This is a genomic window from Arthrobacter sp. B6 (assembly GCF_001663775.1).
Lineage (GTDB): Bacteria > Actinomycetota > Actinomycetes > Actinomycetales > Micrococcaceae > Arthrobacter.
In genome coordinates this window covers 977,705-1,035,375 of record NZ_KV467168.1, presented here as the reverse complement: position 1 = coordinate 1,035,375, position 57,671 = coordinate 977,705, and the positions used below count along the sequence as shown (strand labels likewise).

The 57,671-nt window shown below is 66.8% G+C and carries 49 protein-coding genes, 2 tRNA genes and 1 riboswitch (2 of these 52 running past the window's edge); of the genes, 37 read left to right on the top strand and 14 right to left on the bottom strand.

The features are described from left to right. From AU175_RS04470 to AU175_RS04405, 14 genes are all read left to right on the top strand, one after another. Positions 1-1,643 carry the 3' portion of a transglutaminase-like domain-containing protein gene (locus AU175_RS04470; protein ID WP_066286180.1) on the top strand. Its footprint begins 949 nt before the window's first position, so the window shows 1,643 of its 2,592 coding nt (coding positions 950-2,592); its start codon lies beyond the left edge, outside the window; the stop codon is at positions 1,641-1,643. A 260-nt stretch (positions 1,644-1,903) separates the two neighbouring features. Further along, positions 1,904-3,181, top strand: a complete 1,278-nt coding sequence (locus tag AU175_RS04465) for an RDD family protein (protein WP_082979194.1) — start codon at positions 1,904-1,906, stop codon at positions 3,179-3,181. After that, the gene (locus AU175_RS04460; protein ID WP_066286177.1) at positions 3,178-4,098 is read left to right on the top strand and encodes a PP2C family protein-serine/threonine phosphatase; all 921 of its coding nucleotides are present in this window, start codon (positions 3,178-3,180) and stop codon (positions 4,096-4,098) included. The genes AU175_RS04465 and AU175_RS04460 overlap by 4 nt, the downstream gene beginning before the upstream one ends. Continuing rightward, positions 4,085-5,806, top strand: a complete 1,722-nt coding sequence (locus AU175_RS04455) for an FHA domain-containing protein (protein WP_066286175.1) — start codon at positions 4,085-4,087, stop codon at positions 5,804-5,806. The genes AU175_RS04460 and AU175_RS04455 overlap by 14 nt, the downstream gene beginning before the upstream one ends. Then, positions 5,803-7,662, top strand: coding sequence for a serine/threonine-protein kinase (locus AU175_RS04450; protein WP_066286173.1), 1,860 nt, complete (start codon positions 5,803-5,805; stop codon positions 7,660-7,662). The genes AU175_RS04455 and AU175_RS04450 overlap by 4 nt, the downstream gene beginning before the upstream one ends. A gap of 50 nt (positions 7,663-7,712) precedes the next feature. Beyond that, on the top strand, positions 7,713-8,417 hold the full coding sequence (locus tag AU175_RS04445; protein ID WP_066286172.1) for a hypothetical protein: 705 nt from the start codon (positions 7,713-7,715) through the stop codon (positions 8,415-8,417). Beyond that, positions 8,414-12,859: an FtsK/SpoIIIE domain-containing protein gene (locus AU175_RS04440; RefSeq protein ID WP_066286170.1), complete on the top strand. Its 4,446-nt coding sequence runs from the start codon at positions 8,414-8,416 to the stop codon at positions 12,857-12,859. Before AU175_RS04445 ends, AU175_RS04440 begins: the two co-directional genes overlap by 4 nt. Positions 12,860-13,010: 151 nt before the next feature. After that, the gene (locus tag AU175_RS21615; RefSeq protein ID WP_156642177.1) at positions 13,011-13,595 is read left to right on the top strand and encodes a hypothetical protein; all 585 of its coding nucleotides are present in this window, start codon (positions 13,011-13,013) and stop codon (positions 13,593-13,595) included. A 220-nt stretch (positions 13,596-13,815) separates the two neighbouring features. After that, on the top strand, positions 13,816-14,412 hold the full coding sequence (locus AU175_RS04430; protein ID WP_066286166.1) for a hypothetical protein: 597 nt from the start codon (positions 13,816-13,818) through the stop codon (positions 14,410-14,412). 168 nt (positions 14,413-14,580) lie between these two features. Continuing rightward, positions 14,581-14,844 carry a WXG100 family type VII secretion target gene (locus tag AU175_RS04425; RefSeq protein WP_066286164.1) on the top strand — a complete coding sequence of 88 codons (264 nt, stop codon included), beginning with the start codon at positions 14,581-14,583 and terminating at the stop codon, positions 14,842-14,844. A 105-nt stretch (positions 14,845-14,949) separates the two neighbouring features. After that, entirely contained in the window at positions 14,950-17,214 is a 2,265-nt protein-coding gene (gene ligA / locus AU175_RS04420; protein ID WP_066286162.1) for an NAD-dependent DNA ligase LigA, read from the top strand. Continuing rightward, positions 17,211-18,029, top strand: coding sequence for an inositol monophosphatase family protein (locus AU175_RS04415; protein ID WP_066286160.1), 819 nt, complete (start codon positions 17,211-17,213; stop codon positions 18,027-18,029). The genes ligA and AU175_RS04415 overlap by 4 nt, the downstream gene beginning before the upstream one ends. A 73-nt stretch (positions 18,030-18,102) precedes the next feature. Beyond that, on the top strand, positions 18,103-18,606 hold the full coding sequence (locus AU175_RS04410) for a GNAT family N-acetyltransferase (protein ID WP_066286159.1): 504 nt from the start codon (positions 18,103-18,105) through the stop codon (positions 18,604-18,606). Positions 18,607-18,652: 46 nt separating this feature from the next. After that, entirely contained in the window at positions 18,653-19,036 is a 384-nt protein-coding gene (locus AU175_RS04405; protein WP_066286157.1) for a RidA family protein, read from the top strand. A 126-nt stretch (positions 19,037-19,162) separates the two neighbouring features. On the opposite strand, the gene AU175_RS04400 is transcribed toward AU175_RS04405, so the two are convergent. Together AU175_RS04400 and AU175_RS04395 are read right to left on the bottom strand one after the other, a co-directional pair. Further along, positions 19,163-19,825, bottom strand: coding sequence for a response regulator (locus tag AU175_RS04400; RefSeq protein WP_066286155.1), 663 nt, complete (start codon positions 19,823-19,825; stop codon positions 19,163-19,165). Then, complete coding sequence (locus tag AU175_RS04395) at positions 19,818-21,590, bottom strand: sensor histidine kinase (protein ID WP_066286154.1); 1,773 nt, start codon at positions 21,588-21,590, stop codon at positions 19,818-19,820. Before AU175_RS04395 ends, AU175_RS04400 begins: the two co-directional genes overlap by 8 nt. 180 nt (positions 21,591-21,770) lie before the next feature. Between AU175_RS04395 and AU175_RS04390 the strand changes: the two genes are divergently transcribed. The 5 genes from AU175_RS04390 (at position 21,771) to AU175_RS04370 (ending at position 27,607) form a co-directional block, all read left to right on the top strand. Further along, positions 21,771-23,240 (top strand): CitMHS family transporter, encoded by a 1,470-nt coding sequence (locus AU175_RS04390; protein WP_066286153.1) that lies wholly within the window; start codon positions 21,771-21,773, stop codon positions 23,238-23,240. A 145-nt stretch (positions 23,241-23,385) separates the two neighbouring features. Continuing rightward, positions 23,386-23,682, top strand: coding sequence for an Asp-tRNA(Asn)/Glu-tRNA(Gln) amidotransferase subunit GatC (gene gatC, locus AU175_RS04385; protein WP_066286151.1), 297 nt, complete (start codon positions 23,386-23,388; stop codon positions 23,680-23,682). A 6-nt stretch (positions 23,683-23,688) separates the two neighbouring features. After that, entirely contained in the window at positions 23,689-25,278 is a 1,590-nt protein-coding gene (gatA, locus tag AU175_RS04380) for an Asp-tRNA(Asn)/Glu-tRNA(Gln) amidotransferase subunit GatA (RefSeq protein WP_066286150.1), read from the top strand. Beyond that, entirely contained in the window at positions 25,278-26,786 is a 1,509-nt protein-coding gene (gene gatB, locus AU175_RS04375; protein ID WP_066286148.1) for an Asp-tRNA(Asn)/Glu-tRNA(Gln) amidotransferase subunit GatB, read from the top strand. Before gatA ends, gatB begins: the two co-directional genes overlap by 1 nt. Positions 26,787-26,995: 209 nt before the next feature. Continuing rightward, complete coding sequence (locus AU175_RS04370; RefSeq protein ID WP_066290531.1) at positions 26,996-27,607, top strand: hypothetical protein; 612 nt, start codon at positions 26,996-26,998, stop codon at positions 27,605-27,607. 38 nt (positions 27,608-27,645) lie between these two features. On the opposite strand, the gene AU175_RS04365 is transcribed toward AU175_RS04370, so the two are convergent. Further along, positions 27,646-28,572 (bottom strand): LysR family transcriptional regulator, encoded by a 927-nt coding sequence (locus AU175_RS04365; protein WP_066286147.1) that lies wholly within the window; start codon positions 28,570-28,572, stop codon positions 27,646-27,648. Between the two features lie 135 nt (positions 28,573-28,707). On the opposite strand from AU175_RS04365, the gene tdh reads away from it, so the two are divergent. The 5 genes from tdh (at position 28,708) to AU175_RS04340 (ending at position 34,269) form a co-directional block, all read left to right on the top strand. Continuing rightward, positions 28,708-29,754: an L-threonine 3-dehydrogenase gene (gene tdh / locus AU175_RS04360; protein ID WP_066286145.1), complete on the top strand. Its 1,047-nt coding sequence runs from the start codon at positions 28,708-28,710 to the stop codon at positions 29,752-29,754. Positions 29,755-29,763: 9 nt separating this feature from the next. After that, on the top strand, positions 29,764-30,960 hold the full coding sequence (locus AU175_RS04355; protein ID WP_066286143.1) for a glycine C-acetyltransferase: 1,197 nt from the start codon (positions 29,764-29,766) through the stop codon (positions 30,958-30,960). Between the two features lie 93 nt (positions 30,961-31,053). Beyond that, a complete protein-coding gene (locus tag AU175_RS04350) occupies positions 31,054-32,163 on the top strand; it encodes an NAD(P)/FAD-dependent oxidoreductase (RefSeq protein WP_066286141.1) in 1,110 nt (369 codons plus the stop codon). A gap of 11 nt (positions 32,164-32,174) precedes the next feature. Then, on the top strand, positions 32,175-33,386 hold the full coding sequence (gene hutI, locus AU175_RS04345; RefSeq protein ID WP_066286138.1) for an imidazolonepropionase: 1,212 nt from the start codon (positions 32,175-32,177) through the stop codon (positions 33,384-33,386). Between the two features lie 94 nt (positions 33,387-33,480). After that, positions 33,481-34,269, top strand: coding sequence for a DeoR/GlpR family DNA-binding transcription regulator (locus AU175_RS04340; protein ID WP_066286136.1), 789 nt, complete (start codon positions 33,481-33,483; stop codon positions 34,267-34,269). Positions 34,270-34,279: 10 nt separating this feature from the next. On the opposite strand, the gene AU175_RS04335 is transcribed toward AU175_RS04340, so the two are convergent. Next, complete coding sequence (locus AU175_RS04335; protein ID WP_066286134.1) at positions 34,280-34,960, bottom strand: histidine phosphatase family protein; 681 nt, start codon at positions 34,958-34,960, stop codon at positions 34,280-34,282. A 73-nt stretch (positions 34,961-35,033) separates the two neighbouring features. On the opposite strand from AU175_RS04335, the gene AU175_RS04330 reads away from it, so the two are divergent. Continuing rightward, on the top strand, positions 35,034-35,810 hold the full coding sequence (locus AU175_RS04330) for a CPBP family intramembrane glutamic endopeptidase (protein WP_066286133.1): 777 nt from the start codon (positions 35,034-35,036) through the stop codon (positions 35,808-35,810). Between the two features lie 115 nt (positions 35,811-35,925). Here AU175_RS04330 and AU175_RS04325 read toward each other — a convergent pair whose 3' ends face one another. Beyond that, positions 35,926-36,564: a VOC family protein gene (locus AU175_RS04325; protein ID WP_066286132.1), complete on the bottom strand. Its 639-nt coding sequence runs from the start codon at positions 36,562-36,564 to the stop codon at positions 35,926-35,928. Between the two features lie 91 nt (positions 36,565-36,655). Then, a complete protein-coding gene (locus AU175_RS21965; RefSeq protein ID WP_066286131.1) occupies positions 36,656-38,569 on the bottom strand; it encodes a S8 family peptidase in 1,914 nt (637 codons plus the stop codon). Between the two features lie 296 nt (positions 38,570-38,865). Further along, positions 38,866-38,981: riboswitch (SAM riboswitch) on the top strand. A 12-nt stretch (positions 38,982-38,993) separates the two neighbouring features. On the opposite strand from AU175_RS21965, the gene metX reads away from it, so the two are divergent. Next, a complete protein-coding gene (gene metX / locus AU175_RS04315; RefSeq protein ID WP_197497032.1) occupies positions 38,994-40,109 on the top strand; it encodes a homoserine O-acetyltransferase MetX in 1,116 nt (371 codons plus the stop codon). A gap of 116 nt (positions 40,110-40,225) precedes the next feature. On the opposite strand, the gene AU175_RS04310 is transcribed toward metX, so the two are convergent. The 3 genes from AU175_RS04310 to AU175_RS04300 are packed head-to-tail and all read right to left on the bottom strand — an operon-like array spanning position 40,226 to position 42,845. Then, the gene (locus AU175_RS04310) at positions 40,226-40,723 is read right to left on the bottom strand and encodes a hypothetical protein (RefSeq protein ID WP_066286129.1); all 498 of its coding nucleotides are present in this window, start codon (positions 40,721-40,723) and stop codon (positions 40,226-40,228) included. Between the two features lie 32 nt (positions 40,724-40,755). Beyond that, entirely contained in the window at positions 40,756-41,952 is a 1,197-nt protein-coding gene (locus tag AU175_RS04305) for a winged helix DNA-binding domain-containing protein (RefSeq protein ID WP_066286127.1), read from the bottom strand. Between the two features lie 41 nt (positions 41,953-41,993). Beyond that, entirely contained in the window at positions 41,994-42,845 is an 852-nt protein-coding gene (locus tag AU175_RS04300; protein ID WP_156642357.1) for an SGNH/GDSL hydrolase family protein, read from the bottom strand. 95 nt (positions 42,846-42,940) lie between these two features. Between AU175_RS04300 and AU175_RS04295 the strand changes: the two genes are divergently transcribed. Further along, a complete protein-coding gene (locus AU175_RS04295; RefSeq protein WP_066286121.1) occupies positions 42,941-43,591 on the top strand; it encodes an alpha/beta hydrolase in 651 nt (216 codons plus the stop codon). 65 nt (positions 43,592-43,656) lie between these two features. On the opposite strand, the gene AU175_RS04290 is transcribed toward AU175_RS04295, so the two are convergent. Continuing rightward, the gene (locus AU175_RS04290) at positions 43,657-43,890 is read right to left on the bottom strand and encodes an RNA-binding S4 domain-containing protein (RefSeq protein ID WP_066286116.1); all 234 of its coding nucleotides are present in this window, start codon (positions 43,888-43,890) and stop codon (positions 43,657-43,659) included. Positions 43,891-43,923: 33 nt separating this feature from the next. Between AU175_RS04290 and AU175_RS04285 the strand changes: the two genes are divergently transcribed. The 3 genes from AU175_RS04285 (at position 43,924) to AU175_RS04275 (ending at position 47,479) form a co-directional block, all read left to right on the top strand. After that, positions 43,924-44,913, top strand: a complete 990-nt coding sequence (locus AU175_RS04285) for a DMT family transporter (RefSeq protein WP_066286114.1) — start codon at positions 43,924-43,926, stop codon at positions 44,911-44,913. A gap of 146 nt (positions 44,914-45,059) precedes the next feature. Beyond that, a complete protein-coding gene (locus AU175_RS04280) occupies positions 45,060-46,445 on the top strand; it encodes a glycine--tRNA ligase (protein ID WP_066286112.1) in 1,386 nt (461 codons plus the stop codon). Positions 46,446-46,447: 2 nt separating this feature from the next. Continuing rightward, a complete protein-coding gene (locus AU175_RS04275) occupies positions 46,448-47,479 on the top strand; it encodes a GNAT family N-acetyltransferase (RefSeq protein ID WP_066286110.1) in 1,032 nt (343 codons plus the stop codon). A 79-nt stretch (positions 47,480-47,558) separates the two neighbouring features. On the opposite strand, the gene AU175_RS04270 is transcribed toward AU175_RS04275, so the two are convergent. Then, the gene (locus AU175_RS04270) at positions 47,559-48,302 is read right to left on the bottom strand and encodes a DUF1295 domain-containing protein (RefSeq protein WP_231938454.1); all 744 of its coding nucleotides are present in this window, start codon (positions 48,300-48,302) and stop codon (positions 47,559-47,561) included. A gap of 53 nt (positions 48,303-48,355) precedes the next feature. Beyond that, positions 48,356-49,114, bottom strand: coding sequence for an alpha/beta hydrolase (locus tag AU175_RS04265; protein ID WP_442855272.1), 759 nt, complete (start codon positions 49,112-49,114; stop codon positions 48,356-48,358). Positions 49,115-49,199: 85 nt separating this feature from the next. On the opposite strand from AU175_RS04265, the gene AU175_RS04260 reads away from it, so the two are divergent. The 7 genes from AU175_RS04260 (at position 49,200) to AU175_RS04230 (ending at position 56,960) form a co-directional block, all read left to right on the top strand. Beyond that, complete coding sequence (locus tag AU175_RS04260; protein WP_066286107.1) at positions 49,200-50,687, top strand: YibE/F family protein; 1,488 nt, start codon at positions 49,200-49,202, stop codon at positions 50,685-50,687. A gap of 119 nt (positions 50,688-50,806) precedes the next feature. Next, on the top strand, positions 50,807-51,985 hold the full coding sequence (gene dusB, locus AU175_RS04255) for a tRNA dihydrouridine synthase DusB (RefSeq protein WP_066286104.1): 1,179 nt from the start codon (positions 50,807-50,809) through the stop codon (positions 51,983-51,985). Then, on the top strand, positions 51,969-53,267 hold the full coding sequence (locus tag AU175_RS04250) for a deoxyguanosinetriphosphate triphosphohydrolase (RefSeq protein ID WP_066286102.1): 1,299 nt from the start codon (positions 51,969-51,971) through the stop codon (positions 53,265-53,267). Before dusB ends, AU175_RS04250 begins: the two co-directional genes overlap by 17 nt. A gap of 52 nt (positions 53,268-53,319) precedes the next feature. Then, on the top strand, positions 53,320-55,263 hold the full coding sequence (dnaG, locus tag AU175_RS04245) for a DNA primase (protein ID WP_066286099.1): 1,944 nt from the start codon (positions 53,320-53,322) through the stop codon (positions 55,261-55,263). Between the two features lie 97 nt (positions 55,264-55,360). Further along, positions 55,361-55,433, top strand: a tRNA-Asn gene (locus tag AU175_RS04240). 126 nt (positions 55,434-55,559) lie between these two features. After that, positions 55,560-55,632: transfer RNA gene (locus tag AU175_RS04235), tRNA-Asn, on the top strand. Between the two features lie 125 nt (positions 55,633-55,757). Next, the gene (locus tag AU175_RS04230; protein WP_066286097.1) at positions 55,758-56,960 is read left to right on the top strand and encodes an FAD-dependent monooxygenase; all 1,203 of its coding nucleotides are present in this window, start codon (positions 55,758-55,760) and stop codon (positions 56,958-56,960) included. Between the two features lie 42 nt (positions 56,961-57,002). On the opposite strand, the gene AU175_RS04225 is transcribed toward AU175_RS04230, so the two are convergent. Next, entirely contained in the window at positions 57,003-57,410 is a 408-nt protein-coding gene (locus tag AU175_RS04225) for a hypothetical protein (RefSeq protein WP_066286095.1), read from the bottom strand. A 93-nt stretch (positions 57,411-57,503) separates the two neighbouring features. Further along, on the bottom strand, positions 57,504-57,671 hold the 3' portion of the coding sequence (locus tag AU175_RS04220) for a glycine zipper 2TM domain-containing protein (RefSeq protein ID WP_066286094.1). 12 nt of this gene lie beyond the right edge of the window; the window shows 168 of its 180 coding nt (coding positions 13-180); its start codon lies beyond the right edge, outside the window; its stop codon occupies positions 57,504-57,506.

The window sequence follows — 57,671 nt, the reverse complement described above, 5'->3', positions numbered from 1 at the left end:
TGCCGCGGGACGGCCGCGTGCGGCTGGGGGCGCTTGACGCGTTCAACGGCACCAACTACAACATGGATCCCAACGGCTCCGGCAGTTTCAGCAAGGTGGGGGACACCAAGTCCATCAACACGCTCGCCGACACTTCAGGCGTTGTGCCCACCAACGACTACTCAATAGACATCACCATCGAGGACTACCAGGGCTACTTCGTTCCCGGCGGCCGCAAAACAACGGGCCTGAGCTTTGACCAGAGCGCGTCAGCGGCTGCCTCGGGCCTGTACTTCAATTCGGGCACCGACACCGCAGTGACCACGAAGGGACTTTCCAAGGGTGACTCCTACAGTGTCCAGGTATCCGACCCGGTCAAGCTGGAGCACGGCCAGCTGACGCAATACGACTTCGCCAAAGTTACCCTGCCGGACGCCTTGGAGGTGCCACCGGTGGTCGGCTCGCAGGCCAACGACCTCTCGGCCGATGCACCCACGGCGATCGACCGCGTCCGCCAGATTGAGGCCCACTTCCAGAAGACCGGGGCCTTCAGTAACGGGCTGGTCACCGAAGGCCAGCTGCCCAGCGTCTCCGGGCACAGCTCGTCCCGGATCAGGAACCTCCTGACCGCCAAGCAGATGCTGGGCGATGACGAACAGTATGCCGTCTCCATGTCGCTGATGCTCCGCCACCTGGGGATCCCCTCGCGGGTGGTCATGGGCTTCTACCCCGATCCAACCAGCCCGGAGAACGGTGCCGGCGAGGTGAAGATCACAGGCAAGGATGTCCACGCCTGGGTGGAAGTCGCCTTCGACCGCGTGGGTTGGGTCAGCTTTGATCCGACACCGCCCAAGGACAACATTCCCATCCCGCCGGACCCGGAAAACAGGTCCAAGCCGAAGCCCCAGGTGCTTCAGCCGCCGCCGCCCCCGCAGGAACCGGCAGACCTGCCGCCGGACTCCTCCCCGGACGCGCTGGATGCGGACCAGAAGAAGAACAACCCGTGGCTGTTCTGGGGGGCCCTCCTCGGCGCCCTGGGGATTGCATTGATTCCGGTGTCTGTCCTGGCCTTGCCGCTGCTGCTCATCGCCCTGCTCAAGTCACGACGGCGGAAGTCCCGCTTCACGGATGGCCACCCGGCGCAGCGCGTCGGCGGGGGCTGGAACGAGGTGCTGAGCCTGGCGACGGACATGGGAGCCGGGATCGACACCCGCGCCACCCGTCGGGAAAGCGCTGCGGTCGTCGCCGTCGCCTTCCCCACGACAGGGACCACCACCACCATGCTGGCCCGCCGGGCGGATGCCTCGATCTTCGGCGCCGGGCAGCCCAGTGAGGAGGAGGTCAAGGAGTACTGGACCATTGTGGACGGCTCCCTCAAGGAAATGACGGCGACCGTGGGCTTCTGGCGACGCCAGCGGGCCAGGTTCTCGCCCAGGTCCCTGCTGGCGGACGGGCGGGCCGCCCTGAAACTGCGCAGCACCGGCCTGGGTCTGGCCTCGCTGCGGCGTCCCGGTTCCGCCGCTCCCCAGCCCGGGTCCGCTGCAGCGCAACCGGCCGAAGGTAGGGTGGAGAGCGGTCCGGTGGCACCTCCCGCACGCCCCTCCGAACCTGATGATTCCACCGTTCTGCGGAACCCTGGCAGGAAGAACCACACCGAACCATGACGCAAGACTCCGAGCGCTGCCAGCGCTGCCAGCAGCTGATCCGCGCCGGGGCCACGTTCTGCACCGCGTGCGGTGCCCCGCTGCCCAACAGGGCTGCCCGGAACGCACGCAACCTCGACCACGCGCAGCAGGCATTAATGGACCGTTCCGCTGAGCATGCGGCCGCGATTCCCGGTACTATCCCGGTAGTACAACGGGGCCCGGCTGACAGCGGTCCCGGAATGGCGCAGGCCGTCCACGGTCAAGGGGGAGGAACGGGCATGGCAGTGAATCTCGGGCTTGTTCCGGCCACGGCGGGCAAACGGCTGGGGGCTGCCGTGCTGGACTGGCTCGCTCCGTCGGCGGTTCTGGTGGTGGCATTCGCCATCGGATTCGCGGGGGTGACGCGCACCCAAAGCGGTGGATTCATTATCTATGACACCGGGTCCCTGGTCCTGTTTGGCGGCACCGGCCTGGGGCTGACCGTCGCTTACACGTTTGTCCTGCTGGGCATGGAGGGCCGTTCGGGAATCACCATCGGAAACCGGCTCATGGGCATCCGCAGTGCCGACAGCGACGGCTACGCACCGGGCGCGGGAGGAGTGTTCCTCCGCGGCCTTATCACCGGAGCCGGGATCCTGCTGACGGTTGTTGCAGCAGCGATGGTAGTCATCTTCAAGTGGTTCGACGCAGCCCTCTTCATCCTGGCGCCCCTGGCATTGGCAGGTGCCGGCTGGGCGGTGCTTGTGGTGGTGTCCAACACCTGGGACAGGAACGGCAGACTCCGGGGCTGGCACGACACCGCCGCGAAAACCCTTGTCTTTGACGTGAAGGCCGGACGGAACCCCATTGCCACGGGCGGTATCCAGGGACCCTACAGTTTCGCGCCGCTGGACCTGCCGCCCGTGCAGCAGGTTGCCTCTCCCGTGGCCGGCCCAGCCAACACGCCGCAGGTCATCAACGCCCAGGCTCCCCTCAACCCCATCCAGTCGCAGCCCCCGGCGGGGCGGCCGGCTGACCGGGCACCGGACGCCGCTTCCCAGGCCTTCGCTCCGCAGCCGTTCACACCACCCGCTCCCACTGCTGTACCGCCCGCCGCGCCGGCCACGGCAGCCCACCCTGCTCCGGCCGCGTACCCGGCACCTGCGCAGCAGCCCGCCGCAGCCCACCCCGACGACGACCATGACCGCACGCAGATGCGCGGCGGATTCCGTGAGCCGGCCCCGGTGGCCGTCCTGCGGATCAGGCTCGACGACGGCCGGGACTTCCAACTTGACCGGAACGTCCTGGTGGGCCGTAACCCCGTGGGCCAGTCGGGCGAGCAGCACGCCCAGCTGCTGGCCGTGGACGACCCCGGCCGGTCGATCTCCAAAACACACCTCCACGTCCTCACGGACGGCGCGGGCGTATGGGTAACGGACCGGAACTCCACCAACGGCAGCGCCGTCACCACTCCGGACGGCCTGCGAACCCCACTCCAGCCGGGCGTGCCCGCCTTTGTCAGCCCGGGATCCACTGTCCACTTTGGTGACCGCTCCTTCCACCTAGGACAGGCATGAATTCCCAAGCCGCCAGCGTTCCCGCCGCCGCAGGCCACGACTCCGGGCTGAGCCTGAGCTACGGCTACGGAACCGACCGAGGGCTGCGGCGCGAACTCAATGAAGACTCCTTTATTGCTTCCGATCCGGTTTTTGCCGTGGCCGACGGGATGGGAGGCCACGAGGCCGGAGAGATTGCCAGCGGCATGTGCGTCCGCGCCTTGGCTGCCATGCCGCAACTGGCCACCGGTGAACGGAGCGTCACGGCCGCCGTTATCCAGCAGTACCTGATGAAGGCCGACAGCTCGATCCGGGAGGCAACCGGCGCCCGGGCCGGCACAACCCTGACCGGCGCCGTGGTGGTGGAACAGATGGGCATGCCTTACTGGCTTGTCATGAACATCGGTGATTCACGGACCTACCGGCTGAGCCAGGGCCAGTTCGCCCAGGTCAGCGTTGACCACTCCGAGGTCCAGGAACTTGTGGATGCCGGCGAAATAACGCCGGAGCAGGCAACAGTGCACCCGCGCCGGCATGTAGTGACCCGTGCCCTCGGCGCCGGGGATGAGACAGAAGCCGATTACTGGCTGCTCCCGGTGGAGGAGGGGGACCGTATGCTGGTCTGCTCGGACGGGCTCAATGCCGAGCTGTCGGACGAGCACATGTTCCGGATCCTCAGCACTGTGGGCCATCCCCAGGACGCGGTGGATGCGTTAATCCAGGCGGCCCTCCGGAACGGCGGCCGGGACAACGTCACGGTCATCGTGGTGGACGCAAAGAACGTGATGAACGACGGCGGCATCGCCACCACCGCGCCGCGGCCAGGTTCCGACGCGGAGGACGAGATCACGCTGCCGCGGTCCCAGGTCGTGGAGGCGCCCCGGCCGGCAACGGCAGGCGAGGATGAAAGCGGGGAGCCTGCAGATGGCCGCGAATAACTACGTGCCAGGCCCCTGGCATGGCATTGTCCGGTCCCGCACGGCCGTTCTTCTGGGACCTGACACGCCCCCGCAGCTGGTCCACTCCCTGTGGGCGCTGCTGGAAAGCGGCCCCGAAGTCCACGAGCTGCTCCATGCGGTCACCAGCAGCTTTGGTGTGTCGCTGGCCCAAGTTCCGCCCTTCGGGATCGTTGATTTCAAGGACACGCTGCGGGTCTTCCTGCGCGGAGACATCGACCTGACAGTGCAGCTGCCCGGCGGGCCGCTGGAGCTTCACGGCCGTGACGTGACAACGTGGGCCGAGCGGCACCTCGCTGCCCCCGAGTGGTACCGCATCAGCGTTCCGGGCGATGAGACCGCAGGCAAGGCGCTGCCCCTCCAGGAGGGCGTGGTCCTGCTGCAGTCACTGACGGCGGACCTGGACGGCACCGCTGACGCTGCTGCCTTAACGCCGGTTGCAGTGCCTGCGGTAATACTGCCGGTTGCTGAGATGCCTGCGGTTGCAGCGCCCGTTGGTGACGGCCCTGCGGCGGTTGAGGTGCCTGCTGTTGCACCTGTAGCCTTAGCCGCAGCACCGGCAGCGGAGCCGGCAACGCCGGCCGGTAATCCCGGGACTGCTGTGGCATCCGAGCCGGAGCCGGACATGTTTGGGGAACCGTCGCCGGCAGCCGAGGCTGGGGGCGCTCCTTCCACGGATACCCCCGAGCACGGTGCATCGGCCGAAACCGTCATCGGCATCTTGGACGAAGAGTTCGACGACCTTCCCGCCGAAGACCCGGGCGCCGGGACGGCTGAGGAGGCAGTCCTGCATGCCGGCGACGCTGTCGCCCCTGCGGAGGAGGAGCCGCCGTCGGACCAGGCAGTGCCGGCCTCTGAGCAGACCAGCACCTACGATCATCTCTGGGAACGCACAGTGGTCCGCAGCATAGAAGATGCTGCTGTCCGCGACGATCCCGAGGCCCTGATTGGCCACGCCGAGCCAGGAAAACCTGCCGCAGCGCAGGCTGCAGACGTGCCGTCCGCCGACGAAACGCCGTCAACTGTGTTGCAGGCACAGGAACCAGTACCCGCACCGTCTGTGGGACTGATCGATTCGGTGCCGTGGAACACCGGTGGGGGAATTGGGGTGCCCGCGCCGTCCAGTGATGACGGTGACCACGATGGCCAGACCATCATGAAAGGCGACCTCGCCGGGATGGCCGGGCATCCGGTGCCCCCCGCTGCTGGTACGGACGCCTCGGGATCCGCCGGCCCCATGGTGCTGGCGCGGGTCTGCGGGCAGGGCCACGCGAATCCGCCCACCCACGCGCAATGTGCGGTGTGCGGGCAGACTCTGCCGTCCGACGCCGTCCAGGTATCCCGGCCCCGGCTTGGCCGCGTCCGGATTTCCAGCGGGGAGCTCGTGGACCTCGACCAGTCACTGGTGATCGGCCGCCAGCCGTCAGTCTCGCGCGTCCAGGGCGGCGTGATGCCGCGGCTGGTACAGGTCGCCAGCCCCAGCGGCGATATCTCCCGCTCGCATGTGGAGGTGCGTCTTGAGGGCTGGCATGTGATGCTGTGCGACCTGAAGGCCACCAACGGCACCGTCCTGGTCCGGGAAGGCCAGCAGCCCAGGCGCCTGGCCCAGAACGAAATGGCCATCCTGCTGGATGGCGACATCGCAGAACTGGGTGACGGCATTTCGCTGCGCTTTGAGGAGATTCTTTGAGTTCCAAACGGCCCGTTGCGCCGCCGCCCCACATCCCGGGGTTCACCTACATCAGCCTGCTGGGTTCGGGCGGCTTCTCAGACGTCTACCTTTACGAACAGGACCGGCCCCGGCGCAGGGTGGCCGTCAAGGTCCTGCTCTCGGACCTGAAGACGGAGGGCGCGCGCCGCCGCTTCGAGTCCGAGGCAAACCTGATGGCCCAACTGTCCTCGCACCCCTACATCGTGACCATCTACGAGGCCGAGGTTACCGACGCCGGACACTCCTATTTGGCCATGGAGTACTGCTCACGCCCCAGCCTGGACGTGCGGTACAGGAGACAGCGCTTCAGCGTCGACGAGGTGTTGGCGGTGGGCATCCAGGTGGCCTCCGCCGTCGAGACTGCACACCGTGCCGGTATAGCCCACCGGGACATCAAACCCGCCAACATCCTGGTGACCGACTACAACCGGCCGGCGCTTACGGACTTCGGTATTTCCGGAACCCTGGGCGGTTCCGATGCTGATGATGACGCCGGAATGTCCATCCCGTGGTCCCCGCCGGAGCAGTTCACGGACGGCGGTACCGACGGCGTCATGGTGGATGTCTGGGCGCTCGGCGCGACGCTGTACACGCTGCTGGCAGGCAGGTCGCCGTTCGTGATGCCCGGGGCTGACAACTCACAGCGGGAGCTCATTTCACGCATCAGCACCATGTCGCTGCCACGACTTGGCCGTGCGGACGTTCCGGAATCGCTGGAGTTGGCGCTTTCCACGGCCATGGCCAAATCCCCGGCATCCCGATATTCCTCCGCCCACGCCTTCGCCCTGGCCCTGCAACGTATCCAGGCCGAACTGAACCTGTCGGTCACGCCGTTCGAAGTGCTGGAGGAGCCGCACCCCGAGGAGAGCCACCCGGACGACGGCTACGAAGAAACCCGTGTCCGGAGCATAGCGGCCATCGACCCGGAACGGACCGGCAGCGCCCCCACTTTCCCGGCGCGAACCCGGCCGCAGGGCACGGACAGAGCCCCGGCGTCGTATCCGCCTGCCGGCGGGCAGCCTGCCCCACAGTCACAGACCCCGCACCCGCCTGCGGCGGAACCGTCGGCTCTGCAGGCGGTCCCGCTGCAACCCCCGGAGGGGCGGGGAGCACCCGTTCAGCCGCAGGTCCCCGGCAACCTCTTCGCCGGCCCCCAAACCGGTAGCCAGCCGGCCGCTGAGTGGGCACATGCCACCATGCTGCGGGGCGCGGCATCCGACTACGGGACAGCCGTGGGCGCGCAGGATGCCACCATCCAGCGTCCCGGGCTGCTGCCGGCCCGGGCGGGAGGCCAAGGAGGGGAAGCCGGTCCGGGTTCGTCCCGCCGTCGTGAGCCAGAACTTGACGCGACCGTCAGCCGTCCGGCCCGTACTGAGGAACCCGTCGCGGAGCCCGCCCCGGATCACGGCAAGAGGAATCTGTGGCTCGCCGTGTCGGGTGCCACGGTGCTGGTCCTCGCCGTGATCGTGGGGATTGTCCTGGCATCAACCGCCCCTTCCCCGAAAGTCGCGGAAACGGAACAGGCCAGCGCGCCCCCTCCGGACCCTTTGGACAACGGCACCGTGCCGGACGTTGAGCTGCTCCACGGTGTCTCGGATTCCGAAGGAAAATTTACGTTCTACTGGTCCAACCCGCAGCCCAAGGATGGCGACACCTACAAGTGGCGGATCTATCCGCTGGGGGGCGACGGTGAGTTTCAGTCCACTGCCGAAAACCAGGTCCAGGTGGAACCCAACCCGTCGGAGCCCACCTGCATCCAGGTGATTATCGTCCGTTCCGATGGTGCGTCTTCGCCCATGGAACAAGAGTCCATCGCCTGCGCCAGGGCATTTTGACCAGGGAACAAGGGATACACAGATTTACTGCCCTAAAGGAGGCACGGAAAATGGGGGATCTGGCAATAGATTTCTGTGGCGAATGGTATGAACCATCCGACGAGGACGTTTTCAACATCGGCCGCGAAGGCGACCTTGAAGTGGACGACAACCCGTACCTGCACCGGCAATTCCTGCAGGTGGCCCGCTATGACGGGATCTGGTGGCTCAGTAACGTGGGCAGCATGCTCTCGGCCACCGTTGCAGACGGCTCGGGCGGCATGCAGGCCTGGCTCTCGCCGGGAGCCCGCATACCCCTGGTGTTCAGCCACACCAACATCATTTTCACGGCCGGTCCCACAACCTACGAATTCGCCGTCCACCTTAAGACGCCTTCGTTCCGGCAGGAAGCACGCGACGATGACAGCAACGGGGACACCACCATCGGGCCGGTGGTCTTCACCGACTCCCAAAAAGCCCTCATCGTGGCCCTCGCCGAGCCAATGCTCCGCCGCGAGGGAACAGGATTCAGCGCGATCCCGTCCTCGGCGGCCGCAGCCAAAACCCTTGGCTGGGCCCTCACCCGCTTCAACCGGAAACTGGACAATGTCTGCGACAAGCTGGACCGGGTGGGCGTTGTGGGCCTGCGCGGCGGGGGCGGAAAGCTCGCCACCAACAGGCGCGCCAGGCTCGTGGAGCACGCCGTGACATCCCACCTGGTCACCGCTGATGACCTGTACCTGCTTGAAAAAATGAGGGGCGTGGACGAAGGATGAGAATCCGGCTGACGCTCCGCCGGGACCCGGCGGAGACCAAGGATCTCGCCGTCACCGTTGACGGCCTGGCAACAGTGGCGGACATCGCCACCCAGCTCTGGGCGGCGGATCCGGACCGGAAGGGGACTCCGGCGCCGGACAAGCTCTCCCTCCGGATCGATGAGGCGTTTGTGGCCGGCGGGATGCGCGGCAACGTCCTGACCCGCACCGACAACCTCCTCGAATCCGGCCTGCGGCCCGGGTCCGTGGTGTCGCTGACCCAGGTCAGCGAGCACTTCGACGTCCCCGGCGCCAGCCGGGGCCCCGCGGCCGCCACCTTGCGGATCCTTTCGGGTCCCGACGTCGGCCAGGAGTTTTCCCTGCCCTCCGGCACCAGCTACATCGGCCGCGACCGTGACGTGGACATCCGGCTCTCCGACCCCCTCACGTCCAAGCGGCACGCCCGCATCACGGTGGGCGAGAGCATTGAGATCGTGGATACGAACTCGGCAAACGGCCTCCTGATGGACGGGTTGCCGGTCACCCGGGCCACGCTGAACTCCTCAGACACGGTGACCCTGGGCGACACCACCGTGACAGTGGTGCCGCTGGGCCGCAACCATGCGGCAGCACCGACGTCGCCCCTTGTCGATTTCAACCGTTCCCCGCGGGTGGTCCCGCGCTTCGACGCGCCCAAACGCGTCCTGCCTGCCGGACCCAAACGGCCAGACCACCAGCCCTTCCCGTACATCATGCTGCTTGCCCCGCTCATCATGGGCGCGGTCCTGTTCGCCGTCACCCGGAACATGCTTTCGGTGGTTTTTATGGCCATGATGCCGCTGTTCATCGTGGGCCATTACGTGGACCAGAAGATGCAGGCCAAACGTCTGCAGAAGGAACAGCTCAAACATTTCCGGGCCTCCATGGCCGCTTTCCGGCAGGACATCACCGAACTGCAGCATGTGGAACGCGCCGTACGCCTGCAGGAAGCACCCTCCGTCAGCGACACCGTGGACTCCATTTACAAGCTCGGCCCGTTGCTCTGGACGCACCGCCCCGAGCATAAGGGGTTCCTGGGCTTACGGTTCGGACTGGGCACGGCGCCGTCACGCATCATGTTCGAAGAGCCGGCCGACAACGGCACCGAAGTCGAATACATGCGGGAGATCCAGGACTGCATAAGGCAGTTCAAGGACATTGAAGGTGTGCCCGTTGTGTCGCAGCTGCGGACGGCGGGCTCATTCGGTGTCGCAGGCGCCCGTGGCCTGGTTGACGACGTGGCCCGCGGCATGGTCCTGCAGCTGGTGGGCCTCCATTCGCCCGCAGAGGCCGTGGTCACGGCCATCACGTCCGCGCAGTCCAGGGAACGATGGAACTGGCTGCAATGGCTGCCCCACGTCGGGTCTGGCCACAGCCCGCTCAGCGGCGACCACCTGGCCGCCGGCTCGGCCAGCGGCTCGTCGCTCCTGGCCCGTCTGGAAGACCTGCTGGACGCCAGGGAAGCAGCAGCGGGGCGGTCCGGGCCGGACCTGCGCCCGGACATCAACCCTGCCAAGGACGAAGTACCGGGGCCAATGCTGCCGGCCGTACTGGTCATTGTGGAGGACGATGCCCCCGTTGACCGGGGGCGCCTGACCCGCCTCGCGGAACGAGGACCTGATTCGGGCGTCCACGTCATGTGGGTGGCCACCGACATCCAGGCGCTTCCTGCCGCCTGCCGCGACTTCATGGTGGTGGACGGCGACCACGGCACCACCACCGGCCAGGTCCGGCTGGGCCGCCACAGCTACCCTGTGAGCTGCGAAAGCCTGGACGCCGAACTCGCCGGCCAGCTGGCCCGGATGCTTTCCCCGGTGGTGGACGTCGGCAAGCCGATCAGCGATGACTCCGACCTTCCGCGGGCCGTCTCCTATGCCACCCTTATCGGCAAGGACTTCCTGGACAACCCGCAGGCCGTGGCGGAACGCTGGACAGAGAACAACTCCGTCCATGCCACGGCTGTTGCGAACCGCAAGGATAACGGAACACTCCGCGCCCTGGTCGGTTCCAAGGGCGTCGAACCGCTGTACCTGGACCTCAAGAACGAGGGCCCGCACGCACTGGTGGGCGGCACCACCGGTGCCGGAAAGTCCGAGTTCCTGCAGTCCTGGGTCATGGGCATGGCCGCGGCCTACAGCCCGGACCGGGTGAGCTTCCTGTTTGTGGACTACAAGGGCGGCGCCGCGTTCGCCGACTGCCTTCACCTGCCGCACACCGTGGGACTGGTCACGGACCTTTCCCAGCACCTGGTGCGCCGCGCCCTGACCTCCCTCCGGGCCGAGCTCCACTACCGTGAACACCTCCTGAACCGGAAGAAGGCCAAGGACCTGCTCGCCCTCCAGCGCGAAGCCGACCCCGACGCCCCGCCGTACCTGATCATCATCGTGGACGAATTCGCCGCCCTGGCCACCGAGGTTCCCGAATTCGTCGACGGCGTGGTGGACGTCGCAGCCCGCGGGCGGTCCCTTGGCCTGCACCTGATCCTGGCCACGCAGCGCCCCGCCGGAGTGATCAAGGACAGTCTTCGGGCCAACACCAACCTCCGTGTCGCCCTGCGCATGGCGGACGAGGACGACGCCAGCGACATCCTCGGCGTGCCCGATGCTGCGTACTTCGATCCGTCGATCCCGGGCCGTGGCGCCGCCAAGACCGGGCCCGGGCGGATCCAGGGATTCCAAACCGGCTACGCCGGCGGGTGGACCACCGAAAAACCCCAGCGGCCCCAGATCGACATCGTGGAGATGGCGTTCGGATCCGGACCCGCCTGGGACGTCCCCGCGCCGGAAAAACCTGTCCGGGAAGAACCCGCCGGCCCCAACGACATCGCCCGGATGACGGCGAACATTGTCAGGGCCGCTGAATCCCTCGCGATCCGTCCGCCGCGCAAGCCCTGGCTGGACGAACTGGCCAAAACGTACGACTTCTCGAAGCTGCCGAATCCCCGCACGGACGAGCGTCTGCTGCTCGGCGTCGCGGATGATCCCGCCCGCCAGGACCAGCCCACCGTGTTCTACGAACCCGACAAAGACGGCAACATGGCCATCTACGGCACAGGTGGTTCCGGCAAGTCTGCGGCCCTGCGCGGAATCGCCATCGCCGCGGCCGTCACGCCCCGCGGCGGACCGGTCCATGTCTACGGCATCGACTGCGGATCCTCGGGGCTCAAGATGCTTGAGGAGCTGCCGCACGTCGGCGAGGTCATCGGCGGGGACGACGTGGAACGAGTCGGGCGTCTGCTGCGCCTGCTCCGGGACATCGCCGACGAACGTTCCGCCCGGTTCGCCGAGGTCCGGGCCTCCACCATTGTGGAATACCGGAAACTGGCCGGCCGGCCGGACGAAAAGCGGATCTTTGTGCTGGTGGACGGGATGACATCATTCCGTGAAACGTACGAATACAGCCGCCTTTCCGCGTTGTGGGACATCTTCCTGCAACTGGCCACCGACGGCCGTCCCCTGGGCATCCACCTGGTAGTGACCGGTGACCGTCCCAACGCCGTGCCGGCGTCGTTGCTTGCTTCCATCCAGCGCCGCCTGGTCCTGCGCCTGTCCTCGGAGGACGACTACCTGTCCATGGACGTTCCCAAGGACGTCCTCACCAGCAGCTCACCTCCCGGGCGGGGCTTGCTGGGCGGCCACGAAGTCCAGCTCGCAGTGCTGGGAGGCGACTCCAACCTTGCCCTGCAGGCCAGAGAGGTGCACAAACTCAGCGAAGCCATGCTGCGGCAGGGGCTGGACAGGGCCCCCCGGATCCAGCGGCTCCCGGACCAGGTTGACCTGGATGTGCTGCCCGCCGGCAGTCCTGACCTTCCGGTCATCGGCGTCGACGACGAAACGCTGCAGCCCGCCGAAATCATGGCCAAGGGCCCGTTGCTCCTTGCCGGTCCTCCCGGATCAGGCCGGACCGTTGCCCTCGTGACGCTGGCGTATGCGCTCCGGCGCTCAAACCCGGATACCGAACTGGTCTACATCGGCTCCCGCCGGTCCGCCGTCGCTTCGCTGCCCCTCTGGAACCGCTCCGTTGTGGGGGCGGACGACCTTGCCGAAATCATTGAGGACCTGACTGAGCACTCCTCCGGCAACCCCGGCAGGCTGGCCATCTTTATCGAGGGGCTGACGGAGTTCACGGACACGGTGGCGGAATCCGGGGTCGCGCAGCTCGTGACGGCGTCCATCAAGGCCGACCAGTGGGTGATCGGCGAGTCCGAAACGTCCACCTGGTCCTCGGCCTGGTCGCTCTCGCAGCCCTTCAAATCCGGACGCAGGGGACTGCTCGTCAACCCCGGCGACATTGAAGGGGACAGCCTGCTCAACACCTCGCTGGGCCGGGTCAGCCCGGAGTTCATTCCGGGCCGCGGCTACATTGTGGGCCGCGGCAAGGCACGCAAACTCCAGATCGCCCTGCCACCGGAAAACAGGGATTAGAAGGGACCGGAGCAGGCGTGGGGGAGCCCCAAACCCGGGGGATTTGGGGCTCTTCGGCGTGGCATAGCAGACTACAGGGAGCAGTCGTAGCAGACTGCCGGGGAAAATAGTTCGGCGCGGAGGGGGCCGCGCGCTGTCGAAAAAGGTATTCATGAAACGATTGCCGTCCGCGCTCCGTGCCCTGCCCGCGACGGCGGCAGCTGCGGTTTTGGCGCTTTCGGCAGGCCTGTGCGCAGTGGCGCCTGCGAACGCTGATACGTCCGAACCAACACCCACCTGCGGACTGATCTGCCTTCCGGGTCAGTACGAACCTGACCCCGACGATCCACGCACTCCTCGCCCGAAACCCACGTCGCAGGAACCCTCCGCCCCGCCGGCCCCGGCACCTCCAGCGCCGCCGTTGCCTGCGGAACCCGCCCCTGCGCCAGCTCCCACCCTTGCCCCGGAGCCTGGTGCAGCCGCCGTCGAGGAGACGCCCGTTGTGGAGATGCCCACTGAAGTGACCACCAGTGCCCCGGGCGCCGTTCCGTCCGCCGCAGCCCCTTCCACGGAATCGAACTGGAACAAACCGATCACCAAGTCAACCAAACAAACCCCAGCCGCCGCCGTCTCCACAGGCGATGGCCCCGGCTTCGGGGACACGGGGTTGCTGACCATTATGTTGGGGGTGCTGCTGGTGGGCCTCGGCGGCCTGGCCTTCGCCTGGTGGGGCCGGAGCCGGACCTCCACCCACTGAGTAAAGGCTACGGGCAGGGCCCGGACAGTGGGTCACATCGTGGGACACGGCAAAGCACGCCAAGGCAGCTCCCGCCGCCTCGTGACCGCTGCCTGGGGCGGGCTTTATACGTGAAGGGCGGTGAATCCTCGGGATTTGCGGCCACTCGGCGTGTTGTAGCAGACTACCGGGAACACTAGTTGCCGCGGAGGGGGTGCCGCGCGCTGTCGAAAAGGTAACCATGCTCCGATTCTCCCCAGTGCTTCGCGCCGTCCCAGCGACTCTTGCGGCTGGCATCGCACTGGCAGTCGGCGTCGGCGGGGTGGGGGCGGCGTACGCGGAATCGCCGACGGCGGGGCCCACCGAAACAGCGTGTGCGTCGTGTCAGCCGGCGACCGGGCCCGAGGTCGACAAGAAGCCGGAGCCCAAGCCCACCCAGACCCAGGAACCGTCGGTCCCGGCTCAGCCGGAAGTTCCCGCGCCGGCGCCGCCGGCCCAACAAGTGCCGGCGGAACCGGAGCCGGAGCCGACCCTCGCGCCCGAACCGGCGCCACCGCCCGCGACCCAACCCAGCGTGACCGTTGAAGAGACAGCCGCGCCGGAGGCCACCACTGCCTCGCCCAGCCCCACGCCGTCAACCGCCGGCCCGTCGGCCGAGTCCAACTGGAACAAGCCCATCAAGAAGTCGGCCAAGCCCACCCACGCGGCGGCCGTCTCTGAGGGCGATGGACCCGGCTTCGACACGGGGCTTCTGCCGATCACGGCCGGCGTGCTGCTCATAGGACTGGGCGGGATCTCCTTCGCCTGGTGGAGCAGGAGCCGCACCTCGGCCCACTAGGGCCTGACGCCCGCCACCTCCGCGAAGGGGAGTGCTGCATGGGCAGCGGTCCCCATCGACAGTGTTTTGGGGCCGGGATAGGTTCTAGGTAATGGATCTTCCGGATCAGCCGGGGGCCGCTGGGGATGCCGACCTTGATCGGATCCAAGACTAAACGAGGAGAAACTGATGGCTATTTGGGGCGCAGATGTAGAGCAGCTCAGGACTCTTGGCACGAAGCTGCAGGCCGGTGCTTCGGAGATCGAGCAGCAGAGGACCAACCTCACCCGCGTGCTGGACAGCACCACCTGGGAAGGCCCGGACGCGCAGAACTTCCGCAGCGAATGGTCAGGCAACCACACATCGGCCCTGAACCAGGTCATCCAGGCGCTCAAGGACGCAGGCCAGAAGGCCACCAAGAACGCCAACGAGCAGGACCAGGCTTCACGCTAGCCACCGCAGCGCTGCCCGCAGCACCGCAGGCCCCGGACACAGCACAGTGTCCGGGGCCTGCGGGAGTTCCGGCCTGATGTCCGTGGCATGAGGCAAGATAGGTCTGTGAGCACAGCATCAGGCCCCGCAGAACAAACCACCACCAGGACTGAGCCCGGGATCACCGATCCGGAGGTGATCCCTTCCGGGTCCGTGCGCGAGGAGTACGAAAACCTTGCAGACCTGGTCAGAAAATACAGGTTTGCGTACTACCAGGAAGACACGCCCCTGGTCTCGGATGCCGAATTTGATGACCTCTTCCGCCGCCTGGAGGAGATCGAAGCCCTGCACCCTGAGCTGGTGTCCAATGACTCGCCCACGCAGGAAGTGGGCGGTGAGGTCTCAGCGGCGTTCGCCGCCGTCGAACACCTGCAGCGTATGTACAGTCTCGAGGACGTTTTTTCCCTTGAAGAGCTGGAGGCCTGGCTCGCCAAGGCCGAAGCGTCCATCGCAAAAATCGGGAACGGCACGGCCGGACCTGCCTGGCTGACCGAACTGAAAATCGATGGCCTGGCCGTCAACCTGCTCTACCGCGACGGGAAACTGGTACGCGCAGCAACCCGCGGTGACGGTTTCACGGGGGAGGACATTACACACAACGTCCTGACCATCAAGGAAATCCCGCAGGAACTCAGCGGAACCGGCTTTCCGGCCGAAATGGAGATCCGCGGTGAAGTTTTCATACCGTCCAAAGCCTTCGCGGAATTCAACGAACAGCTGATCGAGGCGGGCAAGGCTCCGCTGGCCAATCCACGGAATGCCGCAGCCGGCTCTCTCCGACAAAAAGACCCAGCCGAAACCGCCAAGCGTCCCCTGCGGATGTTCGTCCACGGCATCGGCGCCCGCGAGGGCCTGGACGCGCTGAGCCAGTCGGAAACCTACGCCCTCCTGGAGAAATGGGGCCTCCCGGTGAGCCCGTACTTCGAGGTCCTGGGCAACCTGGACGAGGTCCTCGGCTTCATCAGGAAGTACGGTGACCAGCGGCACAAGCTCCTCCACGAAATCGACGGCATTGTGGTCAAGGTGGACAACTTTGCCACCCAGCGGGCGCTGGGATACACCACACGGGTGCCGCGCTGGGCCGTGGCCTACAAATATCCGCCCGAGGAAGTCCACACCAAGCTCCTGGACATCGCCGTCAACGTCGGCCGGACCGGGCGGGTGACACCGTTCGGCATTATGGAGCCGGTCAAGGTGGCCGGCTCCACAGTGGGAATGGCCACCCTTCACAATCAGGACGTTGTGAAATCCAAGGGAGTGAAAATTGGCGACATCGTCGTCCTGCGGAAGGCAGGCGACGTCATTCCCGAAATCGTGGGCCCAGTTGTCGCCCTGCGTGACCAGCAGGATCCGCCGGTCCGCGACTTTGTGATGCCCACCGAATGCCCCTCCTGCGGAACGCCGCTTGCCCCCGGCAAGGAAGGGGACGTTGATATCCGCTGCCCCAACGCACGGTCCTGCCCGGCCCAGCTGCGTGAGCGGGTCTTCCACCTGGCCGGCCGGGGCGGGTTCGACATCGAGGCACTCGGCTGGGAAGCCGCCATCGCACTCACCCAGCCTGCCGAGCCCGAGGTGCCGCCGCTGACCACCGAAGCCGCCCTCTTTGACCTCACTCCGGAGTCCTTGGCGGATGTGCGGATCAGGCGCGAAAAACGTTCCAAGGGCGTGGCTACCGGCGAGTTTGAACTGGTGCCGTATTTCTGGAGCAAAGGCACGGCCAAAACACCCTCAAAGCCCACAGCCACAACCGAGAAGCTGTTCCGGGAGCTAGAAAAAGCCAAGTCCCAGCCGCTGTGGCGGTTGCTCGTTGCGCTCTCCATCCGTCACGTTGGCCCGCGGGCCTCCCGGGCACTCGCGCAGGCGTTCGGCACTATGGACGCTATCCGGCAGGCCTCCGAGGAAGAACTCGCCCATGTAGACGGCGTCGGTCCTACCATCGCCGCTGCGCTCAAGGAATGGTTTGCCGAGGACTGGCACCTCGAAATCATCGACCGCTGGGCCGCTGCCGGCGTCCGGATGGAGGACGAACGTGACGAATCCACGCCCCGCACGCTGGAAGGCCTGACCGTGGTGGTCACCGGGTCCCTGCCGAACTTCAGCCGGGACGAAGCCAAGGAAGCCATCCTCACCCGCGGCGGCAAGGCAGCCGGCTCCGTGTCCAAAAACACCAGCTACGTGGTGGCAGGCGAAAACGCGGGCACCAAGCTTGACAAGGCGGAGCAGCTCGGTATTCCGGTGCTTGGCGAGGACGGGTTCCGCGAACTGCTGGCCAACGGCCCCGCCGCCTCTTCCGCTGCCGAAGCGGGCGAACCGGAACAGGTGCCGGAATGAGCCAGCCCGAACTCACAGCTGAACTGCTGGCGGTTGCCCGGCAGGCCGCCGCGGCAGGTGCCGCTGTCCTGGCTTCCCGGAACGGAGACGCCCTGGGAGCCACCAACAAGGGCGACGCGGGTGACTGGGTCACGGCCTACGACGTCGCGGCCGAGGACGCCGTCCGGCGCGCCATCACCGCTGCCCGGCCGCAGGACACCATCACCGGAGAGGAACACGGCACCACCCTGCCCGAGGCTCCCAGCGGCTACCGCTGGTCCATCGACCCGCTGGACGGAACCACCAACTTCATCCGGAATATCGTCTACTACGCCACCTCGGTGGCGGTGGCCGGTCCCGACGGCGCCTGGCTGGCCGGCGTCGTTCACGCACCGGCACTGGACCGCGTGTACTACGCCTCCCGGGGGAACGGCGCGTGGCTCGAGGCGCGGGGCAGGGTGAGCCGGCTGGAAGGCCCGGTGGCCGGGCGGAAGGGCCAGATCCTCGCCACCGGGTTCAGCTATGATCCAGCCGTCCGCGCGCAACAGGCCGCAGCCCTGGGCGGACTCATGGACGGTTTCGCGGATGTCCGCCGGCTGGGCTCCGCCGCCCTCGATCTGTGCATGGTTGCTGACGGGACCATTGACGCCTTCGGGGAGCGCGGCCTCAATGAACATGATTTCTCCGCCGGTGCGCTGATCGCTGAGGAAGCCGGCTGCTGGGTCCGGCGGCCGCGGCTTGCCAGCCCGCTCAGGGGAGGGCCCAAGGACGGGGACAGGCTGGCGGCATGGACGTGCGCGGCGAGCCTGGAGCTGTCGGGGAAGTTTCCGCTGTGAACTGCGTGATAGTTCAATCACGGAAAGCCCTGATTAACAGTTCCCGGGGGACTGCCGCGACTAGCATTGTCAGGTGCAGCCGCAGATAACCGTCCGTCCCGCCGTCGAGGCCGATTACGACGCCATCGCCCGGATCACCCGGGATTCCTACCTGGCCGCGGGCTACTTCGACAGTCCGGACCACCCGTACATGCGCCAGGTCCAGGAAGTCGCCGAGCGCGCGGCGAAGGCCACCATCTGGGTAGCCGAGCGTGACGGGCAGGTTGTGGGTTCGGTGACGCTGGCGGTGGTTGGGGAGCCATACGCGGACATTGCCCTGGCCGATGAGCTGGAGTTCCGGATGCTGGTGGTGGACCCGGCAGTGCAGCGCAGTGGTGCAGGCAAGGCCATGGTGGAAGCCATCATCGACCATGCACGGTCGCAGGATGGCATCAAGGCGGTGGCGCTCACCACGGGAAAAACGTGGGAAAGCGCCCACGGGTTGTACCGGAAGACCGGGTTCCGGCGGGTCCCGGAGCGTGACTGGTTCATTCCCGGTACCGACATAAAGCTGCTGGTTTACCGGCTGGACGTCTAGCCGCCCTAAAGTGGTGCCGACTCATTTCAGGACTGAAAGGCCCACCATGCGCAAAACATTCGGCACCGGCTCCGTCTGGGAACAGACTCTCGGCTACTCCCGCGCCGTCCAGGTGGACAACACGCTCTACATTTCCGCCACGGCCGCCAGCGGCGAAGACGGCATTGTGGGCGAGGACTTCTACACCCAGACCCAGTACATCCTGCTGAAGCTCGGCACCGTCCTGGCCGACGCCGGCTTCAGCTTCGCCGACGTCGTGCAGTCCAAGCTCTACGTCACGGACATCAGCAAATGGGAAGAGGCGGGCCGCGCGCACGGCGAAGTCTTCGGCGAGATCCGCCCCACTCTCTCCTTGGTGCACGTCCTGCCGTTCCTGGACCCGAAGATGCTCGTGGAGATCGAACTCGTAGCCCAGAAGAGCGCCAGCTAAGTTCCCTCACCACCCCGGCGCGAACGTACACTTGAGGCCCCAAAAAACGATGCTTTTGGGGCCTCAAGTGTACGTTCGCGCTTCATGGGGGGCTTAAGTGTACGTTCGCGCTTTGGTGGGGGTGGGTCAGGCGGTCGGGAGGCCGTAGCGGTGTTCGGGGCGGCCTGTGGTTCCGTAGCGCAGCTGGATGTCGACGGCGCCGTCGTCGGCCAGCGCGGACAGGTACCGTTGCGCCGTGGCCCGGGATACGCCCACCCTGGTGGCCACTTCGGCGGCCGAATACTGCTCGCCGGGGACGAGTGACTCCAGGACGGCGGATTCAGTGGCGGAGCGGGATTTGGCCGACGGCGCTGCCTCGCCTGGAATGAGGGCCCGCTTCGCCCGTTCCACCGCGTCCTGGTCCAGTGCACCTGGCTGGCCCAGAATACGGCGGTACCGGGCATAGGACCGCAGCTGCTGGGACAGGGATTCGGCGGTAAACGGCTTCAGCAGGTAGCCCAGGGCGCCCCGGCGGAACGCCATCCGGAGCGAGGCGGCGTCCGAGGCCGCACTGAGGATCATGGTGTCCACATCCAGTTGCTGCAGCAGGTCCAGCCCGGACCCGTCGGGCAGGTAGACGTCCAGCAGCACCAGGTCGGGGCGCAGGCTGTGGATCGCCTGCAGCGCCAGCGACGCCGAACCCACCGGCGACAGCGCCATAAACCCCGCCGCCGAATCCACGTATGCGGCGTGGAGCTTGGCGACGTGGAAGTCGTCGTCCACAATCAGCACCCTGAAATCCTCAGGCATCGTTGTCCTCTCCAGCTGGATCCTTGGCACCGGCGGTGTCGGTCCGGGCCGTGGTCACACCTACCGCCTTGGTCCCGGGCGTTATTCCGGCCGTGGTGTTCGGCAGGGAAGCCATAAAGACGGCGCCCGGTCCGCCGATGGATCCCGGCTCCAGTACTTTGACGTCCCCGCCGCGGCGTCGGGCCAGCTGCCGCGCCAGGGCGAGCCCCAGCCCCTGGCCGCCGGCCCGGGCGGGAGCGGACGACCCCGGGGCCGCCGTCGTGAATCCTTCCGCGAACACCACTTCGGGGTCCGTTTCGCTGCCCAGCCCGTCGCCGGAGTCGGCGACGACGATGTGCAGGGTGCCGCCGCCGTCGTCGGGTTCATCCAGCACCTCCAGCTCCACCCAGCGGTCCTTGGAAGAGCCGGCGACGGCGGCGTTCACGGCGTTGTCGATCAGGTTGCCGAGCACCGTGGTGACGTCCTGCGGCTCGGTGACCTGGCCGCGGACGAGCGTTTCCGGTCCGATGCGGAGCGTGACTCCGCGCTCGTCGGCCTCGACGCCCTTGGCGCCCACAAACGCCTGAAGGTAGGGGTCCTGGAGCAGCTCGGCCTGGTCCACCGGGAACTTCAGCGGGCCGGTGGCAGCCAGCCGGGCCAGGTAGTCGCGGGCCTGGTGGTGCTGGCCGATGCTCATAAATCCTGCGATGGTGTGCAACTGGTTGGCAAACTCGTGGCGCTGGGCCCGCAGTGCCGTGGACAAGGTCCCCACCGCGTCCAGCTGCCGGGTGAGGTGCTGCAGCTCGGTGCGGTCCCGCAGCATCACCACCCAGCCCAGGTCCTCGCGCCGGTGGAGTGCCTTCCGTGCGCTGGCTACCAGGACGCGCCCGCCCGCGACCAGCTCGATGGCGTCCGCCTCTTCGGCGTCCGGCAGTGTCAAGGATTTCAGCTGGGCCGGGACCGGAGCGTCCGCCCACAGGCTCCCGGCCAGGTCGGGCTGCCCCAGGAGCCGCTGGGCTGCGGGGTTGAACACGCTGATCCTGCCGTCGGCTGATACTCCGATGACGCCGTCGTCCACGCCTTGCAGCACCGCCACCTGGTCATGGACCAGCGTACTGATCTCCTCCGGTTCCAGTCCCAGCGTGAGGCGCTGCAGCCTGCGCCGCAGCAGGAAGGACGCGAACCCGCCTGCCAGCAGTGCACCGGCAGCGGTGAGTGCAACAGGCCCGATGTCCCGTTGCACGCTCTGGCCCACCGTTTCCATGGAGTAGCCAACACTGACTTCGCCTACCACGGTGTCCGTGCCGGGCGCGTACACCGGAACTTTGGCCCCCGCTGACGGGCCGAGCGTCCCTGTGTTGCGGGTGGTCACCTCCTGGCCCGCCAGGGCCTCGGAAGGATCAGTGCTGACCTTCTCGCCGAGGCGCGCCGGGTCCGGATGCGCAAGCCGCAGACCGGTTTCGTCAGTGATCACCACAAAAAGGGCCCCGGTCCGGGTGCGTGCGGCTTCAGCGGCGGCCATCACGGGTCCGGCGGCAAGTTCGGCGGCCGGGGGAGTGCCGGCCTGCTCACTGATGGCCAGCACATCGGCACGGACGGAAGCATCGGAGGCGACAGTCCGGGCCAGCGTCAGGGCCTGGTTTTCGGCTTCGCTGCCGATCCTGTCGTAGGTCAGCCAGGCGTGGACCGCCGCGCTGAGCAGAACCACCAGAAGGACCACCCCGAGCTGCAGGAGAAGTGTCTGGGTGGAGAACCGCAACGGCGGCCGTGGCGCGGAACGTCGCATAATCCTCCTTGATTTCCGGGTTGGCTGGCTGACGGCAAGCCGTGAGCACAATGCGCAAAATGCTCGCAATAAGCAGTATGCCAATCAATTGAGCCAAAGGCACAGCGGTGACGGCCGCCACTATAACGTCTGTAGCACGCGTCACACTGCTGTGTCGCTGTTCACAAGAAGGAGCCGGCCGTGCTGGTATTACTTGGATTCGCCATGATCGCGGTATTCATGGTGCTGATCATGACGAAGAAGTTGACGCCAGTGCTGGCGCTGATCATCGTCCCCACCGTTTTTGGCCTCTTTGCAGGCGCCGGGCTGGGCCTCGGGGACATGGTCCTGGATTCGATGAAGTCCATGACGTCCACCGCGGCCCTGCTGATGTTCGCCATCATCTACTTCGGCCTGATGATCGACGTCGGGCTGTTCGATCCGCTGGTGAAGTTCATCCTGCGCAAGCTGGGCAACGACCCCGCCAAGGTGGTGCTGGGCACCGCCATCCTGGCAGCTGCGGTTTCCCTGGACGGCGACGGCTCCACCACCTTCATCCTCACCACCGCCGCCATGCTGCCCATCTACCTGCGCCTGAAGATGAGCCCGGTGGTCCTGACCTGCGTGGCCGGCCTCGCCAACGGCACCATGAACATCATTCCGTGGGGTGGCCCCACGGCCCGCGCCGCCACGGCCCTCAACCTTGAAGTCAACGACGTTTTTGTTCCCATGATCCCGTCCCTCATCGCCGGCCTCGTGGTGGTCTTCGCGTTCTCCTGGCTGCTGGGCCTGCAGGAACGCAACCGCCTGCGCGCCACCGAGCCGGAAATCTGGAGCGTGCCGTCTACGGCAGAACCTTTTTCTCCGGAAGCGTTCGACGGCGGCACGCCCGGTGGCGGTTCGGGAACCAACCGCACGGGGTCACGTACCCCCGGAACCGGAAGCCCCGCCGTCGGCGGTTCCGTTGCAGTCCTGGAGCGCACGGAGATCCTCGTGGACGAGCACGACTCCGCAATGGCCGACACCGCCCTTGACCCCAACCGCTCCACGCTGCGCCCCAAGCTGATCTGGTTCAACCTTGGCCTGACCATCGCGGTGATGGTGATGCTCGTGGCCGACCTCGTGCCGCTGCCGTTCGTCTTCATGGTCGGCTCCGCCGTCGCGCTGGTCGTCAACTTCCCCAACGTCAAGGAACAGGGCACGCAGCTGATTGCCCATGCGCCGTCCATCGTGGCCGTGGTGAGCATGGTCATGGCCGCCGCGGTCCTCACCGGTGTCCTGACCGGAACCGGCATGGTGGAAGCTATGTCCGCCTGGCTGGTCCAGATCATCCCCACGAGCATGGGCCCCTTCATGGCAGTCATCACAGGTGTCCTCAGCATCCCCATGACCTTCTTCATGAGCAACGACGCCTTCTACTTTGGCGTCCTGCCCGTGCTCAGCGAGACCGCTGCGCACTACGGCATCAGCGCCGCCGAGATGGCCCGCGCCTCCATCACCGGCCAGCCGTTCCACCTGCAGAGCCCGCTGGTTCCGGCCATCCTGCTGCTGGTTTCGCTGGCCAAGGTGGACCTGGGCGACCACCACAAGAAGGTGCTGTGGCGCACAGCCGTCATCTCCCTCGTAATGCTTGGTGTGGGAATGCTGACTGGAGCCATTGGTATCGGTTAGTCTTGTGCTGCCTGTGGCCTGCCCTCGTGGCCGGGACCACGGCACCGACGTGCCCGTCTGACGCCCGCTGGGGGTCGTCAGACGGGCACCGACGTTTCCCCACTAGACTGGTCCGGAAAACAATTCGAACTTGCAGGGGAGATCCATGGCTGCGATCAACCGTGACGACGTCGCGCACCTCGCGCGGCTCGCTCACATCGAGATGAGTGCTGAAGAGCTGGACAGGATGGCGGGCGAACTCGCCGTCATCGTTGAGTCAGTTAAATCCGTGAGTGAAGCCGCCGGCGACGACGTCCCGGCAACCTCCCACCCGATCCCGCTGAGCAACGTGTTCCGCGAGGACGTCGTGGGCCACACCTTCACCGCGGACCAGGCACTTTCGGGGGCTCCGGATTCCGACGAGAACCGCTTCAAGGTCCCGGCAATCCTGGACGAGGCATAAGGCACAATGACTGAAACTAACAGCACCCAGCTCATCCGCCTCTCCGCTGCCCAGCTGGCCGAGAAGCTCGCCGCCCGCGAAATCACCTCCGTCGAGGTTGTGCAGGCGCACCTGGACCGGATCGCAGCGGTCGACGGCGGCGAACGCGGCGTGAACGCGTTCCTGCACGTCAACACGGAGGAAGCGCTCGCCGTCGCCGCCGAGGTTGACGCCATCCGTGCCGCCGGCGGCGCCGCGGCCGAGGAACTCCACGAGCTCGCGGGCGTGCCGATCGCGGTCAAGGACCTCATCGTCACCATTGGCCAGCCCACCACGGCCGGCTCCAAGATCCTTGAGGGCTGGCACAGCCCGTATGACGCCACCGTGGTCAAGCGGCTGCGTGACGCCAAGATGCCCATCCTGGGCAAGACCAACCTGGACGAATTCGCCATGGGCTCCTCGACGGAGCACTCAGCCTACGGCCCCACCAGGAACCCGTGGGACCTGGACCGGATCCCCGGCGGCTCCGGCGGCGGTTCGGCTGCCGCTGTGGCCGCCTTCGAAGCTCCGCTGGCCCTCGGCACGGACACGGGCGGCTCCATCCGCCAGCCCGGCGCCGTCACCGGCACCGTGGGCGTCAAGCCCACCTACGGCAGCGTGTCACGGTATGGTGCCATCGCCATGGCCTCCTCGCTGGACCAGATCGGGCCGGTCACCCGGACAGTTCTGGACTCCGCGCTGCTGCACGAGGTCATCGGCGGGCACGACCCGTTCGACTCCACCTCCCTGCCCGACCCCCTGGAAGACCTCGTTGCAGCCGCGCGGCTGGGCAATGTGGAGGGCATGCGGATTGGCATCATCAAGGAACTCCACGGTGAGGGCTACCAGGCCGGGGTCGAGAACCGCTTCAACGACTCGCTGGAACTGCTCAGGCAGGCAGGCGCGGAAATCGTTGAGGTGTCCTGCCCCAACTTCCAGTACGCCCTCGGCGCGTACTACCTGATCATGCCGTCGGAGGCCTCCTCCAACCTGGCAAAGTTCGACGGCGTCCGTTACGGCCTGCGCGTCCTTCCCGAGGACGGACCCATGACCATCGAACGCGTCATGGGTGCCACGCGCGCCGCCGGCTTCGGCGACGAAGTCAAGCGCCGCATTATCCTTGGGACCTACGCCCTGAGCGCGGGCTACTACGACGCCTACTACGGCTCGGCCCAAAAAGTGCGCACGCTGGTCCAGCGCGACTTCGACGCCGCGTTCACGGTGGCCGACGTCCTGATCTCGCCCACGGCCCCGACCACGGCCTTCAAGCTCGGCGAGAAGCTGGATGACCCCCTGGCGATGTACCTCAACGATGTCGCCACCATCCCCGCCAACCTGGCCGGAGTCCCCGGCCTGTCCCTGCCGGGCGGCCTGGCTGACGAGGACGGCCTGCCCGTTGGCATCCAGCTGCTGGCACCGGCCCGCCAGGATGCCCGCCTCTACCGGGTGGGTGCCGTCCTGGAATCCCTGCTGGAGGTGAAGTGGGGCGGACCGCTCCTGGCCCAGGCCCCGTCGTTGGCCGCCTCCCCGGTGGTCGACCCCGCCGCGATGCTCGTGGATGCCAAGGAGGCAAAATAATGAGCGCAGACGCAACCCTGAGCTTCGAAGAGGCCATGGAGAAGTACGATCCGGTCCTGGGGTTTGAGGTCCACGTGGAGCTCAACACCAAAACCAAGATGTTCTCCTCGGCTCCCAACGTTTTCGGTGATGAGCCGAACACGAACGTCAACGAGGTGGACCTCGGCATGCCGGGCGTCCTGCCGGTGGTGAACAAAACCGCCATCGAGTCCTCGATCAAGATCGGCCTTGCGCTCAACTGCAAGATCGCCGAATCCTGCCGCTTCGCCCGGAAGAACTACTTCTATCCGGATACCCCGAAGAACTTCCAGACGTCCCAGTACGACGAACCCATCGCGTATGACGGCTACCTGGACATCGAACTCTCCGACGGCACGATCTTCCGCGTGGAGATCGAGCGCGCCCACATGGAGGAGGACGCCGGGAAGCTGACCCACATGGGCGGGGCCACCGGCCGGATCCAGGGCGCCGACTTCTCGCTGGTGGACTACAACCGTGCCGGCGTGCCGCTCGTGGAGATCGTCACCAAGCCGATCCAGGGTGCAGGTTCCCGCGCCCCCGAGCTCGCCAAGGCCTACGTGGCTGCGGTCCGGGAGATCGTCAAGAACCTTGGTGTGTCCGACGCGAAGATGGAACGCGGCAACGTCCGCTGCGACGCGAACGTTTCGCTCCGCCCGCACGGCCGCGAACGCTTCGGCATCCGGTCCGAGACCAAGAACGTGAACTCGCTGCGCGCCGTCGAACACGCGGTCCACTACGAGATCCGGCGGCATGCCGCAGTCCTGGACTCCGGCGAGCCGGTAGTGCAGGAAACCCGCCACTGGCACGAGGACACACGCACCACGACGTCCGGCCGTGCCAAGTCCGACGCCGACGACTACCGCTACTTCCCGGAGCCCGACCTGGTACCGGTGGTTCCTTCACGGGAATGGGTCGAGGAACTCCGGGCCACCCTGCCCGAACCGCCCGCTGCCCGCCGGAAACGGCTGCAGGCCGACTGGGGCTACTCGGACCTTGAATTCCGCGACGTGGTCAACGCCGGCGTCATGGACGAGATCCAGGAAACCATCGCCGCGGGCGCCTCGGCCTCCGTGGCCCGCAAATGGTGGATGGGCGAGATCGTGGGCCGGGCCAAGAACGCCGATGTCGATCCCGGCCAGCTGGGCGTCCAGCCTGCCACCATTGTTGAACTCGCCAAGCTGGTGGAGGACGGCAAGATCAACAACAAGATGGCCACCGAGGTCCTGGACGGCGTGCTGGCCGGCGAAGGCACACCTGCGGAGATTGTGGAGAAGCGCGGCCTCGCCGTCGTTTCGGACGATGGCCCCCTGCTGGAGGCCATCGACGCCGCCCTGGCCGCGCAGCCCGACGTCGCGGACAAGATCCGCGGCGGCAAGGTTCAGGCCATCGGGGCCATCGTGGGAGGGGTCATGAAGGCAACGCGCGGGCAGGCCGACGCCGGCCGCGTCCGCGAGCTGATCCTGGCAAAACTTGGAGTTGAAGGCTAGCCGGGGTCGGGCCACCTGATTTAACCCAACTGGGTCGCAGCAGATGTCGTTTTGAACGCTCAGAACGACATCTGCTGCGACCCAGTTTCGTTCTAGGTAGTACTCACACTCCTTTGGCCGCAAAAGTACTCGTGTTCACCGACTGTTCCCGGTCCTACACTGAAGGTCCAGGGCACAGGGGCCCTGCCCGTGCTGTGGGAGGTATGGCCATGTCGGTCCGAAATCCGTTGAAATTCCGTAAGATCGCGCTTGCCGGCGTGGTGGCCGTCGCGCTGACGGGGACAGGAGTCGCCATTGCCTGGTCCGCCGATACGCCCTCGCCCGCCCCCTCCTCGTCTGCCTCCGGCCCAGGGAAATCCGACAAGGCCCAGCGACCGCAGCACCTGCACAGCGAGAGCGTGGTGAAGAAGGCAGACGGGACCTTCGAAACGGAACTGAGCCAGCAGGGCGCGGTGGAGGCCGTCAGCGAAACATCGGTCACCGTGAAAAGCGAGGACGGCTTCACGCAGAGTTTCGCCGTCAGCGCGGAGACCAAAATCATCAAGTTCCCTGCCCCGGCCGCGGACGGTTCAGCCGCAAGGGACGACGACGGCAAGCGGCTGAAGCCCTCAGAGGTCACCATAGCGGAAATCGCCACGGGTGAGTCCGTACGGGTTTCCGGCGTCAAGAGGGGCGACACCGTCACGGCGGAAAAGATCGTCGAGGGTGCGGGAACCGGCCCCGGACTCGGCCTTGGTAAAGGCATGGGCAAAGGACAGGGCAAGGGACTCGGCAAAGAATCAGGCAAGGGCCACGGCCACGGCAAGCCATCCGAAAAGTAGGTAGCAGCAGGAGTCGTTTTGGGGGCCCATAACGACATCTACTGCGACTTAGTTGGGCCCTGTTCCACCAGCCCGGTCATGATCGCCTGCAGTGCCTCGCACACAAGCGTCACCGAACGGCGCTTCAGGTTCTCCGGGCGGGCCAAAATGTCGATGCGCCGCCGCGTGCTGATGCCCTCGAGCGGACGCAGCACAATGTCCGGGTTGAGGACCGGCCGGGCCGTATGGCGTGGCAGCAGGCCCACCACGCCGCCTGCCGCCACGAGCGCGGCAACGGTGGAGTAGTCGTTAATCCGGTGGACGATGTTCAGTTCCTTGCTGGAGACGGCCGCGACGGCGGACAGCACGTCAGCGGGGGAATAGCCGGTGTGGCTCGTCACCCAGGCTTCACCCACGACGTCGGACGCGGCCAGCGTGTCCTGGCCGGCCAGGCGGTGGTCCGCCGGAAGCGCAACGTCGAGAGGTTCGTGGGCCAGGGGAATCACCGCCACCCGGTCCGCCGGCCACCTCGGACTGTGGTCCATCCGGTGCGCGATGACCAGGTCGTAGCGCGCCGTCAGCGCCGGGAAATCCTGCTGGGCAACGTCCTCGTCGGAGAGCTGGACGGTGGGCTGGCCGGGCGCATCCAGCATCCGCGCGAGCGGCGCAAACAGCGCCTGGCCTGCGCTGTGGAATCCGCTGACCGTCACGGGCCCTCCGGGCGAACCGTGATAAGCGCCGATCGCCGAGCGCGCATCCGCCATGGCGCTGACGACGGCGGCGCCGGCGTCGGCGAGCACCTGGCCGGCTTCCGTGAGCACCAGATTCCGGCCCTCCTTCCGCGTCAGCGGGACCTCGACGTTCCGTTGCAGCAGGGACAGTTGCTGGGACACGGCGGAGGGTGTGACCATCAGAGTCTCTGCCACGGCTTTCACGCTGCCCAGCTCCCCAAGCTCACGGAGGATTTCCAGCTGGTGAATTTCCATGCCGTCAGTCTATGCATTAGCACTTGCTACATCGTCGATTGAGAAAATACTGCTTGTGCTAATTCTTTGAAAATGGCTCCATTGAAGGAAGAACTGCCCGCAGCATCCGGGCGATTACCAGGAGTGAGGAAGCCAATGAAGGCCCTTTACAAGTCCGGCGCGCAGGCCGGGTTCGAACTTGTTGACCGTCCGGAGCCCGAGGCCGGCCCCAATGAGGTCAAGATCCGCGTCCTGACTACGGGCATCTGCGGGACTGACCTGCACATCCAGTCCTGGGACTCGTGGGCCCAAGGCATCATCCAGGCGCCGCTGATCGCCGGCCACGAGTTCTATGGCGAGGTGGTGGAAACTGGCGTGGACGTCCGCGACGTCAAGGTGGGGGACCGGGTCTCCGGCGAAGGCCATGTGGTGTGCGGGATCTGCCGGAACTGCCGTGCGGGCCGCCGGCAGATGTGCATCCACACCGTCAGCGTGGGCGTGCAGCGGGACGGGGCCTTCGCCGAGTTTGTGGTCATCCCGGAAACAAACGTCTGGGTCCACCACGATCCCTCGATCACCCCTGAGCTTGGCGCCATTTTTGATCCGTTCGGCAACGCCGTGCACACCGCCCTCAGCTTCCCCCTGGTGGGGGAGGACGTGCTGATCACCGGTGCCGGGCCCATCGGCCTCATGGCCATCGCCGTGGCACGCCACGCCGGGGCACGCAAGATCGCCATCACCGACGTCTCGCAGCCGCGCCTTGACCTGGCCCGGCGGCTCGGCGTGGACCTTGCCATCGACGTCTCCACCACGAGGGTCGAGGATGCCCAGCGTGAACTGGGCATGCGGGAGGGCTTCGACATCGGCATGGAAATGTCAGGCCATCCCACTGCCCTGCCTGAGATGATCGACAACATGAACCACGGCGGCCGGATCGCGATGCTCGGCCTGCCCAGCCAGGACATCACCATCGACTGGGGGAAGGTGGTCACCCACATGCTGACCCTGAAAGGCATCTACGGGCGGGAAATGTACGAGACCTGGTATGCCATGAGCGCCATGCTGTCCTCCAACCCGGTGCTGCACGCCGGCATCACGGCCGTGGTGACGGACCAGCTCCCCGCACGGGAGTGGGAAAAGGGCTTTGACATTGCCCGCGCCGGCGTCGGCGGCAAAGTTGTCCTCGACTGGACTGAACTGTAAAGGAGCACCATGTACACCTCGATCAAAGACCAGTTGCAGGCTGAACTGGATGACATCCGCAGCGCCGGGCTCTTCAAGACCGAACGGAGCATCAACTCACCGCAGTCCAGCCATGTCACGGCGGGAAAGATCGGCCAGCAGGGCGCCAGTGTCCTGAACTTCTGCGCCAACAACTATCTGGGCCTGGCCGATCACCCGGACATCATCGACGCCGCCAAGGCCGCCATGGACACCCGCGGCTTCGGCATGGCCAGCGTCCGCTTCATCTGCGGCACCCAGGACATGCACCTGGAGCTCGAAGCCCGGGTTTCCCGGTTCCTGGGGACCGAGGACACCATCCTGTTCTCCAGCTGCTTTGACGCCAACGGCGGCGTCTTCGAATCCCTCTTCGGGCCGGAGGACGCCATTATCTCCGACGCCCTCAACCACGCCTCCATCATCGACGGCATCCGGCTCTGCAAGGCGCAGCGCTTCCGCTACGCCAACCAGGACATGGCGGACCTGGAGGCCAAGCTCCTGGAGGCGAAAGATGCCCGGCGCAGGATTATTGTGACCGACGGCGTGTTCTCCATGGACGGCTACCTCGCCCCGCTGGAGGCCATCTGCGACCTCGCCGAGAAGCACGACGCCCTGGTCATGGTGGACGATTCCCACGCCGTCGGCTTCATGGGTGCCACCGGGGCCGGAACCCCTGAACACGCCGGCGTCTCCCACCGCGTGGACATCTATACCGGAACGTTCGGCAAGGCGCTGGGCGGTGCCTCCGGCGGTTATGTGTCCGGCCGCAGCGAAGTGGTGGCCATGCTCCGCCAGAAGGCACGCCCGTACCTGTTCTCCAACTCCCTGGCCCCCGCGATCGTCGCCGCGACCATCAAGGCGCTGGACCTGGTGGAGAATTCCGGTGAGCTGCGGGCCCGCCTGTTCGAGAATGCCCGCCTGTTCCGGCGCAGGATGACCGAAGAAGGCTTTGAACTCCTGGACGGCGAACACGCGATCGTCCCCGTCATGTTCGGGGACGCCGTGATGGCCGCCAAAGTGGCGGACCAGATGCTCCGGCACGGCGTCTTCGTGACCGCGTTCAGTTTCCCGGTGGTCCCGCGCGGTGCCGCCAGGATCCGGGTGCAGCTCTCGGCCTCACACACGGCGGACGACGTCGAAGCGTGCGTGGGTGCCTTCGTGGCCAGCCGTGCCGCGGTGGCTGACTGAACCGCGTCGGCTGTCCTGCAGGCTGAACCCCGCCGGAGTTACAGTGCGGCCAATTCCGGCGCGGCCGCACCGCAACTCTGCAAGGATGGAGCCATGGCAGCACATTACGATGTCCTTATTGTCGGCGGCGGCATAGCCGGCCTGTCCCTGGCTTCAGCGCTCGCCGCCAAGTGCAGCGTCGCCCTGGTGGAAGCTGAGCAGGAGCTGGCGTACCACACGTCCTCCCGCTCCGCCCGCCAGCTGATCCCCAGTTACGGCCCCGCCGTCGTGCAGGAGCTCACGGTCCGGACGCTGGAACTGGTGGCCGCACGGGACACTGAGCTGCCCCGGCCTGTCCTGTCGCCGCGCAGCTTTATGCTCGTCGGCACGGAGGAGTCTGTCCGCGCCGAGGCCAGCGGCCAGATGCGCCCTATTCCCGTCGCCGAAGCCCTGGAACTGTGCCCCGCGCTGGTGCCGGACACCTTTTCCGCCGCCGGTCTGGACACCGGTTCCTTCGGCTGCGACGCCCCGCTGCTGCTGGCCGACCACCGGCAGCGGGCAGAAGCCGCCGGCGCGGACATCATCACCGGCGCGCGGGTGCATTCGGCCCAGCGGCTGGGTTCGGGCTGGCAAATCGGCGCCGGGCAGGAGGCGTTCCAGGCCGGCGTTATGGTCAACGCGGCAGGCGCCTGGGCGGACGAACTCGCCGTCATCAGCGGGGTGGAGAAGCTCGGGCTGCAGCCATACCGGCGCACCGCGGCGATTGTCGGCGTCGACCGCCCCCTGCCCGAGCACAGTCCCATGGTGGCCGCAGCGGACAAGACGTTTTACTTCCGCCGCGAAGGCACCGATGTCCTGGTCTCGCCGTCGGAAGCCGTCCCCAGCGGACCGGAGGACGCCCGGCCCCGGCCCGGCGACATCGAGCGCCTGATCGAACGGCTCAACCAGGTGACCACGCTCGGGATCGGGGGAGTCCGCCGTGCCTGGACCGGGCTCCGGACCGAGGCGGCCGACGGCGTCCCCGTGGCAGGGTTCGACGCCGAGGCCCGCGGATTCTACTGGCTCGCCGGACAGGGCGGCTACGGATTCCAGACCTCGGCGGCGATGGCGGAGCTGGCCGCCGCCCAGATCCTGGCCGGGCAGGACGCCGGGTACGGAGACGGCAGTCCGGCATCCCGGACAGCTGAGGCGCTGGCCGCCACCCGCTGGTCCATCCGGCGCTGAAGAATGGTGTCATGAGCACCCTGATCACCAATATTGCCGAGCTGATGACCCAGGACCTGGAACACCGGGTCCTGAAAGACGCCGCCATGGTGATCGAGGGGGAACGGATTGCTTGGCTTGGCCAGGCCGCGTCAGCCCCCGCGGCTGATGACGCCGTGGACGCCGGCGGCCGGGCAGTGCTGCCCGGGTGGGTGGATTCCCATACCCACCTGGTCTTCGCCGGGGACCGCACCGCGGAGTTCGAGGCCCGGATGGCGGGGGAGCAGTATTCGGCCGGCGGGATCGCCGTCACTGTGGATGCCACCCGCCGCACGTCCGATTTCGACCTCACCAGGCTGGCGATGGCCCGCGTCTCCGAGGCTGTATCCCTGGGCACCACGTACCTCGAAACCAAGACCGGGTACGGGTTGGACACCGAGCATGAGGCCCGGAGCGCCCGGATCGCCTCTACGGTGGCCGACGAAGTCACCTACCTTGGCGCCCACCTGGTCCCCGCCGGCCTCGATGCCGACGCCTACACCGACCTCGTCTGCGGGCCCATGCTGGACGCCGTCCGGCCCTACGTCCGGTGGGCGGATGTGTTCTGCGAGAAGGGTGCCTTCACCGCGGAGCAGTCCCGCCGTGTGCTTCAGGCCTGCCGGGACGCCGGCCTGGGCATCCGTGTCCACGGTAACCAGCTGGGCGAGGGCCCCGGCGTGCAGCTCGCTACAGAACTGGGCGCGGCCAGCGTAGACCACGTCAACTACCTCGCCAGCCAGGATGTGGCTGCATTGGCGGACAGCTGGACCGGCTGGGACCCCTCAACCGGCACAGGAGCCCGGGGGACCGTGGCCACCTGCCTTCCGGCGTGCGACCTGTCCACCCGGCAACCGCTGCCCCCGGCGCGCGCGCTGCTGGACGCCGGCGCGCAGGTGGCCCTGGCCTCCAACTGCAACCCCGGTACTTCCTATACCAGTTCCATGGCCTTCTGCGTGGCCACGGCTGTGCTCCAGATGCGGCTCAGCGTCCATGAGGCGGTCCGCGCCGCGACGTACGGCGGTGCCCTGGCGCTGCACCGGGAAACCGGGAACGACGCCGACGGCGAACGGGCGGTGGGTTCCCTCGCCGTCGGCCACCGGGCCGACGTGCACATGCTCAACGCGCCATCCGCCACCCACCTCGCCTACCGCCCGGGCATGCCACTGACGTACGCTGTGTGGCGGGCGGGTGTCCCGGCGCGCTGACCTTCAGTCGAATTTGACGTTTAGTGATCGTTCCAGGTCTGTTATAATCACAAAACGTCATAATTTGATGACTGTTTGACGCTGAAAGGCCCCCATGACCCGTACCGACCGCCTGACGGCCATCCTGGACATCCTCGCGAAAACCGGCCAGGTGGAGGTGGAGGAGATCGTCTCCGAGCTCGGAGTTTCCCCCGCCACGGCCCGCCGGGACCTTGACAGCCTGGCCAAGCGCCGGCTGCTGACCCGGACCCGGGGCGGCGCCACCACCGGCGCTCTCGCCTACGACCTGCCGGGCCGGTACAACCGCGACGACCACGCCGAAGCCAAGGAAGAGATCGCGCAGGCCGCTTCGGCACTCATCCGCCCCGGGGCCGTGATCGGCCTTTGCGGCGGCACCACCAGCACCGCCCTGGCGCAGATCCTGGCAACCCGCGAGGACCTCAACGCCCCCTCCAACCAGCCCACCCTCACCGTGGTCACCAACGCGATCAACATTGCCTCGCAGCTGGCCGTGCGGCCCAACATCAAGGTCATGGTGACCGGCGGCATCCTGAATCCACGCTCCTACGAGCTCGTGGGGCCCTACACGGACATCATCATGCAGAAGGTGGTCCTGGACATCGCCTTTATCGGCGTCAACGGCATCGACCCGGTAGTCGGCCCCACCAATACCGGTGAAGGCGAGGCGTCGGTGAACGCCCTGCTCGCCAGCCGGGCGCGCGTGTCCTACGTGCTGGCGGATTCCTCCAAGGTGGGTGTCCGGGCCTTCGCCACCATGGACGGCTACGATTTCAGCCGCCTCATCACCGACGCCGGGATTTCAGCGGCGGACAAGGCCGCGTTTGAGGCCAACGGCACCGAAGTGATCGTGGCCCCGCACTAGGACCCGCCGGTCAGAACACCATGGGCGGGGCGTCCAGTACTGTCTCGTCCACTCGGCGGTCCACCCATTGGCTGAAGGGAATGTCCAGTTCATACTTGTCCTCGTCGGTGCGCACCAGCGTCCGAACGTCGGCATTGTCCGGGTTGTTGAGGGACTCGAAGTATTCCACGGACCAGTGGAACCACCGCATGCAAAAGAGCCGCATCGTCAGCCCATGGGTCACCAGCAGAGTGTTCGGTGCGTAGTCGGCTTTGGACCAGTGCCGGTAGAGGGTTTCCATGAAGGAGGAGATCCGGTCGTAGACGTCGGAGCCGGACTCGCCCTCGCGGAAGCGGTAGAAGAAGTGGCCGTAGGCGTTGCGGAGTTCCTTCTGGTCCTCGATGTCCCCGCTGAGCTGGAAGTTGGCCCAGTCCTGTTCACGGAGCCGAGGCTCTTCGATCACCCGTTCCGTGAGGCTGCCAAGGTTGAGCGCTTCCAGCGTCTGGTGAGCCCGCAGGTACGGCGACACGTAGACGCAGACCTGGCGGCCGTCCAGCTCCCGGCGGATCCTCTCGCCCGCGGCGGTGGCCTGTTCCACGCCCAGGGGAGTCAGCGGGATGCGGTAGTCCGGCACGCGGTTGTAGATGGAAGTGTCGGCGTTGGCTGCGGACTGGCCGTGCCGGATCATGATGATTTTCCCTGGCGCGCTCATAAGCCCCAAGCATAAGTCCCGCGCGGGAAGGCCAAATCAGGAAAGAACCAGAAACTGCAGGCAAGATGGGAACATGCTGGTTCCCTCCCGCCGTCGGTTGCGGCTCGAAGTATGGATTGTCCTGGGCCTGTCCCTGGGGCAGTCCGCCGTTTACTCAGTGGTGCAGCTGCTGGACAAGATGACGCGGGCACCGCTGGCCGAAGGCACCTCCACGCTTAACCGTTCGCAGAGCAGCCGGGAATACTTCGACCTCACCTACCAGCTGCTGGACATCATCTTTGCGCTGGTTCCGGTGGTGCTGGTCATCTACTTCCTCACCGACCACCGGCAGGCCACGCCCGGCGCGCCGCACGGCGGCTCCGCGTTCCGCAAGCTCGGCTTCGACTTCGCCCGGCCTGGCCGGGACCTGCTGCAAGGTGTGGGCCTCGCTGCCCTGATCGGCGTTCCGTCGCTGGGCCTCTACGCTGCGGGCAGGGCCCTGGGAATCACCACCGCCATCATTCCCAGTGCGCTCGATGCCTACTGGTGGACCGTTCCTGTCCTGATCCTGTCCGCCCTTCGGCATGCCGTGGTGGAGGAAGTGATCGTGGTGGGGTATCTCCTGAACCGCTTCGGCGCGTTCGGCTGGAGCATGCCGCTGGCGATTTTTGCCAGCGCCATGCTGCGCGGCAGCTACCACCTTTATCAGGGATTCGGCCCGTTCATCGGCAACGCCGTGATGGGGGTGGTCTTCGCGTGGCTGTACACGAAGACCGGGCGCGTGATGCCGCTGGTGGTTGCCCATGCCCTGCTGGACATCGTGGCGTTCGTCGGGTTCAGCCTCTTCGGCAAGGCCGTGGGGCTGGGTTAAGGGGATTCGGCCGCCATCGGTGGGTGACGACGTTGGCACCCGCTGATGGCGGCCGAAGTTTGTTGCCCGGGCATCGCTGCCGGGCGGACCGTGACGGCCCGGTGGAACAGGGCAATCAGATGGTGACGGCTCCGGAAGCGGTTTCGAAGGTGACGGACAGGATGCCGGGGGTTCCGTGTGGAGCCACCCAGTCAACGGCCACGTCCTCGAGCGGCTTTTCCACCGGTTCGCCCAGCCATTCGGTCACCCGCGCAGCCGAACCAGCGATGGTCAGGCAGGACATCTTGACGTTGCTGTCGTAGGCGTTGGACGGGTGGAGGGCGGGGTCGCCTTCCCATTTGAGCATGTACGGGACCTGCGGGTCCGCGATCAGGCCCAGGATGCCGATCTGCTTCCAGACCAGTTCGCGGCCGTCCGGGAACTTGCGGTTGCCGTTGACGGCGGACCGGCCCAGGCGTTCTTCGAACGGGGCAAGGTCGTCAACTTCGACGCACCAGCCCATCCAGCCGCCGCCGGCCGCGGACCGTGCACGGACGGCCTGTCCGAACGGTGCCTTGTCCGATGCCGGGTGGTCAAGCACCTCGACGACTTCAAGATACTTGTGCCCGGCGAGCGGGATAATCATGTTCCGGGTTCCGAAACGGGGGTGCACTCCACCCTTCACGGCTTCGACGCCGAGGGCGGATGAAATACGTTCGGTGGTGGCAGCCAGGCCATCTTGTTCACAGGCGTAAGAGACGTGATCCATGCGCATGCCATCATCTTGGCACTTTGTGATCCGGCTCTCAGCTAAGGCTTGCCTTACTAATTCGAGTAGGGTGCGATCCGTTGTCATCATTCCGGTATCACTTGGACATGTGGTAGCCGAAGGTGTCGGCGACCAGGTGGACGGTGCCGCTGGAGTTGTTGGTCAGGGCGATGGTTCCGTCGGTGCCGACGGGGCTGATGGCGAAGTTGGGGACGGTCTGTCGTGCGGAGAAGTTCAGGTTGGAGGTTCCGGTGGGAGCGGTGCCGCCGGCGTGGACGGTGATGAATCCGGCGGTGGTGGGGTCGGTGACGGTGACGTTGACGGCGACGGCGGAGACGCCGGTGGCGGGGATGCCGCCGCGGCCGGTTACGGGGACGCGGATGGTGGCTCCTGGTGCGACTGCCCCGGTGACGCCGCCGGTGCCGTTGCGGGTGTCCAGCTGGCGGAAGGGAGCCTGGGACGAAAACGCGCCAGGGTCCACCGGCGTTCCGGCGAGGTGGTAGCCGAAGGTGTCGGCGACGAGGTGGACGGTGCCGCTGGAGTTGTTGGTCAGGGCGATGGTTCCGTCGGTGCCGACGGGGCTGATGGCGAAGTTGGGGACGGTCTGTCGTGCGGAGAAGTTCAGGTTGGAGGTTCCGGTGGGAGCGGTGCCGCCGGCGTGGACGGTGATGAATCCGGCGGTGGTGGGGTCGGTGACGGTGACGTTGACGGCGACGGCGGAGACGCCGGTGGCGGGGATGCCGCCGCGGCCGGTTACGGGGACGCGGATGGTGGCTCCTGGTGCGACGGCCCCGGTGACGCCGCCGGTGCCGTTGCGGGTGTCCAGCTGGCGGAAGGGAGCCCGGGACGAAAACGCCCCCGGGCGGGAGGCAATGCTGCTTTCCACGGCCGGTGCACTGTACAGCAGCCGATTGGGCGTTCCGCTGGTGGCTCCGATGATGATTCCCGTGGTGGCCGAAGCTACCACAGCATCGGACACTTGGGCGGGCGACATGTGGGGGTTCTGGGACAGCAGGAGCGCCGCGGCGCCGGCTACGTGTGGCGTGGCCATCGATGTTCCGCCCATCGTCTTCGTGGCCGTCGGAGACTCGTGCCAGGAGGACTTGATGCCCACCCCCGGTGCATAGAGATCCACGCACCTGCCGAAGTTGGAGAAGGAGGCCTGCCGCTCGGCGGAATCGCTGGCCGCGACCGTGATGGCCGCCGGCGTGCGTGCCGGGGAAGCCGTGCAGGCGTCTACAGCGCTGTTCCCTGCAGCGACGATGGCAGATACTCCGTCGGCGATGACGGCCTGGACTGCGGCGTCGAGCGTGCTGCTGCCCGGTCCGCCGATGCTGAGGTTGACTACGGCTGGAACTCCGTCGCGGTGGTGGCCGGCAACCCAGTCGAGTCCGGCAATCACATCCGAGTAGTAGCCCGAACCGTCGCAGGCCAGCGCCCGCACGGGGATGAGGGTGGCGGACTTGGCCACGCCGTGCACAGTTCCACCGATGGTTCCGGCCACGTGGGTCCCGTGGCCGTTGCAGTCGCTTGACCCCAGGCCGTCAGCCTTGGCTGTCCATCCGGACGCAACCCGGCCGCCGAAGTCCACATGCGACGCGAGGATTCCGGTGTCGACCACGTAGACGCTGGTGCCCAGGCCGGACGAGTGTGGTGTGTAGGTCCCGGAAAGAGGGAGGGCCCGCTGGTCGGAGCGGTCGAGTCCCCAAGGGGCCTGCCATTGGGTTTCGGCAACCGTGACGGGGTAGTCCGGTTCCACTGCCACGGCCTTCCCGGAGCGGACGAGGGCAGCGGCCTGCGCCGCTGGCGCCTTGATGGCTGCACCCCGGATTGCCGTGGCAAACGTGCGGGTGACGTCGATACCCTGGGAGCCGAGCGCCTTGGCTGCCCCTGCGACATCCGTCCCGGGCGCGAACTGAACCAGGTAACGCCCGCGCTCGTCTTGTGCAGTGGCGCCGGTGGCCGGGGGCGCCGTCTGCGCTGCCGCTCCCACCGCCGTTGAGGCAAGCAAAACGGCGGAGAGCAGGAACGCGATAATTGTCGGGCGCGCGGGAGTTGAAGAACTGATTTTGGGTTCCTTCCGGAGCAGCCACGGCGGGCTGCGAGATGCTTCACTTGCCTTCGGATCCCAGCGTAGCGGCGGCCAGATGCCAACCGGACGAACCTCAGGTGATCCTGTGCAAACACTGCGGAACCCAGGGGAAAGCAAGCAAAAAGTCCTTCTGACGGAAGGAAAACTCGTATCAACAAGTCATAACCAGTCACACTCTTGGCCATACCCGGGGCTGGTTTCGTACACTCGGATGAGGTCATGAGTGCCAGCGACAGCCCCGGCTTGCTGGCCGGCAACCCTCCTTCCGCGGCGGGGTGCCCCGGGTGAAGACCTGGCCTGCCGGTCACTTGACGGCAGGCAAGCGCGAAGAAGAGGTCTCCACATGACGATTACCGTCTCCCGTACTGCAGTACCCGAACACGGCGTGGTCCGTTACGCCGGCATCGGCGGACTTGAACTGGAAGCGGGCGGTTACCTGCCCGAGGTCACGCTGGCCTATGAAACGTGGGGAACGCTCAATGAGGACGGCTCCAATGCGGTCCTCATTGAGCACGCCCTGACAGGCAGTACCCACGTGACGCGGGGAGACAGCGACGAGCCAGGCTGGTGGGAGCAGCTGGCCGGGCCGGGTGCCCCCGTGGACACGAACAAGTTTTTTGTGGTGTCCATCAACATTGTTGGCGGCTGCTACGGTTCTACCGGGCCGTCCTCTCCTGCTCCTGACGGGCAGCCGTGGGGGTCACGCTTTCCCCTGGTGACCCTCCGCGACAGTACCGTTGCAGAGGCCGTGCTGGCAGACCAGCTGGGCATCGGCAGCTGGTACGCGGTGCTCGGTGGATCCTTGGGCGGTGCCCGGGCCCTGGAATGGGCTGTGACCTTCCCGGACCGGGTAAAGCGCTGTGCCGTGGTCTCCATCGGGGCAGCCAGCACCGCCGAGCAGATTGCCTTCGCGCAGGCGCAGACGCTCGCCATTCGCCAGGACGCCAACTTCAATGACGGCGACTACTACGGCGGACCCTTCCCGGAGGACGGGCTGGCCCTGGCGCGGCGGATCGCCCACATCACGTACCGGTCAGCGCAGGAGTTCGACGGGCGGTTCGGACGGACGGCGCAGGCTGCCGAAACGCCCCTGCTGGCAGCCGCCCTGGGGGACCGCGGCCGCTACCAGGTGGAGAGCTACCTGGACCACCAGGGCAGCAAGCTCGTCCGCCGCTTTGACGCCAACAGCTACATCGCCATCACCGAGGCCCTCATGAGCCACGACGTCTGCCGGGGGAGGGGCCCGCTCGACGAAACCCTGGCCCGGACCACCGCAAAATTCTTTGTGGCCGCGGTGGACTCGGACCGGCTCTACTTCCCGTCACAGTCGCTGGAGCTCGCTGCTGCCCTTCCCGGCGACGTGGACGTCCACGTCATTGAAGCGCCCATTGGCCACGACGGCTTCCTGACTGAGATCGGCCAGCTGGGCGGCCAGCTCCGCCAGTCCTTCCTGGTCTGACCTCAAACGTCTTCCTGTACAACGACCGCGGCTGAACGCGCAGGCAGGCGGAGGCGCCCCGCAGCATCCGGGGAGTTGGCCGCAAAAGTTTACGCTGCCTGGCGGGGTCCGGCTGGCTAGCCGTCCATGATTTCGGAGCGACGTTTCATGTATTCATCCACGGCCATCTCGCCGTTGCTGTACTGCTGGTCCAGTTCGGCGAGCTTGCGGGCCCGGTAGCCCTGCGGGGCCGACGGCGGCGGGGGAGTTGCAGGGGCGGCTGGCTGTTGCGGTGCCTCCGCTCCCTGGCCCGGCACTGGCTGGCCGTATGGCGGGAACTGCTGGTCGTCTGCGCGCGGCACCGGCATCATGGGCGGCAGCGGCTGGCTGGGCGGCAGGGGCTGCGGGCCGTTGATCTGGCGGAAGCCGCCGCTCATGTAATCCTGCTGGGTGTAGCCGTCACGCGGTTGCCGGCTCTGCGGCCCGGGGAACTGGCCGCCGCCCGGGAACTGGTCTGGGTAGCGACCGGAGAAACTTTGCTCCTGGTTCCGCCGGTTGACGGATTTCCGGTACATCCGCATCGCCATCGGAATCAGGAACGACAAAACGATGATCCAGAAGAACAAGCTGTTCACGGTGTAGCGCCTCTCATGTGTGTCCTTCCAGCTTAGCCCCGGAACACACGGACGGCCGGGATGCCCAGGAATGCCCCGTACCTGTCCACGGCGTCTCCCACGGCGGCGTCCAGCCCCGGGCCTGGTGCCGGATCAACGGAACCGGACAGGCGGATGTCCAATTCGCACCGGCCGGGACGCAGGGTGTGCCGCCAGGAGCCAACCATCCGCCCGTCCAGCAGCACCAGGTGCATGGGGGCTCCGTCCTCAGGAAACGCCGGAGCGCTGCCGCCCAGGTAGTACCTCGTTGCCGAGTAGCCCATCACGTATTCGTCGTAGCACTGGATCAGGTCGATCCGGGGCCCCGCGTGGGCAGGAGCCACCCGGGTGTCGGCACCAACGTCCGTTCCTGCGCCGTAGCCGTAATAGAGTACGACGCCGTCAATCGCCGCCGTGCCGAGGCCGTCCGGATCCCGGTCCATGGCGAGGAGCAGGCCCTGCCGGACTTCGGCCATCGTCAGCCCTGACCAGTCGGCGCAGTCCTTGACCGTTGCGGGGCCGCGGCTCGTGAAATAGCGCCGGGCAAGTTCTGCCAGCGCCTCCGGCCTGGTCGGCGCCACCTTCGGTCCGGCAGGGACCCGCTCGTCAAAGAGGGCGTACGTTTGCTTCAGCGCGCCGCCCCGGCTCCGCACCGGTGACCCGCTCACCAGGACGCCGCTGATTTCGGCGTGCATGATCAGGTAGGCAAGTTCCAGTCCTTTTCCCGCGTATCCGGCATCCTGCAGCCTGGCCGCGAGCTGCTCCCGGGTCAGGTGGATTCCGCCTGCGACCGCCCCCGCCAGGACCTGCGCGCTCCGGGCGGCAGTGGCGGCGTCAATCCCGGTGCGGCGGTACATGCCCGCATTGCCTTGATGGAGCCGCGGCGCGGACAGGGCAAGCAGCCAGCGGAGATCGTCCCGGTGGACAAAATGCCAGGTGGGCCGGAGGATATGCGTGCGCAGGATCCGGCCGTCGGCCACCGCTTCCTCGATCTCCGCGGCAGTGGTGCCAGGGGCAGGAGCCGCAGAACCGGCCGAGCCTCCGGACAGTTCGTGGGGCGAGGCGCGCTGGGCCAGGCTCCAGCGCGCATAGGGAAATTCCTGCGCCTGAACGGCGAGCAGCCGCTGCAGCGCAACCTCGGGAGATGCCGCTGCGGGTCCACGGAGCATCTGGGACTGAAGCCGCAGCCGCACCACAGCGTCCGGTTCCATTTCCGCTGCCCTGTTGCCCGCTGCCCGGTCCGGGGCCGCCGCTAGTGCCGGACCGCGCCGGTGCTGCCGAGCGGACCTTCGCCGGACCCCAGGGGGACACCGGGGCCAAACACGGGTCCCGGCGTCGGACGCTTTGCGGTGATGCCGTCTCCGGAGGAGCGGTTGCGCAGCCGCCGCACTACCCATGGCACAAAGTATTCGCGCGCCCATACGAGGTCACCGGTGCGGGCTTCGCGCCAGGTGCGCGGCGGCAGCGGCTTGGGTTGCAGGGGCTCCAAGGTGTGGCTGACGTTGAGCGAGTCCAGGACCATGGCCGCGATGGTGTGGTGGCCCAGGGGCGAGAAATGGAGCCTGTCCTCGTCCCACATTTGCGGGTCGCTGAGCTGCCGCAGGGACCACATATCGGCGATGATGGCGTCATGCCGTGCCGCCACAGTCCGGAGGTTTTCGTTGTAGATGGCCACCTTGCTGCGGACCCGGCCCAGAACCGAAGAGCCGGTGTCGGGGCCGTTGAAGAGCACCACCGTGGCCCCGCCCATGCCCAGGATCTGAACCACAGAATCGAGTTTTTCCGCGAGGGCATCGGGGTCGCCGCCGGGCCGGATGAGGTCGTTGCCGCCGGCCGAAAGCGTCACCAGGTCAGGCTTCAGGGCAAGGCACGGGGCAAGCTGCTGGTCCACGACCTGCTGGAGGAGCCTGCCGCGCACGGCAAGGTTGGCATACGCAAAATCCTGCTGGCCGCGGCCCAGTTCCTCCGCGACACGGTCCGCCCAGCCCCGGTATCCGCCCGGGCTCGACGGTTCGGGATCGCCGATGCCCTCCGTGAAGGAATCACCCATGGCCACATAACGGGTCCAGGGATGGGATTCCACGGCGGATGGCGGTGTCTGCATGGCTCTGGCTTCACTCACGGTCCTATCCTGCCTGTTCGGTCTCAAGCTACGCCAACGTAGGTTGTTACCGTTGGGTAACTGTAAGAATGGAAACCATGACTGAAGCCGAAGTATTTCCTGCCCCTGTTGTTTTGTGGTCCCACCCCGAGGACCAGCGCGACGGAAAGCCGTTGCTGGTGCTGCTGCACGGGTACGGTGCGAACGAGCAGGATCTCCTGAGCCTGGCGGACATGCTGCCCGCGGACTTTGCGGTGGCTTCGGTGCGTGCCCCGATGGCCATGGGACCGGGCTTCACCTGGTTCCCGCTGACGGCTTCGATCGACTACTCCCTGGACGCCGTAAAGAAGGCCTCCGGCTATGTGCTGGACTGGATCGACACCATCAGGGTGGGCCACCCCTCGGTGACGTTGCTCGGCTTCTCCATGGGCATGGCCATGGCCACCACGCTGCTGCGGCAGCGGCCCACGGACTTCGCCGCCGTCGTCGGGCTTTCCGGCTTTGCCGTGGACGCGGACGGTGACCCCACGTTCCGCGACGCGGAACTGGACGGCAGCATCCCGATGTTCTGGGGCCGTGACCAGCAGGACCCGGTGATCACGCCCGACAAGATCGACTTCACCATGGGCTGGGTCCGCAAGCACGTCAAACTCACCAAAGTGCTGTACACGGGCATGTGGCATGGCATCAACCAGCAGGAAATCGGGCACGTCTCCGAGTTCCTGACGCATGAGGTACTGAAAAAGTAGGGACGACGGCGGCGGGCTGCACCTGCGCTTCGCCCGCCCACGGCCCGTCCACCTTTGCCGGGAGGTCAGGCCCCGGGGGCAACCACTTTCACGGTTTGCCCGTTGACGGTGACGGTATCGCCGTGGTGCAGCTGGCGGCCGCGGCGGTCATCGATATCCCCATTGACCTTCACGAGCCCGTTCTTGACCAGCTCGGCTGCCTCCACGCCGTCCTCCACCAGGTTGGCGAGCTTCAGGAGCTGGCCGAGGCGGATCATGCTGTCGCGGATGGGGATCTCTTCAATGTCCGGGGTGCTCATACAAGCAATGATGCCTGAAGTAGGGTGGATTCAATGACCCACACCCCCCGGCTGCCGTTGTTCGCAGGTCTCCCGTTGGCAGTCGGAGCAGGGCTTGCCATTCCCGTCCAGGGCCGGATCAACGGGGCCCTCGGTGCACGGCTCAACGACGGAATCGCCGCGTCCGTGGTGAGTTTCAGCACAGGCCTGGTCCTGATGGTGCTCATTTCGCTGGTCCTGCCCAACGGGCGCGCCGGCCTGGCGAGGATTCTTCCCGCTGTCCGAAGCCGTGCCTTCCCGCCGGTGTACGTCATGGCCGGCGGGATCGGGGCGCTGTTTGTCTTTGCGCAGTCCTTCACGGTCGGCCTCCTGGGTGTTGCCCTGTTCACCGTGGCCACCGTGACCGGCCAAACGATGAGTGGCCTTCTGGTGGACCGGCTGGGCATCGGCCCTGCCGGCAAGAAGCCGGTGACCGGGATCCGGATGATCGGCTGCATCCTCACCATTGCCGCCGTCGCATGGGCCGTGTCGCCGCGGTTCGCCGCGGGCGCCGGGTCCGGTACAGCGTCCGGCGGCGACTCCACCACTTTGCTGGTGCCGCTCCTGCTGCCCGTGCTCGCGGGATTGCTGATGAGCTTCCAGCAGGCCATGAACGGAACCGCCACAGTCCACTACGGCACGCCCATCGCAGCCACGCTGGTCAACTTTGTGGCCGGCACCGTGGTGCTGTGGGCCGCATGGGGCGTCAAGGTCGCCGTGGCCGGGCCGGGAAGCCCGTTGCCGGGGGAGTGGTGGTACTACCTGGGCGGGCCAATGGGCTGCGTGTTCATCGGGCTTGGTGCACTCCTGGTCCGCAGCCTCGGGGTCCTGGTAACGGGCCTTGGCATGATCGCCGGGCAGCTGCTTGGCTCCCTCGGCCTTGACCTCCTGGTGCCCGCTCCCGGGTCGATTGTGGAGCCCGCCACGGTCCTGGGCACCGTCCTCACACTGGCAGCCATCATCCTGGCCACACTGCCCTGGCCCCGGGGCGCCTTCCGGAGGTAGTGGCCGGTAGGCTAGGACACGCAGCTTTCTGCAAAGTTTCCTTCGCCCGCCCCGCACGGCCACCAGAGGTGTTTCGCCAACGGTGACCCGGGGCCAGATAAACCGCGGACCGCACCCAGCGGCCCTGTAGAAATTGGAGTTCCACCATGGCACCAAAATCCGTCCTCGACCAGGTCATCTCCCTCTCCAAGCGGAGGGGCTTCGTGTTCCAGGCCGGTGAGATCTACGGTGGTTCGCGTTCTGCCTGGGATTACGGGCCCCTTGGTGCCGAGCTGAAGGAAAACATCAAGCGGCAGTGGTGGCAGTCAATGGTCCGCGGCCGCGAGGACGTGGTGGGCCTGGACTCCTCCGTCATCCTGCCCCGCCAGGTTTGGGAAGCCTCCGGCCACGTCGAGGTTTTCTCCGATCCGCTGGTGGAGTGCTTGTCCTGCCACAAGCGCTATCGCGCGGACCACCTCGAGGAAGAGTACGAGGAAAAGAAAGGCCGCCCGGCCGAAAACGGCCTCAAGGACATCGCCTGCGCCAACTGCGGCACCCGCGGTGAATGGACAGAGCCCCAGGAGTTCTCCGGCCTGCTGAAGACCTTCCTCGGCCCGGTGGCCAGCGACGAGGGCCTGCACTACCTGCGACCGGAAACCGCCCAGGGCATCTTTGTGAACTTCAACAACGTCCTGACCACCTCCCGGAAGAAACCGCCGTTCGGCATCGGCCAGATCGGCAAGTCCTTCCGCAACGAGATCACCCCCGGAAACTTCATCTTCCGCACGCGTGAATTCGAGCAGATGGAAATGGAATTCTTCGTCGAACCCGGCACGGATGAAGAGTGGCACCAGTACTGGATGAAGGAGCGCATGTCCTGGTACACCGGACTGGGCATCCGGGAAGATAACCTGCGGTTCTTCGAGCACCCGCTGGAGAAGCTCAGCCACTACTCCAAGGGCACCACCGACATCGAATACCGCTTCGGCTTCCAGGGCTCGGAATGGGGCGAGCTGGAGGGCATCGCCAACCGCACCGACTTTGACCTCTCCACCCACGCCAAGGCGTCCGGCACGGACCTGAGCTACTTCAACCAGGCCACCAACGAGCGCTACACGCCGTACGTGATCGAGCCCGCCGCCGGCCTCACCCGCTCGTTCATGGCATTCCTGATCGATGCCTACACCGAAGACGAGGCACCCAATGCCAAGGGCGGCGTCGACGTCCGCACCGTCCTGAAGCTTGACCCACGCCTGGCCCCGGTCAAGGCGGCCGTGCTGCCGCTGAGCCGCAACGAGGACCTGTCGCCCAAGGCGAAGGACCTGGGCGCCCAGCTGCGCAAGAACTGGAACATCGATTTCGACGACGCCGGAGCGATCGGCCGACGCTACCGCCGCCAGGATGAGATCGGGACGCCGTTCTGCATCACCGTGGACTTCGACACCCTCGATGACCACGCCGTAACCATCCGCGAGCGCGACACCATGACCCAGGAACGCGTGTCGCTGGACAAGGTGGAAGGCTACCTGGCCGCCCGCCTGATCGGAGCCTGAGCGTGGCCATCGAATACCGCGAATGGCGCGAGGGCGATGACCTGGCGCTCCTGGAAATCTGGGGTGACCCGGAAACGTTCCAGGCCGGCCAGTTCCGCGGCGCCCTGACGGTCTCCTCATCCGGGGCTGACGGAGGGCCGTGGCGCCGCACCATCGTTGCCGAAGACGTAATTGACGGCGTCGGCATTCCCGTGGCGGCAGGAGTGGTGTATGAGGCATCGCTGCACCCCGAACGGCTGTGGGTCTATATCGAAGTGGCGCGCGACCACCGGAGATCCGGCATCGGCGCCACCCTCCTGACCATGCTACGCCGCGAAGCCGGACAGGCGCCGTCGGGCGTCTCGAAGCTCCGCGCGAAGGTCCAGCCCGGCAGCCCCGGGGCTGCGTTCGCCGAGGCGTTTGGACTGTTGCCCATCCAGCGCTCCCGGCTGGTGGTGGTGGAACCCGGCGCCCTGAAGCTGCCGGTCTTCCCTGCGAAGGACGACGGCGGCCGGCCTGCCAACGACGAGAACGCCGGATCCGACATCGTCATGGACCTCGCCACCGGCTCCGTTGAGCTCACCGACGTGGTGGGGCGGTACTACACGTCCATCCACGGCTGGGACTCGCCCGGCGTGCTGTCCCTGGGGCAGGTGCAGAAACTGTTCCTTGACGACCTCACCGGTGCCCACGGCGCAATTGTGCTGCGCGCCGAGCCGGAGTCCGCCTTCGGCGCGGGGGTCGCGCCCAGCAAGAAGGGCAAGATCCGCGCGTTCGCGGTGAGCTACGCCGAAGCGGCCCAGGACCCGCTGGCCCAGGAGGACGCCGGACAGAATGCGGCAGCCACGGACGTATTTGTCGGCCACGATCCCGACCTCGACTCAGACGACGCCACCCAGGCGGTCCGCGACCTGCTCTCGCTCATCGCGTACCAGCACCCGGTCATGCTGGAACTGGACGACTCCATGACAGCCCTGCGTGCCGCCGTCGAGCCTTTGATCGAAAGCGGCAAGGCGCGGCAGGCGGGCGCGGAAACTCTCATCGTCTCGGACTGACCCTCCCACCCCAACTGGGTAGCAGCAGATGTCGTTATGGGCGCTCATAACGACATCAACTGCTACCCAGTTGGGGAGGTCACCTGCTTTTGGGTGGCCAGGGGATGAAGCCGCTGGTGGACTCAACGTACTCGCGGTAGCCGGGCCGGCCGGACATGGCCTTCTCCGTCAGGGGCTTGCCCGTCTTCCCGGCCAGCGTCCACACCATCAGGGCCGGTGACAGCAGCGTCAGGACGCCCGGCCAGGACTCCGCAGCGACCAGGAACAGGCCGGTCCAGACGGCGGCATCGCCAAAGTAGTTCGGGTGGCGCGTGTAGCGCCATAACCCAGTGTTGAGTACCGTTCCCCGGCGGGACGGATCTTTCTTGAACCGGGCCAACTGCCAGTCGCCCGCTGCCTCGAAAACGAAGCCGGTCAGCCAGATCAGTATGCCCAGGCCGGCCAGCCACCCCACCTGTCCCGTGGAGAACATGCCCACCTGGACCGTGAGGGACACGAAGAACATCACAGCGCCCTGCGGCAGGTAGACCCGGCGAAGCGCATAGACATTGCGCGAGCCCGGTGCGGAGCCCAGCATCGTTGTGTAGCGCGGGTCTTCGTGCCCGTCGCGGGCGCGCCAGCCGATGTGCGCACCCAGGCGGAGCCCCCAGGTGGCTGTCAGGACCAGCAGAAGCAGCCGGCGGAGGTCATCGCCGAAGCCTGCTGACAGCAACCAGGACACGGAAGCGACCGCCACGAAGCCCGGCCCCCAGGCGACGTCCATGACGGAATGCCTGTCCTGCCGGACTGCCACTGCGAACGTCACGGCCAGGACAAGTGCCACGGCCAATCCCGTCCAGGGAAGCGAGGCCACGAACTCTGGCCACGGAAATGGGCTCACAGGGTGACCTGCACGGAGGATGCGGGCAACAGTTCATCCAGGACCCTCGATGACGTGGGACCGGCTCCGGTCGACTCGGCGAAAGCCTTCATGATGAAGCCCGTGGCCAGCGCATGCCACAGGCGGACACGGCGGAACATAAAGTGGCCCGCCCCCCGGAGGGCGACGTACTGCATGGAGGCGGCGTCGCCGGTGGCCCGGCGGGCAAACTTCAGCGACTCAGAGGGGCTGGTCCAGCGGTCGGTAGTGCCGTGGACGATCAGTACTTTCTTCCCGGCCACCTGCGACGAGGGTGTCCCGGCGCTGAGCCAAGGGGCCAGGGCGACAATGGCCGCCACCTGCGCGTCATCGGCAGCACACAGCGCCGTCAGCCCGCCCATCGAGTGGCCCAGCAGGAAAACGGGAACGCCGGGGTATTGCTGCCTGATCCGCTCCAGTGCCCACCGTGCATCCTGCAGCGGCGTCATCTCATGGCCGTTCCAGCCCCGAACACTGTTGCGCAATGACCAGACAGCGAGGCCATGGTCCCTTCCGGCGCGGTGCAGGTGCCTTGCGAAAGGCACCATCCGGGCGGGGCTCAGGTGCCGGGCCTCCACAGGCTGGTAGCTGTGGGATTTACCACCGTGCAGCACCAGGGCCACACCCAGTGTTGGTCCGGCCGGCTCCAGGACGCTCAGGACCGCTTGACTGGAAGGCCTGCCGTCGGTCGCCGCGGAGGGGAGCTTGCCGTGTCCTTCGATCTTGCGCTTGGTCACGCTGTGTTCCTCCCGGTTCCTGGTGGTCCATTTATCAACCCTATGGCGCCGGACGTAGAGTTCAAGGTATGAGGTTCAACTGCTGATGGGGTCCGGGCACACCCACGTTTCACATGGTCATTCGGAGCCGACGGCACAGGCGATTGCTGCCCGGAGGAAAGCCAACTACATCCTCGCCGCCGTCCTGGTGCCGCTTACCCTGCTGACCCTCGCCGCGATGGCCATGCTCTGGCCGTCCGGGAGCAAGGAAGGCATATCCCTGGCGAACCCCTACTCGGCGGCGCCCGGGGTCACTTTCGATACGGGCACGATCCAGAGCGTGGCGGTGGAAAGCTGCATGCAGGGCTCCGCGGCGCAGAACCCGGCCGATGCCGGCGGTCAGGACCCGGGTCAGGCCGGTTCAGGCGGGGCGGGCTCCGACTGTACCTTCGCCTCCACTGAGCCGGACCAAGGGGGAAACCCCGTCAAGGTGGTGATTAACCCCGACGTTGCCAAGTCCCACGGTGTGAAGCCGGGGGACCAGATCAGATACCTGAACCTCTCCAACGCCCAGGGCGCGTCCGCAGGGCAGGGTTCTCCGGCCTACATTTTCGTGGACTTCGTCCGGACGCTGCCCATCGTGCTGCTGGCCCTGGTCTATGCGCTGGTGGTGATCGCCGTAGCCCGCTGGCGGGGACTCCGGGCCCTGATCGGGCTCGTCGGTGCGTACTTTGTGCTGGTCAGCTTTATGCTGCCGGGACTGGTGGAGGGCAAACCGCCGCTGTTGCTGGCATTGGTGGGTTCCACGGTGATCATGATCGGGGTCCTCTATTTCGCCCACGGCTTCTCGGCCCGGACGTCGACGGCGTTGCTGGGCACCATGTTTGGCCTCGCCATCACGGCGCTGCTGGCAGCCTGGGCCACCGACGCCGCAAATCTCGCCGGCGTGGGAAACCACGATGCCGCCACCCTGGTTAACACCTCGGCCAACATTTCCATCTCCGGGGTGATCCTGTGCGGCCTGATCATCTCGGGCCTGGGCGTCCTTAACGACGTCACCATCACGCAGTCATCAGCGGTCTGGGAACTGTACGAACTTGCCCCCGCCAGCAGCGCCCGCAAGCTCTTTACATCCGCCATGAGGATCGGACGCGACCACATCGCCTCCACCGTCTACACCATCGCTTTTGCCTACGCCGGCGCGGCCCTGCCCATCCTGATCATCGTGATGCTCTATGACCGCCCGCTGGGGGACACCCTCACCAGTGCCGAGCTCTCCGAGGAAGTCATCCGGACCCTGGTCGGCTCCATCGGCCTGGTACTCGCCATTCCCGTGACCACCCTGATCGCCGTCCTGGTGGTCAAGGCAACCGGGATCCGGGCCGCCGGGCTCCCGTCAGGCCCCCTTGCCGGGGACCACGGCACCGGCCGGGACCACGAGGTCAGCCCCGACGACGTGGACGACACCGGCGCGCTCGCCGCAGCCGCAGCGGTGAATTCAGAAAACCGGGCTTCAGGAACGCGGGCAGCAGAAGCGCGGGCTGCCGAAACGCCCGCCGAGACGCGGCGGGGCAGAAGGGCTGACCGGGGCTGACCGGAGCTGGCCGGTGTTGGCGGGGGCTGACAGGAACCAGGCCCTGGCCGTCCGGTACTCGCGGACCCCGCCCGGTGGAGGTGCCGCTCCGATTTGCCCGGCTTTGCGACAATGGACAGGTGACTGTTACCGCAACGCCTCCCGCCCCCAAGCTGGAACTCCCGCCCCTGAAGCTGGGCCCCATCACGGTGGACACCCCCGTGATCCTGGCTCCCATGGCGGGCATCACCAACTCCGCCTTCCGCAGGCTCTGCCGTGAGTATGGCGGCGGCATGTACGTCGCGGAGATGGTCACCTCCCGCGCCCTCGTGGAGCGCACTCCCGAGTCGCTGCGCATCATCTCGCACGACGACGACGAAAAGGTCCGCTCCGTGCAGCTGTACGGCGTGGACCCGGTGACCGTGGGCCGGGCAGTGCGGATGCTGGTGGAGGAGGACCGGGCGGACCACATAGACCTGAATTTCGGCTGTCCCGTTCCCAAGGTGACGCGGCGCGGCGGGGGCTCGGCCCTGCCCTGGAAGATCGACCTCTTCACCTCGATCGTGCAGACCGCTGTGAAGGAAGCCTCCAAAGGCAACGTCCCGCTGACCATCAAGATGCGCAAGGGCATCGACGAAGACCACCTGACGTACCTCGACGCCGGCCGGATTGCCCGCGATGCCGGCGTCGCCGCCGTCGCACTTCACGGCCGCACCGCGGCCCAGTTCTATTCCGGGCAGGCAGACTGGACGGCCATCGCGCGGCTGCGCGAGGCGTTGCCGGACATCCCCGTGCTGGGCAACGGCGATATCTGGTCCGCCGAGGACGCCGTGCGCATGGTCCGGGAGACCGGCGTCGACGGCGTGGTGGTGGGCCGCGGGTGCCAGGGCAGGCCATGGCTCTTCGGGGACCTGCAGGCGGCGTTCGAAGGCAGCGACACCAGGCATAAGCCGAACCTGCGCCAGGTGGCGGAAGGGGTGTACCGCCATGCGGAACTGATGGTGGAGACCTTTGGCGACGAGGGCAAGGCCCTGCGCGAGATCCGCAAGCACATGGCCTGGTACTTCAAGGGCTATGTGGTGGGCGGGGAGCTGCGTACGCGGCTGGCCCTGGTCACCAGTCTCCAGGTGCTGCGCGAAACGCTGGCCGAGCTGGACCAGGATTCGCCGTACCCCGGCGCGGACGCCGAGGGTCCGCGCGGCCGTGCAGGTTCGCCGAAGAGGCCCGCGCTTCCCAAGGACTGGCTTGACTCCCGCGCCCTGAACGACGCACAGTCCCAGGACATCGCCGCCGCGGAACTGGATGTTTCCGGTGGCTGAAACCCGCACCACGGCACCGGTCCTCCCCGGCTACGAGGCCCACGATTCCGCCCGCTGGGTGGAGGAGCCGCCCAAGAGCACGTACCGCTCGGATTTTGAGCGTGACCGCGCCCGGGTGCTGCATTCCTCCGCTCTGCGGAGGCTGGGTGCGAAGACCCAGGTGGTGGCCCCCGACACGGATGATTTCGTCAGGACCCGCCTGACACACAGCCTGGAAGTGGCGCAGGTTGGCCGCGAACTGGGCCGCGCACTGGGCTGCGACCCGGACGTGGTGGACACGGCCTGCCTGAGCCATGACCTCGGACACCCACCGTTCGGGCACAACGGCGAGTCCGCCCTGAACGAGGTGGCGCACGCCATCGGCGGATTCGAAGGCAATGCCCAGACCCTCCGCCTGCTCACCCGGCTGGAACCAAAAGTCCTGGCCCCTGACGGCCGCCCCGCCGGACTCAACCTCACCCGCGCCAGCCTGGACGCCGCCGCAAAGTATCCCTGGTCCGCCCTGGACGCGCCGGTGATCCACGGTCAGCGGACCAGCAAGTTCGGCGCCTACGAGGACGACCTCCCCATATTCAACTGGCTCCGGGAGGGTGCTCCCGTGCGCCGGTCCTGCCTGGAAGCCCAGGTCATGGATCTGGCGGACGACATTTCCTACTCCGTGCACGACGTCGAGGACGCCATTGTGGCCGGGCACTTCCAGCTGCGCTGGATGGACAACCCGGACCACCGTGCCCGCGTGGTGGGCTACGCCAAGCAGTGGTACCTGCCGCATAACGATCCCGCCGCCATCGACGCTGCCCTGGCCCGGCTGGAAGCGACCGACGTCTGGGTGCGGGAAGCCGACGGCAGCCGCAAATCCATGGCTGCGCTGAAGAACATGACCAGCCAGCTCATCGGCCGGTTCTGCCAGAGTGCCCTGGAGACCACCCGTGCCCTGTACGGCCCGGAAAACCTGACCCGGTACAACGCCGAGCTGATGGTCCCGGACGAGACGGTGATGGAAATCGCCGTCATGAAGGGCCTGGCCACCACTTTTGTGATGACCACCGAACACCGGCAGCCGATCTACGAGCGCCAGCGCGAAGTGCTGCACTCCCTGGTCACTGCGCTGAGCGCCACGGGTGACCGCCACCTCGAACCCATGTTCGCGGCGGACTGGCGGGACGCGGCCGACGACGGCGCACGGCTCAGGGTGGTCATCGACCAGGTCGCGTCGCTGACAGACGGATCGGCGCTCGCCATGTACGAACGGCTGGTTGGGAGCCTGCCGTCGCTGTGGTGATCAAGGCCATAGGCCACCATTCCCTGTCGTGCTCCGGGGCTAGGATGGCTTTGTGGCTGGCCTGATCAAACGTGAAGATATCGACGAAGTACGCCAGCGCACGGACATCAAGGAAGTTGTTGACGGCTACGTCACGCTCAAGGGTGCCGGGCTGGGAACCTACAAGGGCCTGTGCCCTTTCCACGACGAGCGGTCGCCGTCGTTCACCGTGCGGCCCCAGGTGGGCAGGTACCACTGCTTCGGCTGCGGCGAAGACGGCGACGTCATCGCGTTCGTCCAGAAACAGGATCACACTTCCTTCCACGAGGCCGTGGAGAAGCTGGCGGCCCGCATCGGCTATGAACTGCGCTACGAAGACGGGGGGACCGGGCCCAACCGTGAAGAGGTGGGCAAGCGGCAGCGGCTGCTCGACGCCCACAAGATCGCCGACGAGTTCTTCCGCGCCCAGCTGCTGACGCCCGGAGCTGCCGAGGGTCGGAGCTTCCTGCACGGCCGCGGCTTTGACCGTGCCGCGGCGGAGCAGTTCGGCGTCGGTTACGCACCGCAGGGCTGGGATGCGCTCCTCAAGCACCTCCGCGGCCGCGGCTTCACCGACCAGGAGCTGAAGCTGACGGGCATGTTTTCTGAAGGCAACCGGGGGATCTACGACCGCTTCCGGGGACGCCTCATCTGGCCCATTCGCGACATCGCCGGGGACACCATCGGCTTCGGCGCCCGCAAGCTGTATGAGGATGACCAGGGCCCGAAGTATCTCAACACCCCGGAGACCACGCTCTACAAAAAGTCCCAGGTGCTCTACGGCATCGACCTCGCCAAACGGAACATCGCCAAGGACCGGCAACTGGTCGTGGTGGAGGGCTACACGGACGTGATGGCTTGCCACCTCGCGGGAATCCCGACGGCGGTGGCCACCTGCGGCACTGCGTTCGGCACCGAGCACATCAAGATCGCCCGGCGGCTGCTGTCCGACGACGGCACCGGGGGAGAGGTCATCTTCACCTTCGACGGCGACGCCGCGGGCCAGAAGGCGGCCTTGCGGGCCTTCGAGGAGGACCAGCGCTTCACAGCGCAGACCTACGTGGCGGTGGAGCCCACGGGAGCCGATCCCTGCGACCTGCGCCAAACCAGGGGAGACGCCGCAGTCCGGGACCTCATCAACACGCGCCGGCCGCTGTTCGAATTCGCCATCCGGGCCACGCTGAAGCGGCACAACCTGGATACCGTGGAAGGGCGGGTGGCCGCGCTGCGGGAGTCCGCTCCCCTTGTAGCCCAGATCCGTGACGCCGGCATCAGGCCGGCCTATGCCCGTGAACTGGCCGGCTGGCTCGGCATGTCAGTTGAAGAAGTCAGCAGGGCAGTTGCTGTCGCGATGAAACGCGCTGCCTCGGGCCCGCCGGCCGCGCAGGGAGCAGGCGGCGGCGCCCCGTCTCCGGGCAGTGCCCACACATCGGCGTCCCCGCAGCAGGCGGGCGGACCCGGCGTCGCTGCAGGGCCGGCGTCGGGAGCCGTTCCTTCCTACCACCGCCCTGATCCCCGCGACCCGGTGGCGTCCATGGAGCGGCAGGCGATCGAAGTTGCGCTGCAGGAGCCTTCGCTGCTGGGCGGCGGCATCTGGGAGCGTTTCTCGGCTGCGAGGTTTGTCACACCGGCCTTCCAGGCCATGCATGATGCCATGCGGGCATCCGGACCCGGCCTGATCGGGGATCCGGTGCGCTGGGTGGAACAGGTCATGCACGAAGTGCCGGAACCCCTCCGGCCACTGGTGTCCGAACTCGCGGTGGTGCCATTGCCCGCAAGCACCGAGGAAGCGGTCCAGAAGTACTGCAAGGACATTCTTTCCCGGCTGTTCGAGCTTCAGATCACCCGCGTGAAGGCGGACAAAATGGGCCAGCTGCAGCGGCTGGATCCGGCAGCGGACCCGGAGGATTTCCAGCGGCTGAACAGGGAACTGATGATGCTGGAAATGGAGCGCCGGGCACTGCGTTCGGACGCGTAGGCGCCTGTCCCTGCCCTGGCGGGGCAGCACCCTGGTCTGATTGCGTTCCCGATTTCACTTCCCTCCAGGGTCTTTGCTAGGCTTGTACCCGCTTCATTCCTCCTTAGCTCAATTGGCAGAGCATTCGACTGTTAATCGAAGGGTTGCTGGTTCAAGTCCAGCAGGAGGAGCGCGCAGTCCCCGTTCCGGTCCTCCGGAGCGGGGACTTTCTTATACCCGGGGAGGGTATAGCGGCGCAGTAGGGGCGCCGATTTCCCATAGCCATAAAACGTTTGCTAATGTCATACCTGCTTCCTTCCTCCTTAGCTCAATTGGCAGAGCATTCGACTGTTAATCGAAGGGTTGCTGGTTCAAGTCCAGCAGGAGGAGCAAACACCAAGAGTCCCCGTCCTCCGCATGGAGGGCGGGGACTTTTTTACTCTTCCACAGCCGCGGGTCCGGGTGCATGATGTGGGTGACGCCCGCGCCAGGGGCACAGGTTGGGGAGGCACCACATGACGGGCACGTTGCAGCGCAGGGCGGTGGTCATCGGCGCCGGCATCGGTGGACTGACCTCTGCCCTTGCCCTCGCGGCCAAAGGCTGGGACGTCGAAGTCATCGAGCGGGCGCAGGCGCTCAAGCCGGTCGGCTACGCGCTCGTGGTAATGCCCAACGCTCAACGTGCGCTCGCCGCCATCCCCGGCGGCATCGTCCCGCAGATCCATGCCCTCGCCGCGATCCAGGGCGAAGGAGGCATACGCAATGCCCGCGGCGCGTGGCTGTCACACAACGACGCCGCCCTCGCCCTGGAGAGGTACGGCCACCCTGCAGTCGCCATACGCCGTGCCGACCTGGTCAGGATGCTTGCGGCGAACCTTCCGGCGGATGCCCTGCGACTCCACACGGTGGCGGTCAGCGTCGATGCCGAGGCCGGCGAAGTCATGCTGGACACCGGCGAAGTCCTCCGCGGCGATCTGGTGGTCGCGGCCGACGGGGTCCGGTCCATGACGCGAACCACAGTCTTCCCCGGCCACCCGGCGCCGGCATTTGCCGGTCTCACCGCATGGCAGGCGCTCATCCCGGGAGATGGACTCCGCACGCTGCCGGGCAACACCTGGTCCCGTGGCGGCGAGTTCGGTACCCTTCCGCTGGCCGACGGGTACCTCTACGTCGTCGCGGAGGCGGCCGTCGACGCGCCGTTACCGAAGCGTAGCGGCGACGAAGAAAAAGCCGAGCTGATGCGCCGTTTTGGTGACTTGCCGGCACCGAGCCCGGATGTCATTGCGCGGATCGATCCGGCGGCGATCATCCGCGCGGACATTTACTCGATGCGGATGCCTCTGCCGGCATTCCATCGGGGCTTGGTGGCCATCCTTGGCGACGCTGCCCACGCCATGGCCCCAAACCTCGGCCAAGGCGCGTGCCAGGCGATCGAGGACGCCGTCACCCTCGCCTACTGCGTTGCCGCCGCAGATACCGTAGCGGACGGGCTTGCGGACTACACGGCCGCACGCCTGCCGCGCACATCGCTCATAGTGCGCCGCTCGGAGCAGATCGCCCGGCTCGCGACGGCCCGGAACCCCGTGGTGCGGAGCCTCCGGAACGGAATGCTGCGCGCGATGGCTCTTCTGGGCTCCTCGGCTGCCCTCCGGCAGGCCGACTTCGTGATGAGCTGGGAGCACCCTGCGATTTCCCCGGGCGGGCCGCCGCCGTCGTGATGCTGCTGCCCGTGGCGCGGATTCATCCGGACGCCTGCCGGCTCAGACAAAGTCCATTTCCACCTGCAGGAATCGCTCTGCCTCGGCGATGGCCGCCTGGAAGGCCTCCCGCTCCGTGGGGGACTTGCGGGGCTCCCGCGGGTGCCACTCATGCGGGGCCGAGTAGACGCGGGTAAAGCCCGAATCCGGCGGCGCGTAAAAGATGCCGAAGCGCTGCACAGGCCACTCGGGGGACGTCTCGGGCGCCACCAGCAGCGCCGCGTTGAACGCGGGGTTGAACCACTGGGCGATGGGCCGGCGCCGGTCTTCGGTGAAGAGGCCCGCGGCGTAGAGGGCCGCTGACTGCTCTCCGGTCTGGGCGCACAAGCGATCCCACCACAGGGGCAATATGCCGGTGTCACACCGTTGCCACGTGGCCGGAAGTGGCGGGTGGTCCTGCCAACTGGGCACGGACCCATTTTATCGCGGGAAGCATCCCGGGGGGCAGGGGGAGCCGCTGGTGACGCCCGGCCGCGTGACGCCCGGTCCCTCTGGGCTGGAAGGTCAGGGGCGGTTCCACGGACCTGGATTGATGCGGTACAGCAGGGCGGACCCGGCCACCATGCCCAGAACGATGCCGATGGCCGGATTGCCCAGCGCCCGTCCGGCAAAATACCCAGCGACGGCGCCCAGCACTGCGCCGAGGAAGAGTCCCCTCCGGTTGCGGTGTGG

Coding starts and splice junctions, on each gene's coding strand:
- AU175_RS04460 (WP_066286177.1), top strand. CDS start 3,178: ATGAATTCCCAAGCCGCCAGCGTTCCCGCCGCCGCAGGCCACGACTCC.
- hutI (WP_066286138.1), top strand. CDS start 32,175: ATGAGCACCCTGATCACCAATATTGCCGAGCTGATGACCCAGGACCTG.
- AU175_RS04290 (WP_066286116.1), bottom strand. CDS start 43,890: ATGAGCACCCCGGACATTGAAGAGATCCCCATCCGCGACAGCATGATC.
- gatC (WP_066286151.1), top strand. CDS start 23,386: ATGGCTGCGATCAACCGTGACGACGTCGCGCACCTCGCGCGGCTCGCT.
- gatB (WP_066286148.1), top strand. CDS start 25,278: ATGAGCGCAGACGCAACCCTGAGCTTCGAAGAGGCCATGGAGAAGTAC.
- AU175_RS04370 (WP_066290531.1), top strand. CDS start 26,996: ATGTCGGTCCGAAATCCGTTGAAATTCCGTAAGATCGCGCTTGCCGGC.
- gatA (WP_066286150.1), top strand. CDS start 23,689: ATGACTGAAACTAACAGCACCCAGCTCATCCGCCTCTCCGCTGCCCAG.
- AU175_RS04425 (WP_066286164.1), top strand. CDS start 14,581: ATGGCTATTTGGGGCGCAGATGTAGAGCAGCTCAGGACTCTTGGCACG.
- AU175_RS04335 (WP_066286134.1), bottom strand. CDS start 34,960: ATGAGCGCGCCAGGGAAAATCATCATGATCCGGCACGGCCAGTCCGCA.
- AU175_RS04465 (WP_082979194.1), top strand. CDS start 1,904: ATGGCAGTGAATCTCGGGCTTGTTCCGGCCACGGCGGGCAAACGGCTG.
- AU175_RS04250 (WP_066286102.1), top strand. CDS start 51,969: ATGTTTCCGGTGGCTGAAACCCGCACCACGGCACCGGTCCTCCCCGGC.
- AU175_RS04295 (WP_066286121.1), top strand. CDS start 42,941: ATGACTGAAGCCGAAGTATTTCCTGCCCCTGTTGTTTTGTGGTCCCAC.
- AU175_RS04285 (WP_066286114.1), top strand. CDS start 43,924: ATGACCCACACCCCCCGGCTGCCGTTGTTCGCAGGTCTCCCGTTGGCA.
- AU175_RS04440 (WP_066286170.1), top strand. CDS start 8,414: ATGAGAATCCGGCTGACGCTCCGCCGGGACCCGGCGGAGACCAAGGAT.
- AU175_RS04300 (WP_156642357.1), bottom strand. CDS start 42,845: ATGCAGACACCGCCATCCGCCGTGGAATCCCATCCCTGGACCCGTTAT.
- AU175_RS04455 (WP_066286175.1), top strand. CDS start 4,085: ATGGCCGCGAATAACTACGTGCCAGGCCCCTGGCATGGCATTGTCCGG.
- metX (WP_197497032.1), top strand. CDS start 38,994: ATGACGATTACCGTCTCCCGTACTGCAGTACCCGAACACGGCGTGGTC.
- AU175_RS04415 (WP_066286160.1), top strand. CDS start 17,211: ATGAGCCAGCCCGAACTCACAGCTGAACTGCTGGCGGTTGCCCGGCAG.
- AU175_RS04340 (WP_066286136.1), top strand. CDS start 33,481: ATGACCCGTACCGACCGCCTGACGGCCATCCTGGACATCCTCGCGAAA.
- AU175_RS04365 (WP_066286147.1), bottom strand. CDS start 28,572: ATGGAAATTCACCAGCTGGAAATCCTCCGTGAGCTTGGGGAGCTGGGC.
- AU175_RS04405 (WP_066286157.1), top strand. CDS start 18,653: ATGCGCAAAACATTCGGCACCGGCTCCGTCTGGGAACAGACTCTCGGC.
- AU175_RS04400 (WP_066286155.1), bottom strand. CDS start 19,825: ATGCCTGAGGATTTCAGGGTGCTGATTGTGGACGACGACTTCCACGTC.
- AU175_RS04330 (WP_066286133.1), top strand. CDS start 35,034: ATGCTGGTTCCCTCCCGCCGTCGGTTGCGGCTCGAAGTATGGATTGTC.
- AU175_RS04355 (WP_066286143.1), top strand. CDS start 29,764: ATGTACACCTCGATCAAAGACCAGTTGCAGGCTGAACTGGATGACATC.
- AU175_RS04280 (WP_066286112.1), top strand. CDS start 45,060: ATGGCACCAAAATCCGTCCTCGACCAGGTCATCTCCCTCTCCAAGCGG.
- AU175_RS04230 (WP_066286097.1), top strand. CDS start 55,758: ATGACGGGCACGTTGCAGCGCAGGGCGGTGGTCATCGGCGCCGGCATC.
- AU175_RS04260 (WP_066286107.1), top strand. CDS start 49,200: ATGGGGTCCGGGCACACCCACGTTTCACATGGTCATTCGGAGCCGACG.
- AU175_RS21615 (WP_156642177.1), top strand. CDS start 13,011: ATGAAACGATTGCCGTCCGCGCTCCGTGCCCTGCCCGCGACGGCGGCA.
- tdh (WP_066286145.1), top strand. CDS start 28,708: ATGAAGGCCCTTTACAAGTCCGGCGCGCAGGCCGGGTTCGAACTTGTT.
- AU175_RS04325 (WP_066286132.1), bottom strand. CDS start 36,564: ATGCGCATGGATCACGTCTCTTACGCCTGTGAACAAGATGGCCTGGCT.
- AU175_RS04395 (WP_066286154.1), bottom strand. CDS start 21,590: ATGCGACGTTCCGCGCCACGGCCGCCGTTGCGGTTCTCCACCCAGACA.
- AU175_RS04445 (WP_066286172.1), top strand. CDS start 7,713: ATGGGGGATCTGGCAATAGATTTCTGTGGCGAATGGTATGAACCATCC.
- AU175_RS04430 (WP_066286166.1), top strand. CDS start 13,816: ATGCTCCGATTCTCCCCAGTGCTTCGCGCCGTCCCAGCGACTCTTGCG.
- AU175_RS04350 (WP_066286141.1), top strand. CDS start 31,054: ATGGCAGCACATTACGATGTCCTTATTGTCGGCGGCGGCATAGCCGGC.
- AU175_RS04305 (WP_066286127.1), bottom strand. CDS start 41,952: ATGGAACCGGACGCTGTGGTGCGGCTGCGGCTTCAGTCCCAGATGCTC.